We start from the raw sequence: 57,671 nt of genomic DNA on the forward strand, positions 1-57,671 counted from the left end.
ATATCTAAGGTAATTATGTTAAGATAGTAACAGGACGGGGGAAAGAGGAGGAGAATCTTGTTATTAGATAAGAGTAGTTGCGCTCTACTGAGGTACCTGATTGGTCTGCAGGAACCAGAGACAATCATGGCTATTTCCAAGGGCTTGCAACAATCACGTCGAAAAATCTATTACCATCTAGAAAAAATCAATGATGCCTTACCAACAACTGTAGAGAGTATTGAAAGCTTACCTCGCATCGGTATTCGACTTACCGAAGCGCAAAAACTAGCCTGTCGAGATCTTCTCGATTCTATTGATTCGTACACCTACGTCATGAGCATGCCTGAGCGCATTCAGCTGATGTTGGTATATATCTGTATCACACCAGAAAGAGTGACCATTGAACGGCTGATGGAGTTGACAGAAGTCTCTCGTAATACTGTCTTAAATGATTTGAATGAAATTCGAACCCAGTTGGCTCAAGAACAATACAAGATGACCCTCTATGTATCTAAGAGTCAGGGCTATAGTCTGGTTTGTCACCCTTTAAATAAAATCCAATATGTCCACTCGCTTCTCTATACCATCTTCTTGGACGCCAATAAAGGTTTTTTGCAGGTTCTAGAAGATAAGTTGTTTGAGTTGGTAGGGTGTCAGTTGCTCTTCTCAGAAGAAATGGCACAATTTTTACAGGGACAAGTATCGCAGCTAGAAAAGAAACTAGGCAAGAAGATCAATCGCTACGAAATCGAGTTTATGCTCAAAGTATTGCCTTTCTTGCTCCTTAGCTATCGCAATATGGAGCTGGATGACTTGGAAGAACGAGCCATTCTCAAAGAATTTGAACAAGTTCGAGAGCGTATAGAGTACCGAGTTGCTCAGGAATTGAAAGATGCCTTGTTGCAAACCTTTGATTTGAAATTGGATGAAATAGAAATCTCCCTGATTGCCATTCTACTCCTATCCTATCGAAAGGATAGCGATGTTCATGTATTCAGCCAAGATTTCATTGACTTGAAGCGTGTGGTAGAGCGATTTATTCATCATTTTGAGATACATTCACCATTTGAATTGGAAAATCCAGATGAATTAGCCAAACATCTCTTGGCACATTGCAAGGCTCTGTTGTTCAGAAAAACCTACGGCATCCTATCTAAAAATCCAATGGTCCAACAAATCCAAGATAAATACGGCACCCTGTTTGCTATGACACGGGTTTCTGGAAAGATTTTGGAGGAGGAGTGGCAGATTGAGTTATCCGATGGAGATATTGCCTATTTGACGATTCATCTAGGAGGTGCTATTCGACGTAGTGGGACGCGCAAGGCACAGACACAGATTGTCTATTTAATCTGTGATGAAGGGGTGTCAGTCCAACGCTTACTTTATAAACAATGCCAGCATCACTTGCCAGATAAGAAGATTGGCGCCGTCTTTACCACTGAACAATTCAAGAGTGTCGAAGACTTACTAGAGGTTGATTTCTTGATTACAACCAGCGATGGGTTGGAAACGGATTTCCCTTTGGTTCAGGTTCACCCCATTTTAGATTTTGATGATGTGCTAAACATGACTCATTTTGCAAAATATCGTAGTTTGGCAGATGAAAAACAAGTTTTTGCAGTAGAACTAGACAAGCTTTTGTCGGGATATATCGCAGACGGAAGGACCGCTCGAGAACTCAAACAACGGCTACAAAAACTGATTACCAATGAATTATTAACCAATTTATCCAGTCAAGATATTGAAACAGATCTGTATTAGGGTAAAGTCCAAGTGTGAACACAAGCCTGTGTTTTATTTGGTCTTTTTTTTGTTGCCTTTGGAGCATATACTAGAAGCATAGAAACGTACCTTATAGGAGGAATGGAAAATGGCTAAAGTTCAAGATATTACAAGAGAATCCTGGATTCTTTCAACCTTCCCAGAATGGGGAACTTGGCTCAATGAAGAAATTGAAGAAGAAGTAGTGCCAGAAGGCAACTTTGCTATGTGGTGGCTTGGAAACTGCGGTGTCTGGATTAAAACACCAGGTGGTGCGAACGTGGTCATGGACCTTTGGTCATCGCGCGGCAAGTCAACTAAAAAAGTGAAAGATATGGTTTGGGGACACCAAATGGCTAACATGGCAGGTGTTCGCAAATTGCAACCAAACTTGCGTGTGCAGCCGATGGTTATCGATCCATTCGCCATCAATGAATTGGACTACTACTTGGTATCGCATGTCCACAGTGACCACATGGACATCAGCACAGCTGCTGCCATCATCAACAATCCTAAATTGGACCACGTCAAATTTGTCGGTCCAGTTGAAAGTGGCGACATCTGGGAAAAATGGGGCGTTCCAGCAGACCGCATTATTCGTATCGCACCAGGTGACAGCTTTGAGTTCAAAGACATCAAGGTCCACGCTGTAGAATCCTTCGACCGTACTTGCTTGGTGACCTTGCCAATCGAAGGTTATGACGAAAATGGTGGTAAATTAGCAGGACTTCCTGTGACAGATGAACTCATGGCTCGCAAGGCAGTCAACTATGTCTTTGAAACACCTGGCGGAACCATCTACCACGGTGCAGACTCCCACTTCTCAAACTACTTTGCAAAACACGGTCGCGACTTCAACATCGACGTTGCTATCAACAACTACGGTGACAACCCAATCGGTATCCAAGACAAGATGACCTCAATCGACCTTCTCCGTATGGCAGAAAACTTGCGTGCTAAGGTAATCATCCCTGTTCACTATGACATCTGGTCTAACTTCATGGCGTCAACAGATGAAATCTTGCAGCTCTGGAAAATGCGTAAGGAACGCTTGCAATATGATTTCCATCCATTCATCTGGGAAGTTGGTGGCAAGTATACTTATCCGATGGACAAGGACCGTATTGAATATCACCACCCACGTGGCTTTGATGATTGCTTCTTAGAAGACTCAAATATTCAATTTAAGGCTTTGTTATAAGATTGAGAACTCTCTTGCTCCATAGAGACGAGGAGAGGTACTATAAACTCTGATAAAGTATGAAATGTGCAAATTACTACTGTTCACTCCAAGGGCGGGACGAAAGTCCTGCCTCTTTTCTACGGACAATTTATTTCTCGCTTCATTTCAAACAGACATAGAAAACGCTTTATGGTATAATAAATTCATGACTTTAAAAAAGGAGAAAAACATGTCAAATCTTTCAGTCAATGCGATTCGTTTCCTTGGTATTGATGCCATCGAAAAATCAAAATCAGGTCACCCAGGTGTCGTCATGGGTGCGGCTCCAATGGCCTACAGCCTTTTTACTAAAGAACTTCGTATCAACCCAGCTCAGCCAAACTGGGTGAACCGTGACCGCTTTATCTTATCAGCAGGTCATGGGTCAATGCTCCTCTACGGACTTCTTCATTTGTCAGGATTTGAAGATGTCACTATGGATGAAATCAAGAACTTCCGTCAATGGGGTTCAAAAACACCAGGTCACCCAGAATTTGGTCACACAGCAGGTGTAGATGCAACAACAGGTCCTCTTGGACAAGGTATCTCAACTGCAACAGGTTTTGCCCAAGCAGAGCGTTTCCTTGCAGCTAAGTACAACCGTGATGGTTTCCCAATCTTTGATCACTATACCTACGTAATCTGTGGTGATGGCGACTTGATGGAAGGTGTTTCTGCAGAAGCGGCTTCTTACGCAGGTCTTCAAAAATTAGAAAAACTCATCGTTCTTTACGATTCAAATGACATCAACTTGGATGGCGAAACAAAAGACTCCTTCACAGAAGATGTACGTGCCCGTTACAATGCTTATGGCTGGCATACAGACCTCGTAACAGACGGTACAGATGTAGATGCCATCTTTGCTGCTATTGAAAAGGCAAAAGCAGCTGGTAAGCCATCTCTTATCGAAATCAAGACTGTTATCGGTCATGGTTCACCAAACAAACAAGGTACAAATGCCGTTCACGGTGCTCCACTTGGTCCAGAAGAAACAGAAGCAACTCGTAAGGCGCTTGATTGGAACTATGGTCCATTTGAAATTCCAGCTGAAGTCTATGCGGACTTTAAAGCTAATGTAGCTGATCGCGGTGCAGCAGCCTACGATGCTTGGGTGAAATTAGTTGAAGACTACAAAGTAGCTCATCCAGAATTAGCAGCTGAAGTAACAGCTATCTTGGAAGGTCGTGACGTAGTTGAAATCAAGCCAGAAGACTTCCCAGTTTACGAAAATGGTTTCTCACAAGCAACTCGTAACTCATCACAAGATGCCCTCAACGCAGCGGCTAAAGTTTTGCCAACCTTCCTTGGAGGTTCAGCTGACTTGGCTCACTCAAACATGACCTATATCAAGGAAGATGGTTTGCAAGATTCAGTAAATCCACTCAACCGCAATATCCAGTTTGGTGTGCGTGAATTTGCTATGGGTACTATCTTGAACGGTATGGCAGCTCACGGTGGACTTCGTGTTTACGGTGGTACCTTCTTCGTCTTCTCAGACTATGTGAAAGCAGCAGTTCGTTTGTCAGCTCTTCAAGGTCTTCCTGTGACTTATGTCTTCACACACGATTCTATCGCAGTCGGTGAAGATGGTCCAACTCACGAGCCGATCGAGCACTTGGCAGGACTTCGTGCTATGCCAAACCTCAATGTCTTCCGTCCAGCAGATGCGCGTGAAACACAGGCAGCTTGGTACTTGTCATTGACCAGCAAGTCTACACCATCAGCCCTTGTTCTCACTCGTCAAAACTTGACAGTTGAAGAAGGAACAGACTTTGACAAGGTTGCAAAAGGTGCCTATGTGGTTTACGAAGCAGAAGGCTTTGATACTATCCTTCTAGCATCTGGTTCAGAGGTTAACTTGGCTGTTAAAGCTGCCAAAGAACTAGAAGCAGCAGGCACTAAGGTTCGTGTGGTTTCTGTGCCATCAACTGAACTCTTCGATGCCCAAGACGCTGCCTACAAGGAAGAAATCCTTCCAAATGCCATCCGTCGTCGCTTGGCAATTGAAATGGGTGCAACTCAAGGTTGGTACAAGTATGTCGGCCTTGACGGTAAAGTTCTCGGTATCGACACATTCGGTGCCTCAGCTCCAGCCCAAACAGTTATTGACAACTACGGCTTCACAGTAGAAAATGTTGTGAAATTAGTTGGCGAATTGTAATAGAAAATGTCAGAGACAGCCTTTCGATGCTGTTTTTGACATTTTTTTTAAAAATTTTCTTGACAATATCGACAATGTAATATATTAATATATGCAAAAATAAATATTGCTCCCCCTACCTTCTCGACTGAGGAGGTATTTTTATATTTTTAAGGTGATAGAAGGGCAGCATTTTGAAAGAAATGTGTGACAAGGAAGAAGTAGTGTTAGATTAATTTTGATAGTAGAGAATAAAGAAGTGATTTTGAACTGTTATCAGGGCTGTGCTATAATAGACTTATGAACTATACACATGAAGAAAAAGAATATTTTATGACTCAAGCATTGCAGGAAGCTAGAAAGTCGCTAGAAAAGGATGAAATTCCAATTGGTTGTGTGATTGTCAAGGATGGCCAGATTATTGGCAGAGGGCATAATGCACGTGAGGAACTCAATCAGGCAATCATGCACGCTGAGGTTATGGCAATCCAAGAGGCTAACAATGTTGAGGGGAATTGGCGCTTGCTCGATTCGACCCTTTTTGTGACGATTGAACCTTGTGTGATGTGTAGCGGAGCTATTGGCCTAGCACGCATTCCGCAGGTCATCTATGGAGCAACCAACAAAAAGTTTGGAGCTGCAGGGAGTCTCTATGACATTCTGACAGATGAGCGGCTCAACCATCGTGTCAAGGTAGAAACAGGTATTTTAGAAGCGGAATGTGCCAATATCATGCAAGATTTTTTCAGACAACGCAGAGAAAGTCAGAAGGCTGCTAAGCTTATCATGAAAGCCCAAGAGGACCATGCAGACAATCCATCTTGTTAGGTCCCCACTTGCACTCTGGCCAAATTGTGTTATAATAATAAACGGAGCAACATTCGTGCGTGAAGCGGGTCAGGGGAGGAATCCAGCAGCCCTAAGCGAGGTCGAGTGTGTGCTCTTTTTGCGTATAATCTAAAACTCCTTTGAAATCAAGCTTTCAGAGGTTTTCTTTGTCTTATTTTTAGAAATAGGGGCAAGATAGGGGCGGCTTAAGAAAACTTTTTGGATGCTCTGCTATTCTACTGAGGAATAAGGAGGAAAGCCTATGTTTTTATTTGCCTTTCCAGGTATGGGAAAAACGACACTTGCTAAGAAATATACAGATGTTGTGGACTTAGAAATGTCCGACATTAAGTACGATAATAGCAGTGTTCGTCATTTAACGAAAGAGGAGCGAAAATCCACCAAACGTCCACTGAAGGATAGACGCTATAAAACAATCTATGTCAATAAGGCCTACACTCTTCATAGACAAGGAAAGACAGTCCTAGTAGCGCTGAATTTTCTGATGAGAATGTTGCTGGCCATGTCTATACGCGGTGGTGTACCATTTCATATCTATATTCCCCACCCTTCTCTCAAAGAAGAATACCGCCAACGTTACATTTCAAGAGGCAACAACGACCGGTTCATCTTTGAAGTCATGTTCATTTGGTATCCTGCCCTCATTCCGCTTTACCTACTATCGAAGATTTTCCCGAAATGGATTACAGTAACCCAGTCGGGAGAGAATTTGGAGGATTATCGCTTGAAGAGTCTCTCTATTAGAAAAGACTGTTACCATAAAGGACTTGTTAAAGGAATGGTATTATAGTAAAATGAGGTGGAGATTAAATAGAAATTAGGAATCCTTTATGAAAGTAGCCTTCTGTGTAACTGATTCACACATTGACTATGTTATTACCACTATTGAAGCCATTTGTACTTATCATTCCACGGTAAAAGTAGCCATTCTTTCATCTGATTTATCAGATGTATCTAGGAAAAAGTTAAATCGTCTTCCAATCGAAGAACTAAGACTTTATACTGAGCTAGATAGAGGCAAGGTTGAGAAACTTCCAATGACAATGCACCATATCACATTGGAAACTTATTTTAGGTACTTTTTACCAGAATTACTATCTGACTGGGATAAGGTACTCTATTTGGATAGTGACTTACTAATTGCGGGAGATCTGACAGAATTTTGGGAAACAGATCTTTCAGATGCCTACTTAGCTGGGGTATCAGAATTGGATATTATTCGACATTATGCGGCCTACAAGAAGAGTATTGGCTTTGAATTAGATGAACTTTATGTGAATGCAGGTGTCTTATTGATGAACCTAGAAGCAATGAGACGAGATAATATCACAAATCTACTTTTCGCAGAAACAGAGCGTTTGACGGGACAGATTCAGTTTCAGGACCAAGATGTTATAAATATTGCTCTGAAGGGTAAAATCGTAGAGGTACCATTACGATATAACTATACTGCTGAGGCTATGCGACAAAATCGTTTACCGATTGAAGAAGTAGCAATATTCCATTACAATTCTGCTCATATTAAGCCTTGGATAAAATGGGATAAAAATTGGGAATCTCCTGTAGGTGAGATTATTTCTCTTTGGAGAAATAATTATAAGGAAGTAATGAAAGCGTACGGTGGTGTCAGTGTCATTGTAGCTTTTCGGAACCAAGAGGAAACATTAGGTCACACCCTATCAGCTCTTGTTAACCAGGCTTTTCATAATATAGAAATTATATTAGTTGATGCAAACTCCGATGATCAATCTTCGACAATTTGTCAAACTTTTTCTCAGCGAGACAGTCGTATTCAGTATCACTACCAGGCTGCCACATCATTAAACCAAGCTAGAGAGAGGGGATTACGGGCAGCAAGTAGACCATATATTCTTTTTGTTGAAGAGGGTGATTTTGTTTTTGATGAAGGTATTGCCGTTCTATATAAATTAGCAGAGTCAACCGAGTCGGATGTGTTAGTAGGTGCATTTGCTAGATTTAGAAGTGGTCGTTTTCAATTCCTCCCCTATCCTCCATATAGATTAGCACGTAAGTCACTCTCCACAATTGCGAATGAAATGCAGGCATCGAATGCACGCCATCTATTTTATACAAAGGTCTGGGGAAATCTCTATCGAAGAAATATACTGATGGGACTTCGTTTTACTGGGGATGACCAGCAACAAGAAACATTTGTCTGGGGAGCTCTTCAGCGAGCTCAGAATATTTATGTTTTAAACCAACAAGTCTATGTTTGTCGAGTAAAGGAATAAGCTGTCATAAAACATTTCATGAAAATAAATGAAAATTGATAAATTTCTTGAAAAAAATATGATAAAGCGTTATCATATTAGGGTACATAAATGGAGGAATAACATGACACATATTACATTCGATTATTCAAAAGTCTTGGGACAATTCGTTGCTCCACAAGAAATTGATTTTTTACAAAGCCAGGTCACAGCTCTCGATGCTGATTTACGCAAGGGAACTGGTGCAGGAGCTGAAATGCTCGGTTGGCTTGATTTGCCAGAAAACTATGACAAGGAAGAATTTGCCCGTATCAAGCAAGCTGCGGCCAAAATTCAAGCAGACAGCGATGTCTTGGTGGTCATCGGTATCGGTGGTTCCTACCTTGGTGCTAAAGCTGCTATTGACTTCTTGAACACATCATTTGTGAACTTGCAGACCAAGGAAGAACGCAAGGCTCCACAAATCTTGTACGCTGGAAACTCAATCTCATCTAGCTACTTGGCAGACTTGGTTGACTATGTGGCAGACAAGGAATTTTCTGTCAATGTGATTTCTAAATCAGGTACAACAACGGAGCCAGCCATTGCCTTCCGCGTCTTCAAGGAATTGCTTGTTAAGAAATATGGCCAAGAAGAAGCCAACAAACGTATCTATGCGACGACTGATAAGGCACGTGGTGCAGTAAAAGTGGAAGCTGATGCAAACGGTTGGGAAACCTTTGTTGTCCCAGATGATGTGGGTGGACGTTTCTCAGTCTTGACAGCCGTTGGTCTTTTGCCAATCGCCGTAGCAGGTGCAGACATCACTGCTTTGATGAACGGTGCCAATGCAGCTCGTAAGGACTACTCCTCTGACAAGATTGCTGAAAATGCTGCCTACCAGTATGCTGTTGTTCGTAACATCCTTTACAGAAAAGGCTACGTAACAGAAATTTTGGCCAACTATGAGCCATCACTTCAATACTTCAGCGAATGGTGGAAACAGTTGGCAGGTGAGTCTGAAGGCAAGGACCAAAAAGGCATTTACCCAACATCTGCTAACTTCTCAACGGACTTGCACTCACTTGGTCAATTTATCCAAGAAGGCTACCGCAACCTCTTTGAAACAGTTATCCGTGTTGACAAGCCACGCAAAAATATCTTGATTCCAGAAATGGCAGAAGATTTGGACGGACTTGGCTACCTTCAAGGTAAGGACGTTGACTTTGTCAACAAGAAGGCGACAGACGGTGTTCTCCTTGCCCACACGGACGGTGGCGTGCCAAATATGTTTGTCACTCTTCCGCAACAAGACGAGTTCACACTTGGCTATACCATCTACTTCTTTGAGTTGGCCATTGCCTTGTCAGGCTACCTCAACGGTGTCAATCCATTTGACCAACCAGGTGTAGAAGCCTACAAGAAAAATATGTTTGCCCTACTCGGCAAACCAGGATTTGAAGAACTGGGTGCAGAATTGAACGCACGTTTGTAAGCAGTAGCAGAAATAGCTATATAGAGACAGTCCTTCGGGGCTGTTTTTCGTTTGCCTCGAAATCATAATGGTAGCATTTTTCAGAAACTATTTAGTAAGGGCTAAATTTTTACTATACTAGAAGTGGAAGAACTTCTAGACACTATTTTTTATCGGTCTGGAAAATCCTGTCCTTAACTTTGAAGCGTTTTCAGTTTATACTGTAGGTGTTAGAAAACAAAGGGAGGACATGATAATGTCAGATTGGTTGAATATTCATGACAAGGTGTATGTTGTTACGGGTGGAAGTTCAGGTATCGGCCTAGCAATTGTAGAAGGATTGTTGGAACAGGGTGCCAAGGTCGCCAACTTGGATATCCGAGATTCAGACTTGACCCACGAGCGACTGCTCTTTATAGAAACAAACGTAGCCAGTCATCAGGCTGTAAAAGAGGCAGTTGCAAGAGTTGTGGAACATTTTGGAACCATTGATGGTCTGGTCAATAATGCGGGAATCAATATTCCAAGCTTGTTGGTCGATACGAAAGAAGAAGCTAGTCAGTATGAACTTGACGAAGCTAAATTTGATAAGATGGTAGGCATCAATTTCAAAGGTTTGTTCTTTGTATCCCAAGAAGTTGCTCGCGTTTTGGCCACCAAGGGTTCAGGCGTTATCATTAACATGGCTTCAGAAGCAGGTTTAGAGGGTAGCGAGGGACAAAGTGTCTATGCGGCTACCAAAGGAGCGGTTTATTCACTGACTCGGTCTTGGTCTAAGGAATTGGCCAAGCACGGTATTCGCGTGGTAGGAATTGCACCGGGAATCATGGAAGCAACTGGACTTCGCACTCTAGCTTACGAAGAAGCATTAGCCTATACACGTGGAAAAACAGTTGAAGAATTGCGTGCAGGGTATGGAAATACCAGCACTATTCCACTGGGACGTAGCGGTCGTTTGAGTGAGGTGGCGGACTTGGTCTGCTACTACCTGTCAGACAGGGCCAGCTACATTACCGGTGTGACCACCAACGTGGCAGGCGGAAAAACTAGAGGTTAGGAAAGAGAAATGAGTTTAGAGCTAAACAAAAAAGCCTTCTTGTATTACTTGTCATCTCATGCCAGTGTCAGTTACGATAGCTTGGAAGAGAGATTGAATCTATCTAGACATTCCTTGAAGTTATTGATAGAGGGGCTTTTGTATAGCTACGACCATATCTTTTCCATTCAAGAACAAGGTGGAAAATTAAGCCTACACATTTTTGACGAGGAAGCCTTCAAGATTTTGGTGACAGAGGATTTGCTACTGTCAACAGACTTGAATTCCTTTCATAAGCGGCAGGCAATTTTCTTCCAAACCTTATTAGAAACGGATGATTTTATTTCAGCCGATGTGATTGCAGAAGAGCTGGGAATCAGTAGGCGGAGCCTTAGTCGCGATATCAATCGGATGAAGGAAGTCTTGTTGACCTACCAGCTTGATTTGGAGTCCAAGTCGGGTGTGGGGATAAAACTTGTCGGGACAGAGTTGAACAAACGCTTGCTCTATCTCTATGAAGTCATGGATTATTTGGAGCACGAGTTGGAATTGCCCCACGAGTTGCTGGCGACCTATGCAGACTTTATGGACAACCACCGCTTTCCCCTAGATGTGGAGCGGACCTTCTTGTCTACTCTGAAATTGACCATTCTTCGAAAAGAGAAGGCAGTCGGAGAAGAAGGCTTGTCATGGTTTACCAGCCAAGACAAGCTGGACCTGCCGTCTATCTTCTATGATATTCTGGCCTACTTCTTAGGAAGAGAAATTAGCAGAGCAGAAAAAGCCTTTCTAACCTTTCCTATGCAGATTGGCTTATTGGCTTCAGAGATTGGACGACCAGATATTCTGGCAATGGCCGAAGAAGTCTTGGGATTAACAGTTCAAGAATTCGGAATTAGCTTGGACATTGAAGAAAGTGCTCTTATTCTGCAACGTCACTTGGTCTATATGCTCAATCGCAGTGTGATGAAGTGGCAGTTTACGGAGATTAGCCTGCGTGAACAACTGATTCAAAGTTCCTTCTCCAAGGTGGTTTCTCAATTTTTTGTAGAGCGTGTCATGGAACGGACAGGTTTGAGCATATCAGACAAGGAAGTGGTCCTATTGGCCGCCTGGATGGAATTGTTGCTGGCCCGTAAAAGCAAGCCCTTGATTGCCAAGGTGGCTGTCATCACCCAGTCGGGTCAGTCCTTCAGCTACTTGGTGGACAATCAGATTCGCCAGATTTTCAACAGTGAAGTGCAGTTGGATTTCTTGGACCTTGCCAATCATCCGCCGTATGAGGAGCTAAATCGGACCTATGACCTCATCTTTACAGATAATCTCTTGTATAGCCAGGAACTCTTCCAGCCCTTCTTATCCTTGTCTTTGGTTACGAAGGAAAACCAAGCAGAGCGGGAAGCCTTGGAACGTACAGTGCTAGGTCGTAAGATTCAGATGCACTGTCAGGTGGAACTGGCTCGATTTGATGAAGGCAAGAGTTATGAGGACAACAGGCAAGCCTTGCTGGAACAATTAGTCGCCAAACAGGTTATTGGACAGGAAGTGGCAGATAAGCTGCAGGAAAAAGAAGCAGCTCACCCCGCCATTTCTGAAAATGGCTATGCTTATCCACATTTGACAGATGCTAGTCTGGAGCAGATTATACTGGTGGTGCCTGTTCAGGATAGTTTGCACTTATCCAGTCAGACAGGCCTTGCGGTCCATGATTTTGTCCTGATTTTTGTTCCGTCAGAATTGGATGATTTTAATCAAGATTTACTATTTAATATTTTTGACAATACCTTCCGCATGGGCAAACGGTCGCATATCAAAGGGCGATTAGGAATTGACCAGCGGTCAGATATGCTGACCTTGTAAGGTAGAGGAATAGGAGGAAAAAATGGATTCTATTTATATATTGGGGGCGGTCGTGATTGTTGCCTATATCTTGCAAATCATCTTCGGCCTGAAACAATTGAAACATTTTAATACAACCTATTCTGAATTGCGAAAAAAAGGTCGTGTGGCTATCGGACGTCGATCAGGAAAAATCAAGGCTGGTACCATTGTCATGTTTGCAGTGGATAGGAAGGGCATGATACTTGATGCTAAACGAATGCAGGGAGTGACAGTTGTAGCACGATTTAAGTCTATGCCGAGCTACATTGGTCAAGATATCCATTATCTAGATACTTATAACCCAGTCGTTAGAAAGGAGAATAAGCTGTTACAAATTGCGATTGAAGATGCGAGGGAACTCTTTCTTAGAATTGAGGCAGGAAATTATAAAGATGTTCCCAAATTTGCACCAGTGTTGAATGTGGGCAACCAATTGAAACTCTTGTCCACTCGTCTTAAATTACAGTTCAAAAAATAAAAAACAAAGGAGTTTATTATGGACTATATTGTAAAATTTGCCGAAGGCTTTATGAATCTTTTCAAGCTAGGCGGAGAAACTTTTATTAGCTGGATGACTGGTATCGTCCCTGTTGTTCTCATGCTCTTGGTGGCTATGAATACCTTGATTGCCCTCTTGGGTGAAGAAAAGGTCAATAAGCTGGCACAGGCTTCTGCTAAAAACCCAGTCAGTCGTTACATGATTTTGCCGTTCGTATCTGCCTTTATCTTGGGCAACCCGATGTCTATCAGTATGGGACGTTTCTTGCCAGAATATTATAAGCCAGGATTTGTTGCAGCACAGATGCAATTCTGTCATACATCAAATGGTGTCTTCCCCCACATCAACCCAGGTGAATTGTTCGTGTGGATGGGGATTGCTTCAGGTGTTCAGGCTCTTGGTTTGAATACCATGGACTTGGCGATTCGTTATCTCTTGGTTGGTTTGGTGATGAACTTTGTAGGTGGTTGGGTCACAGACTTTACAACAGCTTACGTTTCCAAACAACAAGGTATCACACTCAGCAAGACACTTTGATAGAAAGAGGATATTCCTATGGCATACAAAAGCATAAAAGTTGTAAAAGGTAGCGGTGGTTTTGGTGGTCCTCTGGTCATCACTCCGACAGATGAAAAACATAAATTTATATATATCACTGGTGGCGGTGAAAAGCCAGCTATTGTCGATAAAATCGCAGAATTAACAGGTATGGAAGCGGTCAATGGTTTCAAGACCTCTATTCCAGATGAAGAAATTGCACTTGCAATCGTTGACTGTGGCGGTACCCTGCGTTGTGGTATTTATCCTAAAAAAGGGATTCCAACCATCAATGTGATTCCAACAGGTAAGAGTGGTCCATTGGCTCAGTACATCACAGAGGACATCTACGTTTCAAACGTTGGTGTGGAACAGATTACATTGGCAGATGGAACAGATGCAGCAGCAGTAAGTGTGGCGACTGAGAAGAAGCCGACCTATGATACCAGCAAAAAAATCACTGAGCAACGTGCAGAGTCTAGCTTGATTGCTCGGATTGGTATGGGAGCTGGTAAGGTGGTTGCAACCTTTAACCAAGCAGCACGAGATGCAATTCAAACAATGCTACATACTATTTTGCCATTCATGGCCTTTGTATCTCTCTTGATTGGGATTATTCAAGGTTCTGGCGTAGGGAACTGGTTGGCCAAGTTAATGGTTCCGCTAGCAGGAAATATTTGGGGCTTGATTTTGATTGGTTTCATTTGCTCGCTTCCATTTTTATCTCCGCTCCTGGGGCCAGGTGCTGTTATTAGCCAAATTATTGGAACCTTGATTGGTGTGGAAATTGGCAAGGGCAACATTCCGCCACAAATGGCTCTCCCAGCCCTCTTTGCCATCAATACGCAAAATGGTTGTGACTTTATACCGGTAGCTCTTGGTTTATCAGAAGCAGAATCTGAAACAGTTGAAGTGGGTGTTCCAGCGGTACTCTACTCACGTTTCTTGAACGGTGTCCCACGTGTCATCGTTGCTTGGTTGGCCAGCTTTGGACTTTATAGTTAGATAAAAAATAGTGAATAGGATAGGATAAAAGGATGACAAAAATTTTTGAAGCAAGGATTGTAAGTGTCGGGGAACAAGCCCCAGAAATGATTAGAGAAGCAAATATGTTAATTTTATTTGGCATTGAGGCTCCTGCAGATTTAGCAGAATATTGCTACAAGATTAGTAACAAGGATTTGTCTGGTCCTATCCAGGTTGGTGGGCGATTGGTCATAGACGGTGTGGATTACCCAATTACAGCTGTCGGATCTGTTGTAGAACAAAATCTTCTAGCATTGGGGCATATCACCATTGCTTTTGATGGTTCCTCAGAAGGATCTCTGCCAGGGACACTTCATGTAGCGGTGGACAAGATGCCAGATTTACACGCAAATAGTATCGTTCAGTTGTTTGCATAACTGTGGCCACCATTTCTCTTGTTTACTAGTTGGTATCTCATCGACACTAGCTAATAAACAAGGGATTTTTATTTATCCAATTTCTTATGGTACAATAGTTCCATAGAAATAGGAGACTGTATGAAAAGAGAGTTTTTTGTAGTAGGAGATGTTCATGGTAAATTTGAACTCCTACTCGATATGTTAAAGAAATGGAATGAAGAGCGGCAACAGCTGATTTTTCTTGGGGATTTGATTGACCGTGGAGAAAATTCAAAGGCTTGCCTAGAGTTGGTTTGGCAATTAGTCCGAGAAAAAGGTGCGATCTGTCTGACTGGGAATCATGAACGAATGTTTTTGGCTTGGCTGCGTGACCCCTTGGATCGCTACGACCACTATCGGAGAAACGGTGGAGATACGACCATCAATTCCTTACTGGGGCGTCCCTTGGATGCACCGGTAGATGGCCTGGTGGATGCCAATACAGTGATGGAACAATATGAGGACCTGATTGATTTTGTCAAATCTTGCCCCTATCATATGGAGACTGAGCGCTATATCTTTGTCCATGCAGGAGTTGATTTGACCTTACCAGATTGGCGTGAAACCAATAATCATGATAAGGTTTGGTTACGCACCCCTTTCCATGAGGCTGAAAATACCACAGGAAAAATAATTGTTTTTGGACATACACCTGTGTATAACCTCTTTCAAACTCAACTTCGCATTAGTCAAATCTGGACCAGTCCAGATGGGAAAATGGGAATTGACGGAGGAGCTGTTTACGGCGGAGTTCTCCATGGGATTGTACTGGATGATGCGGGTCTGGTACAGGATTACATCGTCGGATCTGTCAATCCGAGAAAAGAAATTGAAGATTAGATGATGATTGAAAATTAGGAGGTCAAACTTCTAATTTTTTTTTATTTTTATACTTGACAACGCATATATATAATGGTAGTGTAAACAATTTCTTGGAGGTTTATATGAAAAAACTTACTTTCCTAACTTTGACTGCACTGTCAGTGTTTGCACTTGCTGCGTGTTCTACTACTGAACCAAGTAAAAAAGAAGCTACGGATACTTCTGTCAGTGTTGCGCAGTCTAGTTCTGAACAAGCAACTAGTACAAGCTACAAGGTAGGAGATACAATTGTATTTAAAGATGTAGCAGAAATTACAATTACGAATATTGCATGGACTGACGAACGAAATGAAGTGAGCGATATTGTTGCGAATAAAGTGCTTTTGGTAACCTATAATGTCACTAACTTGACTGATAAAGATTATGTTGTCGGTGAAGATATGGATTTGTATGTAAACAATAAAGTGACTGAAGGCTACCCAGTTGGAACAATACTCGAAACAATCGCACCAGGTAGAAGTATAGAAGGCGCAACAACCGCCTTTGCAGTAAACGAAGAGGGAACTTCTGAGTTAGAGGTTAAACCAGGGTTCCAGTTTAGTACAGATATAAAACCAGCAATTGTAAAATTTGATTTACCACAATAACTTTTAGGAGGCTAACTTAGCCTCTTTTTCATTTTTTTGCATTTCTTCCCAAATTTTCAGAAAATTTTGATATAATAGAAAAAATATTATTTTTAGATTGGAATCATTATGACTGCACAAAAAATGACTGCACAAGAAATCATTGCCTTTATTGGTAATGCTGTGAAGAAGACAACTGTTAAAGTGACTTTTGAAGGTGAATTGGCTGGGCCTGTTCCTGCTGAGGTAACAAAGCTTGGTAATGTCCTCTTCGGTGACTGGAAAGACGTCGAGCCACTTTTGGCAAACTTGACTGAAAATGTAGACTACGTGGTTGAGCAAGACGGTCGCAATTCGGCTGTGCCTTTGCTGGACAAACGTAATATCAATGCCCGTATCGAGCCAGGTGCCATTATCCGAGATCAAGTGACCATTGGCGATAATGCCGTTATCATGATGGGTGCTGTGATCAATATCGGTGCGGAAATCGGCCCAGGTACTATGATTGACATGGGTGCTATCCTAGGTGGTCGTGCGACGGTTGGTAAAAACAGCCACATCGGTGCAGGTGCGGTTCTTGCAGGTGTTATCGAGCCAGCTTCGGCTGAGCCAGTGCGTGTTGGCGATAATGTTTTGGTCGGTGCCAATGCCGTTGTCATCGAGGGCGTGCAAATTGGCAGTGGCTCTGTTGTCGCAGCGGGTGCTATTGTGACCCAAGATGTCCCTGAAAATGTAGTGGTGGCAGGAGTGCCAGCTCGCATCATCAAGGAAATCGACGCTCAAACCCAACAAAAAACAGCCTTGGAAGAGGCTTTGCGGACACTCTAAGAGGTAGCTATGCTAGATTTAATCGCGACACGCCGGTCCCTCCACCAGATTCCAGAGCTGGGCATGGAGGAGTTCAAGACCCACGCCTTTCTTATGGAAACTATTGAGAACTTGCTGGAAGATTGCTCTTTTGCCCAAGTCCGTACATGGAAGACAGGTATCCTGGTCTATCTGACAGGTTCTGCACCTGAAAAGACCATTGGCTGGCGGGCAGATATTGACGGCCTGCCTATCGTGGAGGAGACGGGCCTGGACTTCAAGTCCCTCCACCCAGACCGGATGCACGCTTGCGGACATGATTTCCACATGACCATTGCCCTGGGGCTTTTGGAGAAAATGGCAGAGCAGCAACCGAGAAATAATCTTCTCTTCTTGTTTCAGCCTGCGGAGGAAAATCTAGCAGGTGGTATGCTTATGTATGAAGCGGGGGCTTTCGGGGATTGGTTGCCAGATGAATTTTATGGGCTCCATGTCCGACCTGACCTCAAAGTCGGTCAAATGGCCACCAACCGTGCGACCCTCTTTGCTGGGACCTGTGAAGTCAAGATACGGTTTACAGGAAAGGGTGGTCACGCAGCATTTCCCCATACCGCCAATGACGCTTTGGTTGCGGCCAGCTACTTTGTGACCCAGGTTCAGTCAGTGGTGAGTCGAAATGTCGACCCAATCGAGGGAGCTGTGGTGACCTTCGGCTCCATGCACGCGGGCACGACCAATAATGTCATTGCTGAAACAGCCTTTCTGCACGGGACCATTCGGGCCTTGACTCAGAATATGAGCCTCTTGGTGCAAAAACGGGTGCGAGAAGTGGCAGAAGGAATCGCCCTGTCCTTTGGAGTGGACTTGGAGATCGAGCTCAATCCAAGCGGTTATCTGCCTGTGGAGAACAATCCCCAGCTGGCTGACGAGCTCATGACTTACTTTGATGGTGTTGACGGAGTGGAGATGATTGATTGTCCACCTGCCATGACGGGAGAGGACTTCGGCTACCTGCTTAACAAGGTTCCGGGTGTTATGTTCTGGTTGGGTGTGGATACGCCTTATCCCCTTCACAATCCACGTCTCAGTCCCAAAGAGGAAGTGCTTCCCTTTGCTGTGGATAAGTTGAGCAATTTTTTGAAAACGAAAGTAAATTAGACTGGAATTTCCAGTCTTTTTCTGAAAGAAAAGGAGTTCCTGTGGATAAAAAAGAAATTCGGCAAGAGGTCTTGCAGAGTTTGAAAGACCTGACTAGTAGCCAGCGAGCAAGATGGAGTCAGCAGCTAACGGAGCGCCTCCTTGCTTCTGAGGCCTATCAAGGCACAAAGTCGCTTGGGACCTACCTTTCCATGCCCCATGAGTTTGACACTTCTTACCTGATTGAGCAGGCTCAAAAGGATGGCAAGCAGATTTTCATCCCTAAGGCCTATTCACAAGGTCGTATGGATTTTGTAGAATATAATCCTGATGATTTGGTGAAATCTAGGTTTGGAGTTTGGGAACCTGGTACTTATTCACAACCTGTGGATAAGTCTGTGGTTAAGTTGATCCATGTTCCTGGTTTAGCTTGGAATCAAGCGGGTTTCCGAGTGGGTTATGGAGGCGGTTTTTATGATCGCTACCTAGCAGATTATCAGGGGGGGACGGTATCGACCTTGGCAGACTTTCAAGTCTATGATTTTGAACTAGATGTATTTGATATTCCAGTAAAGGAGTTGTTGATTTTTGAAGAACTTTTTTGATAAGCGCTATCCTGTGACCAATGCCTTGTTGGCAGTCACGGCTCTTGTTTTTCTTTTGATACAAATATTTCGATTTGGGCAGACCACTACAGCCTATACGATTTTTGAATTCGGTGGTATGTACGGTCAAGTGGTGCGTTATGATCCAACTCAGTTGTGGCGCTTGATTTCCCCTATCTTTGTCCACATTGGTTGGGAACATTTTATCTTTAACAGCATTACCTTGCTTGGTTTGGGTTATCAATTAGAAGGACTTTTTGGGTCCCGGAGGTTCTTTCTTCTCTATCTATTATCTGGTATTATGGGCAATCTTTTTGTTCTCTTCTTTACACCAGATGTAGTTGGTGCAGGTGCATCGACCTCTCTGTTTGGTCTTTTTGCAGCTATGGCGCTGTTGAGGAAATTTAGTCGTAGCCCTTATCTACAGGTTCTCGGTCAACGTTATATGGTCCTTTTGGGATTGAACTTGGTCTTGGGACTTTTTAATCCAACCATTAGCATGGCAGGACATATTGGAGGAGCTATTGGAGGATGCTTGGTCGTGATTTTCCTCCCACCTCTTGTGGAAAAGGATCTCTTTACAGGAAAACAGATTTTTTACAGTTTCATTGGATATTTGGGCTTGATTGTTTTTCTACTAGGGATATTCTATTTGATATAAGAAAAAAACTAGCGTCATTTGCTAGTTTTTCTTTGTATCTAATTTTTTACCAAGATCGATTAAGTATTGTTTCAAATCATCTTTTACTTGAGGGTGTTGGAGGGCGTAGTCGATAGAAGTTTTCATGAAACCGAACTTATCCCCAACATCGTAACGGTTGCCTTTGAATTCACGAGCGAAAACACGTTGCGTTTTGTTCAGAGTATCAATGGCATCTGTCAATTGAATCTCGTTCCCGGCACCTGGTTTTTGGTTTTCTAAAATCTCAAAGATTTCAGGAGTGAGTAAGTAGCGTCCGATAATAGCAAGGTCAGAAGGAGCGTCTTCTGGTTTTGGTTTTTCCACAAAGGTTTCCACACTATAGAGACCGTTGACACCTTCACCTTGTGGAGCGATAACACCGTATGCAGAAACTTCTTCATGAGGAACAGGCATAACAGCAATGGTTGAAGCATGTGTTTTTTCATAGTCGTTCATGAGTTGCTTGGTCAATGGGACAGCTTTTGTATCTGTGATGTCCATCAAGTCATCGCCGAGCATGACAACAAAAGGCTCGTTCCCGACAAATGCTTTAGCTTGAAGAACGGCATCACCAAGTCCACGTGGATGGCTTTGACGAATGAAGTGTAGTCGAATGCCTGTTGTCTCATCAACCAGTTTCAACAAGTCATTTTTGCCTTTTTCTTTGAGGTTGTATTCCAATTCAAAGTTTGAATCAAAGTGATCTTCGATAGAACGTTTTGACTTACCAGTGACCACCAAAATATCTTCAATACCCGAACGGAGGGCTTCTTCAACGATAAATTGGATGGTTGGTTTGTCAACGATTGGCAACATTTCTTTGGCAAGTGCCTTAGTAGCAGGCAAGAAACGTGTTCCCAAACCTGCAGCTGGGATAACAGCTTTTCTAACTTTTTTCATAAGTATGTAATCCTTTATAATTTATTTTTTTGTGTTTAATAAGAATCAATGCCATTCATTTTCATGGCGGAATTCACCCGTCATGATTTCTTTGATGGCATCTTCAATACCCGCACCTTGGTAGATGACCTTGTAGATGGCTTGGGTAATAGGCATGTAAACATCTAATTCTTGAGCCAACTCATAGGCTGCCTTAGTTGTTGAAATACCTTCAATCACCATTCCCATGTTGCGTTCTACATCTTCGAGTTTTTCACCGCGACCGAGCTGATCTCCAGCTCTCCAGTTGCGGGAGTGGACAGATGTACCGGTAACAATCAAATCACCAACACCAGAAAGACCGCTGTAAGTCAGAGGATTTGCGCCCATAGCAACGCCTAGACGTGTAATTTCTGTCAAACCGCGAGCGATAATAGCTGCCTTGGCATTATCACCATAACCAAGTCCGTGTAAAGCGCCAGCGCCGACAGCAATAATATTTTTAAGGGCACCTGCTGTTTCTACACCGATGACATCATTATTTGTATAAAGTCGGAAGTAGTGGTTGCTGAAAAGATTTTGGACGTAGCTGGCTGTTTCCAAGTCTTTTGAAGCTGCAGAAATCAAGGTCAAATCACGGACGATAGTCTCTTCTGCATGACTTGGCCCTGAAACCACGACGATTTCAGAACGGAGTTCAGCAGGAATTTCTTCCTCAAGTACCTCAGACAAGCGCTTGTGACTATCAGGCTCTAAGCCTTTTGAAGCGTGCATGACAACTACCTTGTGTTTGAGAGCTTGTGCGACTTGCTTGGCAACGAGACGTGTTACCTTGGTTGGTACAACGAAAAGAACAGCGTCAACACCGTCCAAGGCTTCAGTCAAATCCTTATAGCCCTTGATGTTTTCATCTAGGATAACATCCTTGAAATAGCGCTTATTTGTATGTTCTTTATTGATTTCGTCGATTTGTTCGGGGACATTGCCCCAAATACGGACAGTATGACCGTTGTCGTTGAGAACTTGTCCTAGGGCGGTGCCCCATGAACCGGGTCCCAAGATGGCAATGGTTTGTTTGGTCATAAAAAATCCTTTCTAGTTGGTGTAATTTAGATATATTATACCATAATTGATACATAAAATCTTATATAAGTTATACAGTATATATATTATAGTTTTTGAGTAAGTAATGGTGCTGAAATAACAAAATATTTTCAGAAAAGAGCAAACGGAATAATTGACAATAGTTCCTAAGAGAACTATAATAGTTCTCATGGTAATTATTTTCGTAGAAAGGAGCTATTATGGGACATACTATTGCAGATTTTCGGAATCTATTAAATCAGATTGAACAAATCAGTGAAACCATTGCAAAGGAATATGATGTGGAGCACCTAGCTGGACCACAGGGATGGGCCCTGCGTTTCATAGCAGAACGGTCTGAAGTTGAAACCTTTGTTAAAGACATTGAAGCGGAGTTGAAGATTTCCAAATCCGTTGCCAGCAATCTAGTTAAGCGAATGGAGAAAAATGACTTTATTCGGGTTTTACCTTCTCAGTTTGACAGACGCTATAAGCAGTTGGTCTTGACAGAGAAAGGTCGGAGCAAGATTTGTCACCTAAAATCCTTCCATGAGGAGATGCACCATTCTCTCTTTCGAGGTATTCAAAAGGAAGAATTTGATTTGATCAGACAGGTGGTCGATCAATTAAAAGAAAATATTAGAAATTATAAGGAGAAAAAACATGTTTAAAGAAGCCATTTTACGTTACAAATGGTATGCCTTGGCATCGGTCTTGTTGACGTCTATTGTCGTAGCAACGACCTTGATGCAACCTAGTTATTTACAGGATGTATTGACTGCTGTCTTGGCCAATGATAAGGAAGAAATTGTTCGTGTCGGTAAGTTCCTCTTGCTGATTGCGGGAATCGGTCTCTTGGCTGGTCTGACCAATACAATCATGGCAGCTAAGATTTCTCAGGGAGTGTCTGCGGATATTCGTGAGAAGACCTTTCGGAAAATTCAGAGCTTTTCTTATGCCAATGTAGAGGAATTTAATGCAGGGAATTTGGTGGTTCGTATGACCAACGACGTCAACCAAATTCAGAACCTTGTCATGATGCTCTTTACGATCTTGATGCGGGTACCTCTGCTCTTTGTTGGTGCCTTTATCATGGCAGTGCGCACTTTGCCAGAACTTTGGTGGATTATCGTACTCATGGTCATCATCATCATGGGAATCATGGCAGTCGTGATGGGCTTGATGGGACCGCGCTTTGGTAAATTCCAGTCCCTGATGGACAGGATGAATAGCATTGCAAAGGAAAATCTCCGTGGGATTCGTGTGGTTAAGTCCTTTGTACAGGAGAAGAATCAATACGCTAAATTTAAAGAAGTATCCAATGAGCTTTTGGATCTCAACCTCTTTATTGGTTATGGTTTTTCTATCTTGCAACCTTTGATGATGTTTATCTCCTATATGGCGATTTTTGTGTCGCTTTATCTCGTTTCTGGGATGTTAGACACTAATCTCGAAGCAGTTGGGGGCTTTACTTCCTTTATGAGTTACCTCATGCAAATCATGTTTGCCATTATCATGACTAGCTTTATGGGGATGCAGGCTTCACGTGCTGCTATTTCCATTAAACGTTTGAGTGAGGTTTTAGATACAGAGCCAGCGATGACCTTTAAAGATGGTGCAAAAGAGGACTTGGATGGTCGGATTGTCTTTGACAATGTTAGCTTCACCTATCCGCATGACACCGAGCCGACCTTGAAAAATATCTCCTTTGAGATTGAGTCTGGTCAGATGGTCGGTGTGGTCGGTGCGACGGGTGCGGGTAAATCAACACTAGCTCAGCTCATTCCGCGTTTGTTTGATCCACAGGAAGGGACTGTGTCAATTGGCGGTCGTGATTTGAAAGACATCAGTCAGGAAACCTTGAGAGATACAGTGTCTATCGTTTTGCAAAAAGCTATTCTCTTCTCAGGGACCATTGCAGACAACCTGCGTCAAGGTGCACCTGGTGCAGATTTGGAACGTTTGGAGCGGGCCGCAGGTATTGCCCAAGCCAAAGAATTTATCGACCGCTTGGATGATACCTATGAGAGCCAAGTAGAAGAACGTGGAAATAACTTCTCAGGTGGTCAGAAACAGCGGATGTCCATTGCGCGTGGGGTGATTAGTGATCCTAAAGTCTTGGTGCTAGATGATTCGACCTCAGCCCTGGATGCCAAGTCTGAGAAGCTGGTCCAAGAGGCCCTCAACCATGATTTGAAGGGGACAACGACGGTCATCGTTGCTCAGAAGATTTCTTCTGTTGTCAAAGCTGATAAGATCTTGGTTCTTGATGAAGGTCGCTTGATTGGTCAGGGAACACACGCAGAATTGGTAGCGACAAATGACGTCTACCGAGAAATTTACGAAACACAGAAAGGGAAGGAGGAAAACTAAGCAAGTGCAGTCTATATAGTACGATTGTATTTGAACTCGGTCGGAAAGCTTCGAAAAAAGATAAACCTCCTAGCGTTTCGGAACGCGGCGTTGGTTTCCTATTTTTCGGTCGCTTTCTGGGCGACCTTAGTATCATGTTATGAAAACACTTAGATTTTTCTGGTTTTATTTTAAACGCTATAAGCTGTCCTTTGCTGTGATTTTTCTAGCTATTGTGACGGCGACCTATTTGCAGGTTAAGACACCTGTTTTCCTGGGTAATGCTATTGCAGAGATGGGGAAAATTGGTCAGGCTTATTTTGCTGCAGAGCAGATGGGGCAGTCAGGTTTCAAGCCTGATATGACGGACTTTAATGGGGTCATGCTCAATCTCTTGTTGGCCTATGTGGCAACTGTGGTATCAACCTTGATTTATACTCTGCTCTTTACACGCATCGTTGCTCATTCAACCAACCGCATGCGAAAAGGTTTGTTTGGCAAGTTGGAACGCTTGACGGTTGCCTTCTTTGACAGCCACAAGGATGGGGATATTCTTTCTCGTTTTACCAGTGATTTGGATAATATCCAAAATGCTTTTAACCAGTCCTTGACTCAGGTAGTGACCAATATCGCTCTTTACATCGGTATGGTTATCATGATGTTCCGTCAGGATACTCGCTTGGCTCTGGTAACTGTGGCATCTACGCCAGTCGCCTTGATTGCCCTAGTGATTATCATTCGCCTGTCACGGAAATATACTGACAAGCAACAGGCTGCGGTGTCTAAACTCAATGCCTACATGGATGAGAAGATTTCAGGACAAAAAGCGATTATTGTACAGGGTGTGCAGGAAGAGACTATTGATGGTTTCTTGGAGCTCAATGAAGAAGTTCGTCGCACAACTTTCAAGGGACGTTTGTTTGGTGGGATTCTCTTTCCATTTATGAACGGTATGAGCTTGGTTAATACTGCCATTGTTATCTTTGCAGGCTCTAGCATTGTTCTCAATGATAGCTCGCTGGAAACAGCTGCCGCACTTGGTCTGGTCGTGACCTTTGTTCAGTATTCGCAACAGTATTACCAGCCTATCATGCAGATTGCATCTAGCTGGGCAGAATTGCAGTTGGCCTTCACAGGTGCTCATCGTATTCAGGAAATGTTTGATGAGCCTGAGGAAGTCCGCCCGCAAAACGCTCCGCTATTTACCGAATTAAAAGAAGGTGTTGAAATCAAGGAAATCGACTTTGGCTACCTGCCAGGTCAAAAGGTCTTGGACAAGGTGTCTATTTCGGCTCCTAAGGGTAAAATGGTGGCGGTCGTTGGTCCGACGGGATCTGGTAAGACAACCATTATGAACTTGATCAACCGCTTCTACGATGTCAATGGTGGTAGCGTGGCCTTTGACGGTCGCGATATTCGGGAATATGATTTGGATAGTTTGCGGGATAAGGTCGGTATTGTCTTGCAGGAGTCGGTCCTATTCTCTGGCACTATTGCGGACAATATCCGCTTTGGTGATGAGAGCATTTCGCAAGAAATGGTGGAAACCGCAGCTCGTGCGACGCATATCCACGACTTTATCATGAGCTTGCCAGAGGGTTATGAAACCTTTGTGACCGATGATGAGAATGTCTTCTCGACAGGTCAGAAACAGCTGATTTCCATTGCCCGTACGCTCTTGACAGATCCACAGGTCTTGATTTTGGACGAGGCAACGTCTAACGTTGATACGGTAACGGAAGCCAAAATTCAAAAAGCCATGGAGGCCATTATCGCAGGACGGACCAGCTTCGTCATTGCCCACCGCCTTAAAACCATTCTCAATGCGGATGAAATTATCGTCCTCAAAGACGGAAAGGTCATCGAGCAGGGCAACCACAGCCAGCTCCTTAAACTCAACGGCTTCTACGCCGAACTCTACCACAATCAGTTTGTGTTTGAATAGTAAAAAATAACAGCCAAGATAAGCAGGCCACAATCCTTAAACTTTTAGGATGTGGTTTATCTTGGCTGTTTTTGTAGTATCATTACTGTTCAAGATGGTTGGTTTTGGTCTGATTGAGCCAAGCATAAGCAATTCCAATAAAGAGTCCGGCTCCAAGCCAATTTCCAAAGAAAACAACAATCCACTGACGAAGAATATTTACCATAGTAAAGGTATCTACATTAGTACGAGCAGCATTAAAGGCTAAGAGCATGAATGATGCGAAATTAGCAACTAAGTGTTCGTTGATAAGGAAAACAAACATAAAAATAGCAGATACAATAACAAAGAATTTGGCGGATTGTTCCTTGAGTAGCATATACCCAAGGATAGCCATATTCACAAACATATTGGCAGTAATTCCCTCAAAGAAGTTACTCCAGTCGGATTTTCCTAGTTTGATGGTGACAGCGTTGACAACAAAACTTTCGTTAGATAAGTTAAGGTAGGAGAAGGACTGATTGAAAAGCCAAGCCAGAATGGTAGCACCTACAAAGTTGAAGAAGGTGCAGTAAAGTAACATCAGCGTTACTTTTTTCCAAGTAATTTGCTTATAATAGGCACCAGTCGTTAGATACATCATATTAGATGTAGCCAATTCGCCACCAAAAATAAGAACAAAAATCAGTCCGATAGCAAAGATAAAGGTAAAAACAAAACGCGATAGACTTGGGAATTGACTGGAGATGACATCAGCTCCAATAATACCAACAGCTGTTGACATGGTCAAATAAGCTCCTGCATACATGGAGCGTAAGGCGTAACGGCTTAGACTTTCATCAAAAAGGGATTCTTTTTTTGAAACTGCAACCGAAATTTTTTCTTGAAATGGGGACATGGGGCCTCCTTGTGACATAATCATCAAAAATTTATTGAAAAATATAGTGGAAAGGGAGCCCCTTCCCACTAGTTTTTATTTGTTAGTGAGCAGATGCACCAGAATTGGCATCTGTCGGTGTGGAAGCTGTATGGGTACTACCTGTATCTGAAGCGCCAGAGGTTGCATCAACATGGGCAGGAGATGCGGTGTTTCCTGCACCCCCCACCAAGCGTTGTCCAGTGGTTTCAAGATACCAATCTAACCATGGCTTAAAATTAAAGATAATTTCATTGATACCAGCGTAGGACCCGTCAGGATAGTACATAGCTTGGTAGTTATGAGTATTAATAATTTCAGGTGGTGTGCCCGGGACGATTGTTCGAACGTACTCTTGGTTACCATTACGTAAGGTTCCAACAACCCATTCGACATTCTTCATACGAGCAGGTGGTAAAGTGCCGTGAACGGTTGACAAACGGTTTCCTACTTGCTCTGGGACCCGCTTACCTAACATAGTATCAGGCTCTTGGTGGCTATTGTTGTAATAGAGGAACTGATTGTTATCATCTGCATAGGTCAACTCAAATGGCATGGCGTTGAGGAACATATTGAGTTGGTTAACTGTTAAAAGACCGTTATCTAATTTAACATACGTATCTCCCTCGACAGCGTTGACCAATTTAGAAGCCTTATCCAGCCAATCTGGGTCATCTGGGTCCACACCTGTGATGGTCGTTGCGATTGGATGGGTACAGTCTAAATCTTCGGGTGCAATTGGCTTGGGTTGTTTCAATTTAGATACAACGCCGACATACTTGATAAAGTTGTCTAGACAGCTTTCCAAGAATTTCACAGTCCCTTCATTGATAATGTTCCCTTTATCATCAAAAGCTTCTTTCGCTTTACCAAGGAGGAATTCATTACCTGGTAACGTGTAGGCATTGACACCTGGAGCGTCCAAAATTTTTCTCAAGTGGACTTGAGCGCGAGACGTTCCTTGGTCGTAGTAAGAAGCCCCGATAATCATAACTGGTTTATTTTCAAATGGATGTAAATTGAAACTTAGCCACTCTAGAGTACTCTTAAGAGCAGGTGTGATGGTGTGGTTGTGCTCAGGTGTAGCAATGATGACACCATCAGCACGTGTGATTTTGTTGTAAAGGTATTGGATCGCAAAACTATTAGACTGGTCTTCGTCCTGATTGAACATTGGGACATCTTTGATTTCCAAAAGCTCTAATTCAAATTTTACTTTAAAGTGGCGTTGAATAAATTGCAATAGCATGCGGTTATAAGATTGGTCTGCATTAGACCCGACAATTCCGACAAATTTCATGATTGTTCTCCTCTCTTACAAGTTTTCCCAGTCAAAGTTTTCAGCTTCTTTTTGAAGTAACTCTTTGGCGCTAGACAGTTTACTTGTCATCTTGACAAAGAGACGGAAGTCATCAAAGATGGCATCCAGTTTTTGACTGATTTCTAAATCAATAAGCTCACCGTTTGTATCAAAGGCTTTCATGGAATGAGATAGTAAGAACTCATCTGGTAAAACAGTAGCTTTGAGTTCAGGAGCATTGAGAATTTGGCGTAGTTGCAATTGAGCACGGGACGAACCGAGTGTTCCGTATGAGGCACCTGTAATCATAACCGGTTTGTTAAGCATAGGGTAGACTCCATATGATACCCAAGCTAGTGCATTCATAAGAACAGCGGGGATTGAGTGGTCATACTCAGGTGTTCCGATGATGACACCATCAGCACTTTCAATCTTTGCAACTAATTCTTTAACACTTTCTGGCAGTTCACGATTAGCCGGTTTATTGAAGACAGGAAGGTCCTTGATTTCAACCAATTCAATATCAGCCTTGTCTGCGAAATGCTGTTTGATGTACTGCAAGAGTTTGCGGTTGGTTGAGCGAGCGGAGTTGGTTCCGACAAGTCCTAGAAGTTTCATAGCATCTTCTCTTTTTTCTAAATGTAATATCCTTATCATACCAGTTTACAAGGTGGAAAGCAAGCGCTTTCCTAAAACATACAGAAAATGTTCAAAAAATCACGAACTCTTTTGGTATAATGTCCACCCCTCAACGAGCAGTCCATTAGTTATTATTCTACGAGCGAGTTTTAGTTCGCTCGTTTTATAGTTCTCCGATAAATCGGTAATGCAGTTCAATAGTGACTTGACGGTTTTTGCCACGTCCAGTCGGTTGGTGAATGACGATTTTATCAATCAGTTCATTCACTAGCTGTGTTGTTAGGTTCTCGAGTTTTGTGTGTTGGCGAATAGTTCGCATAAACTTGTCAATGTTTTGCGTAGATTCGGTCTGGCTAACCAGAACCTCTTGAAATTTCTGAATTTGTTGGCTGAGTTCAGCTTGCTCACTCTCGTAACTGTCCACCAATTTTCTAAATCTCTCATCGCTAATCTCGCTTAACAGTTGCTTTTCATAGAGCCTTTGGATAATTGTGTCTAACTCCAGCGACCGTTTTTTGGCTTTATTTAAATGTTTGCGTAAGCTATCCTGCTTTTTACTCTCTCGAATGTCGAAGCGAGACTTCAGTTTTGCAAGCAATTCTTCCTCATTAAATCGAATAGAAGAAATTAGTTGCTGAAGGTCGCCTAACACTAATTCTTCCAGAGTTTCCTTGCGAAGATAGTGCGAACCCGAACAAGTATCGCCAGCTCGACGATAATGGTAACACTTGTAGTGGTCTAGGTTTGTGTTGTCTTTTTGTTGCGGACAAAAACTGAGTTTATGACCATTTTCGCAAAAGACCAACCCTGCGAAGAGATTTTCGTGACCAGTGGTATCTTTCCAGTGGTTCTTACGTTTTACTCGCTTATGACCAAGCATTTTGCGTGCTATTTTGAAATCCTCCTGTGAAATAATCGCTTCGTGTGTATTTGGAAAAATCAACCAATCTTCTCGAGGTCGCAATTTGAATCCTCGTTGTTTGTAGGAAATTTTTGCAGTCTTGAGATTGATTGTTGCTCCAGTATACTCCTCTTTCTCGAGCATCTGGCAAATCATCTGGCTTTTCCAGTGGAATGGGTCGCTTTCAAGCACGCGATAATTCGAAATTCCCAACTTTTTCTTGTAGTTGGCGGGTGTTAGGACCTTGTCCTTTCGAAGGTCATTTGCAATAGAAGAGATTGGTTTTCCAGAGAGATACTCCTTGAAAATTCGTTTCACAATTTGACTGGCATAATCGTCAATCAGCCATTCCTTGGGATTTTCTGGATTTTTGAGATAACCGTACGGTGCAATCCAGCCAATTTTCTCACCAGCCTTTGCCTTGGTATGCTTAGATAACTTAATTTTCTCGCTACATTGGAGGGAATACCAGTTATTAAATAAAGATACCAAGGGTGCGAGGTAGGCATCTTGGCTGTTGCGTTTGTTACTGTCCAGATTTTCATTCAAGGAGATGAAGCGGATATTTTTTGACGGAAAAGTAATTTCGGTCAGTTGCCCAGTCAAGAGGTAATCTCGGCTGAGACGACTTAAATCTTTTACAACAACCGCTTGAATTTTTCCAGCCTCCACTAAACTCATCATCCTCTGAAAATCTGGTCGCTGGACGTTCGAACCCGAGAAGCCATCGTCCACGAAGAAGAATGGATTTGGCAAGTTTTCACGCGTAGCCACTTGAGCGAGGATCTGTTTCTGATTAGAAATCGAGTTACTCTCGCCTTCGTTAGCGTCTTCGGCGGATAAGCGACAATACAGAGCGGTTATCCTATCTGGTAGATTTTCCAAATTCTGCGTTTTAATTTCTTCAAATGTCAATGTGCTTTTGTTCATAGTGTGCTCCTTTCGATTCACCTATAACCCACTGACATGATAGCTCGAAGTGGGCAGGAAGTCCAGTCAATTAACCGATTTTAGCAGATAAAGTTTATATTTTATGATAGAATAAGATAATAAGAGGGGTTATTTTATGAAGGCAAGATACTTTTATTTATCTATAATTATTTTATTTTACATACTGCTACCGACGTCAATACTAGTAGGATTACTGGATTTTAATCATAAATTTGTTTATCTAACCGTGGGCTCCATTTTGATATATTTACTAATGAGAGTAGCAGGAAACCAGAACAGCGAGATGGGACTTTCTTTCAATTCATCGGCTAAGTCTATGAAGGATGTTACTGTTCTTACCGTAATTTTAGGAATACTGGGAGTACTTTTATATCTAACTGGTATTGGTGGTCGATTTTCACCTAATGAAACAGTCTCCTTCTATCTTTTTTATATTTTCATTTCTTCTCCAGCTCAAGAGTTTTTATATCGTGGTGCGTTGGTAAGAATTCTTACCAGACTTAATGTGAGTGAAAGAAGTAAGATGATTGTATCTTCAGCTTTATATAGCTTCGTACATATTATATATAAAGACTTCTGGACTCTTGTTCTTACATTCTGTATAGGTATTATCTGGTATAGGAGTTACAGAAAAACTAATAACTTACTAGGAGTTTGCGTCAGCCATGCTGTTTTGGGAATTGTGACAATTTTAGCTGGAGTAATAGATTGAGGTGGAGTAATTGGCTAGCAAAGACAAAGATAGACTTCATTTTAATGATTTCAAAGAAGTCTATCTATTTATTTTATCTATTGTTCATGGAGGGTTATTTTTTATTTTCCTAGAACATTTAAACAAAATTCTTTATGGGGGTGTTAACCATAAAAATATCGCATTAGCATTGTTTTTATTCATATTATTTTTAAGGATATTCCAAAGTCAATTATTAGCAGCTCTAAAATATCAGTATTGGAAATTGTACTTCATAGATCTATTTGTCGTATTTACTACTGCCGCTTTAGAGCATCAGATAATACTATTTTCTAGTAATAATGAAGTTAGTGATTTTATATTTCTAGTTAGAGCTATGGCTATTTTAGGTATTCTAGGGTATCTCTATACATACATTAAGGTAAAAAAACATAGTTCAGGAAGAGAAGGGACTCTCCACTCTATAAATATTTTAGTTCTTTTAGCTATTTTATTATTAAGCTTCATCAAAGCTGGTGATATGTACATTTTTTATTACATATCTACCATATTACTAATAGTAAATATGCATACATCTTTTTTATTCAGTGGATACTTGAAGTAAAATTCATTACTTCTCCAATATCAACCGTTTCAGTTTATTTTCAAGAGATTCTTTTCCTGTAAACTTCCTCACAATCACGAATGTCGCTTTGCCAATTTTACGTTTCTGTTCTTGCACCATCTCGTCCTCCTTGTATAAACCCTGAAAATTCGTCCAGTGTTACCACTTCAAAAAGCTCCCAATAAGCGTCTAAATCTTCCTTGATTCGATTCAAAATGGCTAACTTCCGTTTTTCATCTGGTACAATCCAAACTACCAATGGAAAGACCTCGTTCTCACGTTGCTCGATACCCGTATTGAAGTAGGCAATGTATTGCTTGCATTTGGCAATCACTCTACCAATATGTTCTGTGGCGTTGTCGGCTTCGAAAAAATAATTTTCTTCGAATTCGCCAATGGTTAGTCGAACGAAAGCGTCAGGCTTGAGCGTAAAATGTGAGAACAGGGTCGCAAAGCTCCGCCAACATCTTGGTTCGAAGGAAAAATCTTCCAGAAATAGCTTTCTTTCACTCTGAAGTCTATGAAGCTCCACAAACAACTGTGTCACGAACAGCTGATGTTTGAGGTGGTTGCGTGTTGGCTCATAACGATTTTTCAGTTTGAGTTTCACACTTGGCTCAATCTCGCGGAGAACCTTAATTCCTTTGTGTGTGATATACCAAATGTAGGAACCACTCCCAGCTCGCACGCCACCGATTCGGCGTTCAAGATGATGGATGAGCCCAAGATTGGATAGTTTTTTGGTGAGGAGGTTGGCTCTCCTTGTGGCTGTTTTAGGTTTATTCTCTCTGAAATACAGTTCCACTAACTGCTTGGTCGTGGCGTAGCGACAACGGTTGAGTAAGCTCAAAACTTCATAATCTCGTTTAGTTAACCTCATCTGAAACCTCCTTTTTCTTTCGTCCAATGCCAGAAAGTGGTTTTGTGATGTTTTTGGTCGGTGCTTCTTCGTTGAAAGTTGAACCGTATCGCTTGAAACTCTCGCCATAAATCTCATCTTTCTTGCGAAAGGCAGGCGACGCTGGCAAAGTCCGAACGGATAGCCACTTAAAGATATTGGAGGTAATAGGGACTTTGGCGTAAGCCTGAAACGGAGGCAATTTGTAAAAATCCTCAGTAGAAAGTTCAGGCGCAAGCCCAGCCAATTCCTTGGCTTCATTCATTGAAAGCCCAAAGATAATCTGGTTGTGGCAGTTGGCGTAAATAGACTCTCGAAGCTGTTTCGGTAGTTGCTTCGAAAATTGATTTGCCAAAACATAGCCAACACCTAAACTTCGAGACATAGAGAGTGTGTCGCCCAGCGGAACAGGCAATTTCAAATAATCTGCGACTTCGTCAATGTAGATGAAGACAGGTTTTCGAACAGATTCTTTGGCTCGAAGGAGCGTTAGCTGGTACAAGCAGCCTAGCAGAATTGCTCCGATGAATTTGGCGTTTTCTGCGCCAATTAAGCCTTTATTCAGTGGAACAAGTAAGAGTCTTGGTTTCTCGAAAATATCTTTCAACGAAAAATCACCAGATGATGTTCCTAAAATCGCTCGGAGGGCTGGACGAAGCAAAACACCTCGAAATTTGTTAAGGACAGGTGAAATCATGGTTTGGCGTGCGGAGTCGCTCAAAGTATCATAACCTTGCCAAAAATCCAGCAGGAATGGGTCTGAAACACTTTTCAAAAGGTCGTGCCGAAAGGCTTTGTTGGTTAAGAGTTTTGGTAGGTCAAGGAGCGTCGAGCCGTCCACTTTTGCCAAGGTGTGAAAACTATGGCTGAGAATATCCTGCGTGTAAATACCCCAAGATTCTTCAAATATTTCTTGAAAAACACCCAGAAGCATATCTGCAACCAATTCTGCTGGAACGCCGAATTTTACCAAATCGAAAGGATTTATCGAAATGGTCTGTCCAGCTTGACTAGGGTCTAAAATGACCACGTCCTCATCCCGTTCTTTAGGCAGTCGTTCCAAAATATCTGAAACCAATGTTGCCTTGGGGTCGATGACCACAGCGGAGCGGTTTTCTCGTGCGTCCGCCAAGAATAAATTGAGCATGGCAGTAGATTTTCCGCTCCCAGTTCCTCCCAGAAGCCAAGTATGCGACAATCCATTTCGTGCTGGAATACCGATAAATCTTGGAGATTTCTCTAAACTGTATCCAAAGAGACGTTTGGTGTTTTGCGAAAAGCCAATTGGTGGTAAAATAGTTTTGGGCGACAGTGATGATACGCCTCTATATTGAGCTTCGCCAGCTGGTAGTAAGAAAAGGCTGGCGAGTTCAATGCTTGAAACAATTGTCTGGAAATGCCACGGAATTTTTCCGTGGTTTAGTTTTTCGCTTGAAGTTGGTTTGGCGGAAAACTTAGCTCCAGCTCGCTCCAAAATCCGAAGTGAAGCCAGAACGCTTTTCAGAAGTTGAACTTCTCGTGCTTTATTGTCTGTTCGAATACCTAATCGCAAACAAACCTGAAATTGACTGTGGTGAAGTTTTTCTCGCATTAGCGCCTTACTGTCTGATGACAGCGGTGGAATATTGCCTGTTAGTTTTTGCCAGAGTGTCGCGTCTGGATTGCCAAGTTCCTTGAGAATTGGTTTTGGTGAAGCAGATTTTCCAATAATTAGCTGAAAGACAATTTCTTCAGATTTTTTCAAATTACTAGCTTGCGACAGGAAGCTTCGAACCAAGTTTTCGACCTCCTTTGTTTTGAGGGCATAGTGATTTTTCGAGATAGTGATGTCGTAGGCGGATGTCACTTTTGTTCGCTTGGTTTTCTCGAAATGAACGGTGTTGTGCGAAGTCATCATTTCTTTCAAAAATCGAAAGTCAATTGGGTAAGCTCCGATAAGATGGCTGGCTTTTTCTGATGTCAAGCGAATCTCCCAAACAAAGGGCTGGCGACGAGAATATCCGTTGAGCTGCGTTGTAAAATTACAGATAGTTTCGAACTCGAATGGTCTCTCCCAGTCCACACTTTGCCACAACAGATGAGTTGGTCTTTTCATACTACCTCCAATCTTGACGGTGTTTGATGAATATGATGGCGATATAAAATCCCAAAGCAAGGATTGAGCCAATCACTAATTCCAGCCAAATATCGACTAGAAGCTGGACAGAATAATTGACCAGTATCGCCAAAAGACAGAAGCCAACAATATATCCTATTAGCTTTTTCATTCATCTTGTCCTGCCTCTCGAAAATCTCGAACATCTATCGAATATTTAGGAACTGGATAGTTTGGAATGATGACATCACTTGTAATTTCATTTCCCCAAACATTCCAATTTTTATCTGATGGGACTGGACGGCGAGCGAAGAGTTCCAAGTAATCGCCCTCTGAACAGCGTTCGATAATAGAATAAAGTTCCTCAGGTTTGTGGCTATGGTCTTGGACAGGGAACATTCCCCAGTTCATTTGTCCTTTGAATTTAATTGGAGCCTTTCCACGAGTAGCGAAAATGACTTGTTCGGTGCAGTTTCGAAGATAATTGCCCAAACCAAGTCTAGGTTTAACCCAAGTGAAGATGGATTTTGGCTCGAAGCCCCACGCTCGCACGACTTCGAAAGATTGTTCAAGGACGGCTGGATATGTCCAGAGCCAGAGATGGGCATTGCTTTCTGTGAGGTCGGCGATGGGCATTTTCTTAATTTCTTCAATTGTCATTAAATTATAATGTCGGATTGCGCCGAGTTTGCCTTTTTGTGCTACATCCCAAGGTGGGTCGGCGAGGATAGTCTTGAACTTTTTAGGTGGATGTTGGTTAATTGTGTCTTGATATTTTGTCATTTTGAAAATCCTTTCTGTCTGTATCAGACGCTCCGACTTTACCTTAAAATATAATTTTTTCAAACCATAAGCAAGATAAGGTTATGGAGCGATGCGAAAGCTAAAAACAGAGGTCAGACGGAACAAATCCGTCCGACTTGTTCGCTGTTGTGAGAAATACAACAGAGTGGTTAAGAATTCCTCCTTTCACGTTTCAAAGTGTCCAGAAGTTCTTTTTGGGCTACCAGAAAATCTTCGTTGATGGCTTGACGGGTTTCAAGAAATTCTGTTAAAGCGAGTTCTTCTTCTGAAAAAGTGACTTGTGGTTTTGAACTTTCCACCTTATCATCTTCTTCGCCTAGCCAAATAGCAATTAAGGTGAGTGAAAATAGTGCGCCGAGACAAAATATTGCTAAAATTTGCCAAATATCCATAGTGCGCTCCCTTATTTGAATTTTTGAACAGAGACATAAGTGAATGCCTTAATGACGAAATCTGTCCGTTGTTGGGCTTGCGGATTGTGAGCCAAAATCTGACGCTCCAATTCTGAGAGGCTGGCGACTTTATTTAGAATATCTTGTGCCAAGAGTTCATTGGCTTGAACGACTGCCATATCTTGTGACAGGTTGCGAGCTACTTTCATCTTATAAGGACTGAATGTAGCTGATGCGGATATCTGAGATTGGTTGAAAGCTTGTGGTAGATGTGACATAGGTTTTCTCCTTTTGATATAATGTAGTTAGCTAACTTGGTTACAGTATATCAAGCTTGAAAGCCTAAATTTTGCCAAAGTTTTGCGATTTCATTGCGAAAAAGGAGAATAAGATGTTTACACTTCAAAATCTGCTTCAATTGCTGGAAAAAGAAAATCAGGGCTGGAAAAATCCAACCACGATGACAAAGGTTGTTTTGATGACACTTACGGATTACAATTACCCTAGCGATATAGCTTCGAAAGTTTTTTCAGGTGTTAATCGAGGGCGAAATGTTTATTTTGAGATTGAACAGCTGATTTCCGATGAAGGTTTCGAAACTTATCTCGCAAATGTTGAACTCAGATTGCGAAACCAAAACTTCCGTAATGGTAATTTTGATAGTTTGAAGATAGTTGAAGAAAATTATCAACTCCTTAAAGATTCAACCAACCTAAACCAAGATATCTTCCAAGGTTTGCTTCAATCTTACGCTAAAAATAAAGACCGCCGACCATATTTGTTCTTGGCGGAATGTTTTTACTATGCCTTAGCTTGTCAGCATAACAAGAGTGTGAGTTATAAAGCAACGAAAGTTTCCGACATCAAAAGCCATCCGACTCTTCTGGCTTGGGGAGATGATTTTGATGAGTTAATGATTAGTGAGATACTTCCGCCTAAATTTTGGACAACGGTTGAGCAGATGACCAGCAAAGAGATTTCTGTTTTCAAGACCTTGGCAAAATTAGTGATTATTGACGAAGATGAGGAATATTATCTCTACGCCCCAGTGGCTACTGAGGAGATTCAACTTTATCAAAAATTCGGGATTGGCAATGCGGAGTTTCTTTTGATGGAGGAATTTGGGCTTATCAATATTGGGGCAAGAGTTGATAACTCTGTATCTGTCGAAGTAGAGCCAGCAGGTTTTCAAAATGACAATTTAGTTTTGATATTTACAACAAATTCTGAGCCTTTTGATGTTGCTTACAAAAGTTATACCTTTACAACGGTTGGTTTGAAGTTGCTTGATATTTTAGGTATTGAAACCGATGATAATTTCTTTGAAGAATTATCCAAGCTTTTTGTCGAGCAACACACTGACCTACCGATTGATTTTTACCTTGCGCCAGTTGAGAAGGTGGAGAAGGCAGGAAGTGTGGAAGAATTAGGGGGGTATCGATTATCGTAAAAATACCCCAGCTTATTCAGCTGAGGCATTTCTAATCATCCCATTCTTTGGTAAAATAAACTTCCGTATGCAAAATTTCAAGCAGGTTTCTACAAAACTCTTTTTCTGTTTTGCTGTCTATAACCGCTTGAAGTTTTACCATAAATTCCCAAAGTGTGGCGTTAATTTCGTATAGTTCAGTATGTTTGGTAAATTGCTCGAAACTTGTTACAGCGTAGCTCATAACACCATTTTTTACAGTTAGGCTAGAAATAAACGCTGGCAAACTTATGACTGGCAAATAGGCTCCAAGTTCGGTACAATCCCACTTTGTTATTTCTGGTATTAAGCCCCAAAGTGTATGTTGGCGGATTTCTTCGCTAAGTATTATTAATTCTTGTTTAGCTTTGTAGTCGTTCATAATTTCCTTATCTGTTATCTATTATTACTGAACAATGATAACTCTCTTTATTAAGGAAGTCCAGTCTATTTCGATGTAATATTTACAGTCTGGAAGTGAGCTTCAGAATCAGAGTCTAAAGAATATTTTAACGCTAAAACAGACGTTATATGGGCAGGAAATGGCGATACGGAGAATTAATTATCAAAGGTAGTTATTCAGACATTAATAGACATTTTTTTGATACAGTATGGAAATTTAATATTGAACTTGCTTGATTTCGGGGATGGTAATGGTTAGTTTTCCTTCGTATTTTAGATTCATCTCGCCCGTCCATTATTGAAGTTTATAGGGAACTTATATATGGTAGCAAAGTAGCTTGTCCGCCCTAAAATAACCCTGAATAGATAATAAGTCGCCTGACGAAACGCCCCTGAAACGGCGACGCTCTGCCTGCTAAATCTCACTTGAAGCGAATAGCGATAGGAATAAGAAAACTAGAAAAATTTCTAGGCAAGTAGGTATAGTACTAGGTTTATAAACTTCGTATAGAAGTTAAAGCAACTATCTCGGAGAAGCAAAATGTCCCATATATACGGGACATTAGTTATTTATTCCTTTTGTTGGAAAATGTTATAAAAGAAATAGCAGATAGTACAATTAAAATTCCAACAACCACTACCATTCCATTGACAGAATTTGATTTGGTTTCGGTTGACTCTTCGTCAATATATTGGGTATCTTCAGATTCCTCAGCAGAAGTTGACTCCTCTGTCTCGGAAGCAATTTTATCAGCTTCTATTTCGTCTAATTTTTCTTGGACACCTGGAACTTTGTTAAAATCTAAAGCTTCCCAAGATTGTCCGTTAGATGATAAATCAAAGTTTGATGAACCTTCAGAATAAAACATAAATAGTATGGCGTCATCATATTGATTGTGAATATCGCCATATACAATATTATTTGTGTATACGTCCGTAACTGCATATGCATATTTACTACGCACAAAAGCGATACCAGTAAGCGTTTGTCCATATAAACTCTCTGGTAGCGGTAAGACCTCGCCCTCTAGAACATACATATTGAATGGAACGCTTTGAGCACCACCAGCATACCCCCAGCTGAAACTGTCAAACACTCTTAATGCGAAATCTGTATTAAATTTTGAGCCATCATAGTCTAATACATAGTAACCATCTAAATGAATAAATGGGTCTTCGAAACGAGGGTCGTTTTCTCCTCTGAGAATGTATCGGTCACTGAAGGACACTATTTGTTCATCATTATTGAAAGGACCTCTCTCAACCAGATCATCATAAGAGATAGTAAGTGGGAGGGGGATTTTATCATCTACTGTGACAAACTGGTTTCCGCGAACTGAATCGTGCATAACGGAATTTATAGTTCTTCCAGGTATGGTGGGAGAGTCGATTGTGAAAGACTCCCCAGGTTTCAGATAAATTACGAGGTCTTTAACAGTAGAACCCACAACCCCTTTAAGCAAGAATGCGCGAACGTCATCATCGTACTTGCGGTCTCTGTTTCCGATTATGCCATAGCGATTTTCTGGATTCTCTGCACCTGTAGCTAGTGGCGCAAATCGTATATTGTTATCTTCGTAAAGTGATAGTGGCGTAGGTTCTGCGAATACAGTATTGCAACTTAGGGTGAGAAGTAATACATAGAAAGCAATGATACTTGCGAGTATTTTTTGAATCTTTTTCATAATGACCTTTCTAACTAACATTGTGTTATTTAAATTGAAGAACTTCAATATATAATTTTCCAAAGAAATTATAATTTCTCACGTTTATCACTGTTTGTTGAATTTTGTTTAGCTTGGTTGCGTTTATTTTTATATGAGTCTTCTAAATGATATACACCCTTCATCAAAATATGTTTCAAAATATAGGCACCAATAATCAATCCGATAACGAGGATTACATAAAGTGTTTCTGCATTCATTTTTAATCTCCTAAATAATTTTATTTTGTTGTATGGTATTGGATGACGCGACGTTCAACTGTTGCATTGCTATCAAGTTTTTTGATAGCTCGCTCGACTTGAGTCAATAAGACATTGTAAGGATTTTCTATAATACTCTTATCACAATTATATGTGTTGGTGATAACGAGCACATACGCTTTTTCTTCATTTCTAATTTCAGACGCTAAAAGAGCGAGAACATAGCTTTCCTTGACAATGATATTATTCGTTATTTTGAAAACAGCATCACCGTCATCTGTTGTTTTTATCAATTGGATATGGTTATCTTTGAGACTACTCGTATCCAATACGGATAGTATTTCTTGAACAGAACTAATTTTGCTTGAAAAGAAGCAATGCTCTTGAGATAGAAATAATTTATCTCGCGATTCGATAGCTCCTTGATTGAGTAGCTCATCTCGGCGTTGCCCTATGAAGAAATTGCGGATACAATAGATAAAAATACCTATTATACAAGCAATTATTATCTTTTCCATAAAATCCCTCCATTTTTTTCATCAAAATCCCTGCTACAATAGGGTTTGAGTGTGTTTTAGTGAACGGTCGTCAACTAAAACAATGAAAAATCAAAAAATGCCGACTTGGCAAGGCTTCAAAAACCCCGTCAAATCAGCATTTCTAATATTTTTTATTGATAACTTTGATTGTTTTAACAAACGACCGTCTGCTAAAACATTTTTACGAGTTTACTTTACTATTTTTTCTAGTTTTTGTCAACAATTTTTAGGTTAATATTTGCGGTTCGTTCGGATATTGTTGCGCCTCAGGACACTATAAATGGTAGCAGTGGAAATCTGGAACTGGCTGGCAATGTCTCGAACGGTCATTCCTTCTTCCAGATAACTTATAATAACTTGCTTTTCTTTGGATTTTGATATGCCTTTATTACCCAACTTCACACCACGCTCCCTGGCTTTACGCAGACCGTCTTTGGTGCGGTCTGAAATAGCTTGAAGCTCCCATTCTGCTACATAGCCTAGCATAAGACAGAAAAATTTACCTGTCAGAGAATCTGTTTCAATTTGTTCATGAATGGATTGAAGACGAATGTTGTATTTTGTTAGGTCTTCAATGATAGCAGAAAGATGAAGCATTTTCCGAGTTAGTCGGTCTAGTTTATAGACCACAAAATTGGTCTCTATGCCACTTTTGGCACATTCTTTAGCGAGCTTGAGAGCTTTTTGAAGTTGTGGGCGGTCTTGATTGCCGCCTGATTCTTTTTCGACATAGAACTTGTCGCAAAAGTTTAGAGCTTCTTTTTGAACTTCCAGTCCCAACTCTTGGCGGTTGTCTGTTGAACTAACACGGGCGTAGCCGATAACGACAGAGCCTTTTTCTTGATATTGCTTGATGATTTTCTTCACATTTTCCTCCTTGCTTTACTATTGTAGCAGAGGATATCATTTTAGCATCTAGCCCTTGACAAATCTTATTCTTTTTATTAAAATAGTATCGAAAAAGTTGGGGAGACCCAAAAACTAATTTAGACTGGACGGAAAAAACACCTTCAAAATAATTCAACGATAAAACAAAAAACAAATCGTTCAGATAAGGTGACAGAACCATAGATATTCCAGTTTTCTGGAAACCATCTATCTTTTCTATTAACGCTATCATAAAGAACGGTTTAGTGTTTGTGGTTGGGTTGTTTTGTGGGTGTTTTATAATTTAAGAAGGTCTTACTGAGTCGCTTATTTCTTTTAGTTTTTTATCCTAAAAGAAAGGAGGTGACTGCCCATGCCAAGATTAGAGAAAACAGGAATGATTCAAGTTTCTGAAGGTGTTATTCAGCCAGTGCTTGATTCAACACTTGAGAATCTGATGTATAGCTCAGCCACAGTGTTCATCAACCCAAATCTTTTTACGGTTATTGTGTTTATGGTCAATGTGGCGTTGGTCGCTATCCTTGTTTACTTGAAATGTCGAATGGTGTTTCTAGTAGAACAAAGCAACAATGAAGCCCTAGGGGCTTCGTCCACTTCTCGCAAGAGCAAGAAAAAACCGCGACGATTCCATCGCCGCGGTAATTAGTAAAACATTCAAATACCCACGGTTTTACAGAATGAGTAATTCCCGTATGAGTTTTGAAATAAGCAATCAGTCTGACTACTCCCAATAGTCAGTTGCCTTCTTAAATGTAAAGAACTATTCCTCTTTTGGAATGGTTTTTTATTGTTGATAAAATGAATGTTTTCAGAAAATTTTCAAGATTCTGAAGGATTCGATTTTTAAGTAACAACTGTAATAGTATATCAGATTTTAATCGTTCATGCAACCCTCAAGTTCTCAAAAATTCAAAAACAGTTAAAAAAGTTAAAACTAAAAGTTAACCATCTACTACCTATTCTACCATAATATCTCATAGAATGTGCTGATTTTACTGTATTTTTACAATATTTTTTCGTTACTATGTTGTTAACTTGTGAAATCCGAACATTTCCTCATAAATCTATTTATTGCTAGGATTATTACTTATCTTTAATTTCTAAAACATTCACAATGCTTTGTAATATTTTTTGCCCCCAAACTTCACCTCGATTTATTTTCTTATTTCTTCAGAATACCGACGAACAAAATCTTATATAGACCATTTGGTGTTAACTACTAAAAATTTAAAGGTTTAAATCTCCCTTTCCAACAGGACTTTAATATTCGATTCAGTTTTACAGAATATAACATAGAATATTAAGGTGTGTTACAATAGTGTTATAGAAAAAAATATGAAAGATGTACTGCAATGAAAATCAAAGAAATTAGAATTAAAGGTTTTAAAAAATTTAAAGAATTGAATGTGGAATTTAATGATGATGTTTCAGTGATAGTAGGAGAAAATGAAAGCGGGAAATCCAGTCTTTTGGTAGCTTTAGATATAGTCTTGAATCAATCTATTTTTAATCGTTCAGATTCATCATTTGATAGATATCTAAACAAAGAAGAAGTTCAGGACTTTTTCGATAACCCTAGCAAAGATACACTTCCAAGAATTGATATTGAAGTATTTTTAGATTTTGGAAACTCTTTGAAGGCATCAGAATTTTCTGGATTGCACTACGATAACCCTAAAAACAATGAATGTCGTTGTGGTATTAAGTTCGAATATAGTCTCGATATGGACTTTTTGAACGATGTTAATTTTTCTGAGTTTGCTCAGAATAATGTAGTTCCGATCGAATATTATCGCTCTTCATGGACCACATTCCAAGGGAAAAGTTATAAGCGTCAACTACTTTCAGGTAATATCATTTTTTTAGATAATTCTACTCAAAAATATGACTTATTTGGTGGGTATGCACGGAGTCTTTATAATGCTAAAGTAGATTCGGTAACACATCGACAGATAGCCTCTAAATTTAAGCAAAGTCTTCAAAGTTTTATTACTAACCAGAAAACAGAATTGGAAATTGATAGCGAGAAACACATTGGATTTGATTCCAGCAAGACGGATATTCTTAAATTAATTGATATTTATGAAAATAATGTTTCGATTCAAGATATGGGAAAAGGTAAGGAAAACCTAATAAAAACAGAAGTATCTCTATCGAATGGAATATTTGATGTTATTTTTATCGATGAACCTGAGAACCACCTAAGCTTTACCAATACGAGAAAATTAATTAATTTACTAAAACAGAGAACTGCCGAGCAAGTGATTATTGTATCTCACAGCTCTCTGGTGGTAAGTAGACTTGATTTAAAAAATGTAATATGGTTGTCAGATAAAGAAATAAAAAAGCTAGAAAAATTAGATAGTGATACATCAATGTATTTTTCAAAAATTGACAACTTGGATGTTTTAAGGTTTATATTGGCTGAAAAAGTAATTTTAGTTGAGGGGGCTGCAGAATATATCGTCCTCCCAGCTATCTACGAGAAAGTTGTAGGTAGTAGACTTGAAGCGGATGGTATTGAAATAATTTCGATGGGTAGCATTTCCTATGAAAGATATCGCAAAATTGCAGAGTCATTAAATAAGAAAGTTGCAGTAATTACCGATAATGACGGTAAAGATGAACAGTATAACAATACGGATTTATTTAGTATTTTTTCTGACAGTAATTGTGATAATTGGACACTCGAAGTCGCTTTTTATAATAAAAACACGGAGTTTTTTGATGGAAAATATAAGAATAAACAGACGAAGGCAGAATATGATGGTAAAACAATGGCCAAAGCGTGTGCGCATATGTTGAAAAATAAAACAGAAAATGCTCTACTTATTGAAAGTGAGATTAGCTCACTCTCTCTTCCGGAATATTTAATTGAGGTGGTTCAATGGATAAAAGAGTAGTATTGGCGTCCGCAGGTGCTGGAAAAACGTATTTTATTGCAAACGATTTTTCTGATAAAGAACGAGTATACCTTATTACATTCACTCATCGAAATGTTGAGAATATTCGTAAGGAATTATTGAAGCGTTTTGATGGGATGATTCCAGAAAATATTCGAATTTCGACATTTGATTCATTTGTTTATAATCAATTAGTTCGACCTTTTGAACCTGTGGCTAATTTTCCAGGTATAAAAAGTAGAGGGGTTGAGGTAAATATTAAACCTTCAACAAACTCTCGTGATTATGGTAACTATTTTAAGCTAGATAATCCTAATCACTTTTTATTAAATGATAAATTCTATGTAACAAGGTTAAGTAAGTTTTTTATGAAACAGAATCGTGATTTTAAAAAGAATGCACTTAATAGATTGAAATATTTTTGTGATACGATTTACATAGATGAGTTTCAAGATTATAACGGCTGGGATTTTAAGCTTATAGAATATCTTATGAAGTCACCTGAAACCAATGTTGTTGCTGTAGGTGATATATTTCAAAGCTTGGTTGCTAATATACGAAGAGACGGTAACGGCTCAGACCTTCCATTTTCTATAATGTCTTCTGTTGATGATTTGTCCCAAAAATTACCTAAAAAAGTCATAATTGACACAACTACTCTAGTAAAAAGTCGTAGGGTAGCTCCGAAAGTTTGTAGCTTTATCAATAATCATTTAGGTATTCCAATCGAATCTTCATCTGATAGTAACGGAGAAATTAAGTGGCTAGATAATATTTCTGATGCTACACCTATATTAATGAACTCTAATATTCCCAAATTGGTTTGGGACAATAGGTTTAAGTGCCCAGGTGTTAGTAATTTTATTAATTGGTCTTACTCAAAAGGTGATACCTATCCTAAAACTTGCATAATACTAACCAAACCAACCAGCACTCTATCAAATTGGGATACTCTATCCAATGAAGTACGAAATAAGCTATATGTTGCGTTAACTCGTTCATTGGGGGATGTTTATTTGATTTCCAGTACTATTTTTGCGGAATATAAGAACAGCATATAAATTGTGGGTATAGGTTAATCTTAATCTTGGACTGCTGTCTGGGCTGTGGTATAATAGTATTATGAAAAAAATTGTTTATCTAGTAGCTGGTTTTGTTAGTCTTGCTATTGGCATGATTGGGATTGTTCTACCTATAATTCCAACAACGCCTCTTTTACTTTTGGCTGGATTTTGTTTTGCTAGAAGCTCTAAAAATTTTGAAAAATGGCTACGCAATACAAAAATTTATCAATTTTACGTAGCGGATTATGCTGAAACCAAAGCCATTTCCCGTAAACGGAAAAAACAAATTATCTGGCAAATCTACATCCTCATGGGGATTTCCATTTGGTTGGCTCCTGTATTATTTGTCAAAATTGGACTTGGCTTGCTGACAGTCTTTATTACTTACTATCTGTTTTGGGTTATACCAGAGAAATAGATCCAGACTTGCGGATGAAATCATCGTCCTCAAAGACGGAAAAGTTATCGAGCAAGGCAACCACAGCCAGCTCCTTAAACTCAATGGCTTCTACGCCGAACTCTACCACAACCAGTTTGTGTTTGAATAGGGAAGATAGAAAAGGTCTGAAAACCAGATGAGCTGGTTTTCAGACCTTTTCTTGTTGTATCTAAATTGTTCTTGAATATGATAACCTCGGCAGAGTCAATGCCGTATTCGGGTCAGGCCATAGACGACCTGCTTCTGGGTGTGGAAGTACCTCACTTGTGAATGTAGGTTCTTAGCGGAAAGCTTATTCGCAAAGGGTGTAGAAACTATCTAAATCATAAACGAACAATCCGCTGACACTTATCGGCAATATATGGATCGTGTGTGACGATAATTACTGTTTTTCCACTATTATTCATTTCTATGAGAAATTGCAGGATTAAGTCCCTATTTTCCTGATCTAATGATCCCGTTGGCTCATCTGCCAAGATAAGATTGCTTGGTTTGAGTAGAGCACGAGCGATAGCAATTCGCTGTTGTTCTCCTCCAGACAGCTCGGAAATTTTTTGTTTTAGCGTGTTTGCTAGTCCGATTTTTTCTAGTATATTTTTTATGGACTCTTCCTTTTCCTTTTTTGATAATCTGGTATATTTTAATGCCATCAGGAGATTATACTCGACGCTTTCGTTCTCAATTAGAGCAAAATTTTGGAATAGATAGGAAATTTGTTCCCGAATTATTTTTTGAGATGTCCTAGTGTTTACAGGTACGTTTGAATGACCAAATAGGAGGTAATTTCCTTCGTATTCACCGTCAAGCAAGCCAATGATGTTTAGTAATGTTGTTTTTCCGCTACCACTTTTTCCAACAATTGCGACTAGTTCACCTTGTTCAATGTTGAGGGAAAAATCATGTAGGATATGTTTTTGACCAATCTTTTTAAAGATATGTTCTAAATGAATCATAGGTTCTCTCCTTTCAAGTATTGTACAAGATTTTTTTGCTCCATGCGCAGTGATGTAAATAGGAAAATACCCCCATCAGCAATGGCAAATAGTAAAAAAAGTGCAAGAGGAAATAGTGACTTACCAGCTATCAAAATAACTGGAAGAGGTAGCAAATATAGTAGAGTTAGTCCGATTAGAATAGGTTTGTAGCGGTCAAAAAGTGACCATCCTAAAAATTTCATAGTGATGATATGAGATTTTCTCCAAAGAAACATACTTTTTACAATAAAATAGGAAACAACAATGCTCAGTAAGCAGATAATCGCAAACAGGGTGACGAAGTTACGACTAGCGTCTCGGAAACTATCTACACGTCCTTGTTGAATAGATTTTATTGACGAGAACTTGAAATAGCTATCATCAGGTAATTTCTGAAGAATTTGTTCGATTTTTTGTTGATGTTGAGGGGAATTTGCAATTTTGATTGGGCTACTTAGTCCAGTATTTGATAGATGTGCTTTATCTTCCCACGACATATCATTGTCATTGACCAGGCTAATCATTGGATTAGTGAAATTGTTGGATAAGGTTTCATTGTATGGGAAGAATGTCCAGTCGCCGTCATAATAAATGTATTCAACATCTACCTCGCTGACTGTTTTTGCCACTTGTTCTTCATATTTCAGTGACAGAAAACCAATCAATTTTGCTAGATTTTTGTTAGACTCTTCATTCTCTTTCATTGATGCTGGAAAGAGTACAGTCAATTGTTTACTTGTATGTGGAATCGGAAATCCTATACTTTCTAGATAGGTTTTGTTGGCGTATAGAACAGGGATGTCATTAGCCAATGTTGAATGTTCAAATTCTTTAAGATGTGAGAAATTGCCAGGGTTTATGATACTAGAACGAATATAGTAAGTTGGAAGATTTTCTGTCAAATTCTTATATAAGGAGTAATAATATTGATGAGCTTTGTCGGAACCAGACAGGCTATCTTGCCAGAGTTGATTTCCTGATTTTACGGTTTCGAGTGTTAGGAAATCTCCCTGTTTTTCCCATTGTTCTTGATAGTTCAATTCTTGGTGTTCCTCATAAATGCTATTTCCGACACCAATCATCAATATAGTGATAAGAAGTGTGAGACAGCATTTGAAGAAATTATTGATATAGAATCCTGTTTTGAAGGAAACAAATCCTTTTATGATAGATGCGGCGTTAATGCGTTGGATAATTGTGATGACTAAAATGTTGATGAGTAGATAGACTTGAAGGAGGATAAAATGCGCTAACAGCATCATAGCTGTAAAACCTTGAGGCATGTAGTCAAAAAACAGAAACGGTAAACTATTTAGAATGATACTACCGATTCCCATGATTAGTATATTTTGTTTTACATAGCGATAGAAAATCTCTAAGTTACTGTATCCAAGTATTTTTTCAACGCCGATATGTTTGATATCTAAAATTGGTTGGTAAACAGAAGTTAATGAAAGGAGTAAAAATGCGATACAGCAGATGAGTGCTACTAGTAGCAAGTCTCTGTTTATTAATTCTACTGCTGTTTCAAAGGTTGGAGTCAATAGTGTAGAAGAATCAATATTGAAAAAATGACTTAATTCCTGTACGATTTCAGTGTCGTTTATGGATTTTGTTGATGTGACGGTATACTGACCATTTAGTGTATGGGATGTATCTTGAAAATAGTTTTTTAAAGTGATGAGCCGTATCGTCTTGGCCTGCAAAAATGTTGGGATATGCCCTAGTTTGTCGGAGGATTGTATATTTGTATAAGATCCACTTCCGTCTTCGTTAAAAGTAAGTTGCTGGATTCCAAAATCTTTATAAGGAAATGTCTCATGAGAAAAAACACCTGCTTTTATTACCTCGGTGTTGCTATCTGTTTTGACAATTGAAACGTCGTATTTATCAGCAATTTTTTCAAAAAAATGCAGTAAATCCTGTGAAGGAACGGCACTATCGCGTAAATAAAATTGAAATGAATAGTCAGTCGTTCCTAATTCACGTATACGATTGATTTCCTTTGTATAGTGTAGATTTACAACGATAAAACTGACACAACACAGAAGTAGAATCATACAGAAATGGTTTAGCCTTTTCATCTAAACACCTCCTTGTAAACATTTTCCGACCAGCACACCAATAGAGCTGGTCGGAAACTAACTATCTTTTTGAATTTGACTATCAGTCATTTAGCAATTGATGAGTAACAGTTGTTCCCGATTACCCTACTATCAAACATTTCTGAGCATGGTAATCGTTTTTCTCTTAATTTCATGGTCTGTGGAAAACTAATTTCAGTGCATATCAAAAACCATAGAAATATTCCATGCCAGTTGGTGGGATTTTGGTAATAGATGCTTTTGCCCAAATACCTGCGCCTTGGCGTTGACGGTTTTCATGTTGCCCATTTTTTACAGTAGCGGTATGAGAACGTGTTGGATGATGGTAGTTGGAATACCCGTAGGTTCCTGTCCATCCAACTCCATAATGCCATTCACCACCATCGACAAAATCTGCAAAGGCGACTGTGGATACCATTAAACTACAAGCAATTCCCAAGGCAAAACCTAATTTAGCAAACTTTTTCATGATAATTTTCCTTAGTTTCCAGTCATTTTCCTCCTTTCCAGAGTGGTGAGATGGTGGTATCTTATTTATTTGTTGATAATTGGTAACGGCCAGTCCCACCAGCCACCGCCTAGGAGGTGTGGCACTATGAGGATTGCTAGGTAAGTTAAAAGCAAGAGATAGTTTTTCCAATTTTTCATAAGAGTGCCTCCTATTATTTTGTTTGTTTTTCTTTACTATTATGGTATCATAGAATACATGCAAAAGATGAAAACGTAAACATTTCTCACATTTTTTGGAGGTCTTGTATGAAATGGGATTTTGGGACAGTCTTAAAAGAAATTCGTAAGTCCAAAGGGCTTAGCCAGCAGGAAGTTTGTGGAGATGCCTTGTCACGGACGACCCTATCAAAAATTGAAAACAACAAAGAGTACCCGACCATTGCTCACTTTTCCCATATTCTTCGTCAGCTGGATATGACCTTTGCAGAGTTTGACTATATCTGCCATGCCTATCAGCCTTCGGAGCGTTCTTCTATCATCCATCGCTTTGAAAATCTGAGAGGACTATTTTTTTCTGAATCAAACTGTCGGGATTTTTTGTACCAAGTAGAGCAGTATTTGAAGAAGCATGAAGATATACGGGTTCAGCGGATAGAAAAACAATTACGTTTGTTGCTATCTATCCTTCAGGTAGGAGATGGGCAACAAACAAAGCAGCTAGCTCAGGAACTCTGGCAAGAGCTAGAAAAGTCAGATACTTGGTATCTGGCTGATTTTCGTAAGCTAAGTCTTATTCTTCCGATTATTCCTGTAGTCCATTTGGAAAATTTTGTAGATAAAATTTTGCTTTCCTTGGACAAATATAAGAATTTCAGAGACATTCATGTTAGTCATTTGACTTTTCTCTATAACCTATCAACTGTCTTGTTGAGAAAAGAAAAGTATGGCTTGTGTCATCCTGTTATGGAGAGAGTTTATGCCATGGCTCAGGAAAGTATGCGGATTGATTATGTAGGCATGGCCAATGTCCGTATGGGCATCTTTCAACAGGATAGAGAGATGGTGGACAAGGGGCTTACCATTCTCCGAGCCGCAGACTTGCTAGAGATGGTTGAACAGTTGGAGCAAGAAGTCGAGAAGTATTGGGAGATTTTTGGCTCGGAAGAGGTTTGAACTGCTTGAGCTAGTTTATATTTGTAGCACCTGTAGGTCAGGTGTTTTTTTGCTGAAAATCGCAGCCTTTGATGAATTAGTGTATAATAGACCTATGAAAAGACTGAGCGTTCGAGTTGAATTATTTCCCCTAAAAAAAGAAGAAATCCTTGCCTACTTAGATGACAAGGGGATTTTGGTAAATGCCTATTTCAAGACCTACCTAGCTCATCCAACTTATCAAGAAGTGGTGGAGAAACAGAAGTGTTTAGTTGAGATTGTCAGTCTAGCTGATATGGGATTTGATCGGGAAGCAACTGCTCCTCAGATAGAGGAGAGAGCCGTGGAGATTGGTTATCAATTACCACCAGCTCATCTGGGAGTTTATCTTCGGCTGGCCTTGTTGAAACAGGAAGTTAGTCAAGATAATATTCTGTCCCAAGGAAAATCACCAGACGGAGCCATTTGCCTGCTATCGCCTCAGTTGGAAGAAGAATTCGCCTTCCCTCGCAGTGTCTATCTCCGTAAGGTTGACCAAGACTTGTGGCTACGTGCAGCCCGCTTTGATGACGAGTACGCCTTTCCCTTAACAACACTTTTTGCATTTGTGACGAAAAATGCGAATGAATTTGTAGTGGGGAGTGAGCCCTAAATAATTAAAGAGGCAAATATGAAGGAATTACAATTTTTAATTTACCGAGCAGAAAATGACCAAGAAAAGGCTAGTGTTATTGTCAGTGACGAGACGATTTGGGCCAGTCAAAAGGAAATGGCAAGATTATTTGATGTTGGTGTACCAGCTATCAGCAAACATTTGAAAAATATTTTTGAAGAAGGTGAGTTGGATGAGGGAGCAACTATTTCCAAAATGGAAACAGTTCAAATCGAGGGGACTCGCGAGGTCATCAGGCAGGTTGATTATTACAATCTCGATGCCATCATTTCCGTCGGTTATCGTGTCAATTCTCAAAAGGCTACTAAGTTTAGGCAGTGGGCAACAACTGTGCTTCGAGAATACATGATTAAAGGTTTTGCCATGGATGATGAGCGTTTGAAGCAAGGCGAAAACCTGTTGGAAAAAGATTATTTCCGTGAGCTCTTAGAACGAGTTCGTTCTATCCGTGCTAGTGAACGACGAATTTGGTTACAAATCACAGATATTTTTGCAGAGATTGCGATTGATTATGACGCTAATAGCTTGATGACTAAGCAATTTTATGCTCATGTGCAAAATAAATTTCATTATGCGATTACAGGTAAAACAGCTGCAGAAATTATTTATGAAAAGGCAGACCACACCAAAGCGAACATGGGGTTGGTAACCTGGAAGCACTCTCCTGACGGACGTATTTTGCAATCGGATGCTCTTGTTGCTAAAAATTATCTGAACGAAAAGGAAATTCGTTCGCTGGAACGTAGTATTTCGGGCTACTTTGACTATCTGGAGCGACAAATTGAGCAAGGAAAAACTCAGACCATGCAAGATTTGGCAGATAGTATTGACCGATTTTTAGCCTTTCAAGATTATGAACTTTTAGAGGGGTATGGTCAAATTACAAGGCAGTCAGCCAAGGAGAAAGCTCGGTCAGAATATGCAATTTTTAATAAGACCCAAAAGATAAATTCTGATTTTGAAAAATTACTAGAAGATTTATCCTCAAAATAAGCATTCGAAAGGAAAAATATGAAAATCCGTGGATTCGAACTGGTCAGCCAGTTTACTGATGAAAATTTATTGCCAAAACGTGAGACAGCCCACGCAGCAGGTTACGACCTGAAGGCTGCAGAAACCGTCAGCTTAGAGCCAGGTGAGATTAAGCTGGTGCCAACGGGTGTCAAGGCCTATATGCAGGCCAACGAGGTCCTCTATCTCTACGACCGTTCGTCTAACCCTCGCAAGAAGGGCTTGGTCCTAATTAACTCGGTCGGGGTTATCGACGGCGACTACTACGGCAATCCAGCCAATGAAGGTCATATCTTTGCTCAGATGCGAAACATCACAGAGGAAACCGTCGTGGTGGAAGCAGGCGAGCGGATTGTGCAGGCTGTTTTTGCCCCCTTCCTCTTGGCTGACGGCGACCAGGCCGATGGCGTTCGGACGGGCGGATTTGGCTCGACAGGGAAATAGACTACTATGCAGATTCTCTTTGTGCGGCATTCCGAGCCTGACTATAGTATGTTTGACCAGCATGAAAATCCTCGGCTGTACGCAGGTTTTGGACGGGATCTGGCTCCCCTGACTGAAAAGGGAAGGGCTTTGGCCCAGAAAGTTGCCAGCAGTTCTGTTTTTGCTCAGGCTCAGGCGGTTATCGCTTCAAGCGTCACGCGGGCCTTGGAGACTGCAACGTACATTGCTCATGCCCAGCAACTACCTCTTCTGGTCGAGCCCTTTTTTCATGAGTGGCGACCAGACCTACTGGGACAAAATGCCAGTCAAGATGAGGCTATCTTAGCTCATCGATTATTTTTGGAAAATAGCGGAGCGGTGCCTGAGTCTTCTCCTGTTCGTTATGAGACTGCTGCGGAGATGAAAGAGCGATTTTTACAGGCCCTTGAAAAATACAAAGCCTATGACCGAATCGTTATCGTCTGTCACGGTATGCTGATACGCCAGTTTGTTCCCAAAGAAACCATAGCCTACTGCGAAATCCTAGAATACACTCTATAGGAGGAAATCATCATCGCTAAGAAAAAAACAACCTTTGTCTGTCAATCCTGCGAGTACCACTCACCCAAGTATCTGGGCCGTTGTCCAAACTGTGGCTCCTGGTCTAGCTTTGTCGAGGAAGTGGAAGTCGCCGAAGTCAAGAACGAGCGGGTCAGTCTGACAGGTGAGAAGTCCCGTCCCATGAAGCTCAACGAAGTTTCCTCTATTCAAGTGGCTCGCACCAAGACTAATATGGAAGAGTTCAACCGTGTCCTCGGTGGCGGTGTGGTCCCAGGCAGTCTAGTCCTGATTGGAGGCGATCCAGGGATTGGCAAATCCACCCTACTCTTGCAGGTTTCTACCCAGCTTTCGACCATTGGCACCGTCCTCTATGTGTCGGGGGAAGAGTCTGCTCAGCAGATTAAGTTGAGGGCGGAACGTTTGGGCGACATCGATAGCGAGTTCTATCTCTATGCGGAGACCAATATGCAGAGCATTCGGACCGAGATTGAGAAGATCAAACCAGCTTTCCTGATTATCGACTCTATCCAGACCATTATGAGCCCTGACATTTCTAGCGTGCAAGGTTCTGTCAGTCAGGTCCGTGAAGTAACCAATGAACTTATGCAGATTGCCAAGACCAACAACATCGCAACCTTTATCGTCGGCCACATGACCAAGGAAGGCACCCTGGCTGGACCGCGGACCCTGGAGCACATGGTGGACACCGTTCTCTATTTTGAGGGCGAGCGACAGCACACCTTCCGTATCTTGCGGGCGGTCAAAAACCGCTTTGGCTCCACCAACGAAATCGGTATTTTTGAAATGCAGTCGCAGGGTTTGGTCGAAGTCCTCAACCCTAGTGAAGTCTTTCTGGAAGAACGGCTGGACGGGGCGACAGGCTCTGCTATTGTCGTGACCATGGAGGGTACCCGTCCTATCCTTGCCGAAGTGCAGGCCCTGGTGACGCCGACCATGTTTGGCAATGCCAAGCGGACCACGACAGGCTTGGACTTCAACCGTGCCAGCTTGATTATGGCGGTTTTGGAAAAACGGGCAGGCCTGCTCCTCCAAAACCAAGATGCCTACCTCAAGTCAGCAGGCGGTGTCAAACTGGATGAGCCAGCTATTGACCTAGCGGTCGCAGTTGCCCTTGCCTCCAGTTACAAGGATAAGCCTACCAACCCACAAGAGTGCTTTATAGGCGAAATTGGTTTGACAGGTGAAATCCGCCGTGTCAATCGGATTGAGCAACGGATTAACGAAGCCGCTAAATTGGGCTTTACCAAGGTCTATGCCCCCAAAAATTCTCTGACCGGTATCAAGGTGCCCAAGGAAATCACCGTTATCGGCGTGACCACCATTGGCGAAGTCTTGCAGAAAGTGTTCAACTGATGAAACCATTCGGGAGTGACAGTTAGTCGCTCCTCTTTTTGCGACAAATAGTCGGGAATGTGATAAGCTAGGTCTAACCTATTTCTGAAAATTTCAGAAATTCTCATCAGACAAGGAGGTCCTATGTCTTATTTTCAAAACTTTATGAAGGCCAACAAGGCCTATGTTGACCTGCATGGTGATTACCATTTGCCTCTTCGTCCAAAGACCAAGGTGGCTATCGTGACCTGTATGGACTCACGGCTTCACGTGGCGCAGGCCTTGGGCTTGGCTCTGGGTGATGCCCACATTTTGCGGAATGCGGGTGGGCGCGTGACGGAGGATATGATTCGCTCGCTAGTCATTTCCCAGCAGCAGCTCGGCACAAGGGAAATCGTGGTGCTCCACCATACAGACTGCGGTGCCCAGACCTTTACCAATGAGGACTTTGCGGTCCAACTCAAGCGGGATCTGGGAGTGGATGTGGCTGGTCAGGACTTTCTTCCTTTTACAGACATTGAAGAAAGCGTGCGGGAGGATATTGCTCTCTTGAAACAATCTCCGCTCATACCTAACGACGTTGAAATTTCTGGTGCGGTTTATGATGTGGATACGGGTCGTATGACAGAAGTTATATAGGAATACTCAGGAAGTTCGGTTTTTCCTGTAAATTTTATCTGAATGGCCGAGAAATCCTTGACAAGTTTTTTTGAATGAGATAAAATTGTATTATCACAACAGAACAAAAGAGAGATAAATGATACTTGGTTTATTTTAGCTTGTTCTAAGTTTATTATGGCTATCCTGTGGTTAACAGGACCTTTCGTAAAAAATAGGAGTCAACTATGTCAGACAATCGGATGAAATATACTATCGATAGTAATATGCAGTTTCCTTTGGTGGAAATCGCCTTGGAAGCTGGTGAATCAGCTTATATTCAACAAGGGAGCATGGTCTACCATACGCCGAGTGTGACCTTGAATACCAAGCTCAATGCGCGTGGTGGTTCAGGTTTTGGTAAATTGATGGGGGCCATCGGTCGGTCAATGGTATCAGGCGAATCTATGTTTATCACGCAAGCCATTTCCAATAGTGACGATGGAAAGATTGCACTTGCGCCTTCAACGCCAGGTCAGGTTATTGCCTTGGAACTTGGTGCAGAGCAATATCGACTAAATGATGGTGCCTTCCTTGCCCTAGATGGTTCTGCTCAATATAAAATGGAACGCCAGAGTGTTGGGAAAGCTTTCTTTGGTGGTCAGGGTGGACTCTTTGTGATGACTACAGAGGGGCATGGCACACTTTTGGCGAATGCGTTTGGTTCTATTAAGAAGCTAACTTTAGATGGTGGAAGTATCACCATTGACAATGCTCATGTGGTTGCTTGGAGTTGTGATTTGGACTACAATATCCATATGGAAAATGGTTTCCTCCAATCTATCGGTACAGGTGAAGGAATCGTTAATACCTTTACAGGTTATGGAGAAATCTATGTACAGAGCTTGAACATTGAAACCTTTGCTCAGGTCATTGGCAATCATATTGTCGGTGCAGGTGGTGACGGTGGCGGTGGAAGCACATCATTGCTGGATGCGATTTTTTAATAGTGGAGAAATAGAAGCTGAGGCCTACAACCTTAGCTTCTATTTAGTTATATTTTAAATCGTACAAATAGAATCTTTAAAAATTCTCTAATATTTTTCTTTCATTTATGATAAAATAAAGGTAAGAAACAAATTTTATCAATGTATAAACATCATCCATATAGTATTTGTAAGATGATGATATTCTAAAAAGTTTAAGGAAATAATTTTCTGTTGAGGTCCTCTTGCTTCCTCTAACACTATTCTTCTTGTGAGAATAATAAAGTTTCTTCATAAACTATAAGTTTATATATCATTCAGCTTAGGTGTTGATAAAATGTGCTTTTTTGAAGGAGAGTAAATATTAATGTTGAAACGAAGTGTCTTCCCAAAAACGAGTAAGGCTGTTGTCATTGCAGGAGATTATGGACAAATTAGACCCATCGAAGCTGTACTTAAATCTCTTTGTTATAACAATACAGGTTTGAAAATATATCTCTTCAATCAGGATATTCCACGTGAGTGGTTCAAACAGCATCGCGAGTGGATTTTACGGACAGGAAGTCAGTTGCAAGACGTAAAATTATACGATATTCCTCTAAATTCTAATTGGACAACGACAGCGCATATAAACTTTATGACCTATGCTCGTTATTTTATTCCACATTACGTAGCTGAAGATGTAGTATTATATCTGGATACTGACACAGTCGTAACGGCAGATGTATCGGAATTATTTGAACTAGATTTATCCAATGCCTACATGGGAGTTGTAGCTGCAGCATTTGGCTATCATGAAGGTTTTAATGCGGGTGTGTTGCTGATCAATAATAAGCGTTGGAAAGAAGAAAATATCTGTGGTCGTCTGGTAGAGGTAACTAATCGTGACCATCAAAAGGTGCCATTGGGAGACCAAACGATTTTGAATCGAGAGTTGGGCGATCAGTGCCTTTACATAGAGGATACCTATAACTTTCAAATTGGATTTGATCTTTTAGCTGTTCGGGAGGGACATCATGAAGTCTTTAAAATTCCGTTAGAACCGCTACCTAAAATTTTGCATTATCTCACAGCAGACAAACCATGGAATACTCATTCTCCTGGGCGTCTGCGACATGTTTGGTGGCAATATCATTTGATGGAGTGGCATACGATTATCCAGAAATGGGTACTTGAATCTCAAGTTAAAAGGCAAGAGATAACAGCAGTTGTTGTAACCAACACTCACTTATTAGAGCAGATTGATTACTTGACAAAATCATTACCTGAGGTAACCTTCCATATTATCGCTTTTACAAACATGGCGCCTCGTTTACTAAAGTTAGAAGAAAAAGAGAATGTAGTTCTTTATCCGAAAGCGATTGGTTTTGTTGTAGAAGATATTCTAAAAGACTGTGATATTTATTTAGATATTAACCATGGAAGTAAACTGAATGATATGTTGAAGGTGGTCAAAGATCAAGATAAGCCGGTTTTCAGTTTTGAACATATTCAAGCTTCAATTTTTGATGATTACTCTTATCACCAAAATTTTGCTTGGAACCAGTCTGCAGAAATGGTCAAAGCAATTCGAGAAGCCTTACTATGATAGTGGAATTTTCTAATCCCTGGATAGAAATTGCATTAAGCTTTG

At 40.9% G+C, this 57,671-nt stretch carries 59 protein-coding genes and 1 other RNA gene; 39 read left to right on the forward strand and 21 right to left on the reverse strand.

Annotation, left to right across the window (positions count from 1 at the left end; all coding sequences use genetic code 11):
* The first annotated feature begins 57 nt into the window (after positions 1-57).
* The 20 genes from ODU46_RS05830 (at position 58) to ODU46_RS05925 (ending at position 19,676) form a co-directional block, all read left to right on the forward strand.
* A complete protein-coding gene (locus ODU46_RS05830; RefSeq protein WP_029170952.1) occupies positions 58-1,746 on the forward strand; it encodes a transcription antiterminator in 1,689 nt (562 codons plus the stop codon).
* A gap of 109 nt (positions 1,747-1,855) precedes the next feature.
* The gene (gene ulaG / locus ODU46_RS05835; RefSeq protein ID WP_002938500.1) at positions 1,856-2,947 is read left to right on the forward strand and encodes an L-ascorbate 6-phosphate lactonase; all 1,092 of its coding nucleotides are present in this window, start codon (positions 1,856-1,858) and stop codon (positions 2,945-2,947) included.
* Between the two features lie 211 nt (positions 2,948-3,158).
* Positions 3,159-5,129, forward strand: a complete 1,971-nt coding sequence (tkt, locus tag ODU46_RS05840; RefSeq protein WP_205026814.1) for a transketolase — start codon at positions 3,159-3,161, stop codon at positions 5,127-5,129.
* 279 nt (positions 5,130-5,408) lie between these two features.
* Complete coding sequence (gene tadA, locus ODU46_RS05845) at positions 5,409-5,936, forward strand: tRNA adenosine(34) deaminase TadA (protein ID WP_029170954.1); 528 nt, start codon at positions 5,409-5,411, stop codon at positions 5,934-5,936.
* 36 nt (positions 5,937-5,972) lie between these two features.
* An RNA gene (ffs, locus tag ODU46_RS05850) (signal recognition particle sRNA small type) lies at positions 5,973-6,062 on the forward strand.
* Positions 6,063-6,198: 136 nt separating this feature from the next.
* Positions 6,199-6,747, forward strand: a complete 549-nt coding sequence (locus ODU46_RS05855) for a hypothetical protein (protein WP_238143062.1) — start codon at positions 6,199-6,201, stop codon at positions 6,745-6,747.
* A 40-nt stretch (positions 6,748-6,787) separates the two neighbouring features.
* Positions 6,788-8,209, forward strand: a complete 1,422-nt coding sequence (locus tag ODU46_RS05860) for a glycosyltransferase (protein ID WP_105119793.1) — start codon at positions 6,788-6,790, stop codon at positions 8,207-8,209.
* A 103-nt stretch (positions 8,210-8,312) separates the two neighbouring features.
* Positions 8,313-9,662: a glucose-6-phosphate isomerase gene (locus ODU46_RS05865; protein ID WP_105143643.1), complete on the forward strand. Its 1,350-nt coding sequence runs from the start codon at positions 8,313-8,315 to the stop codon at positions 9,660-9,662.
* 235 nt (positions 9,663-9,897) lie between these two features.
* On the forward strand, positions 9,898-10,698 hold the full coding sequence (locus ODU46_RS05870) for an SDR family oxidoreductase (protein WP_105143644.1): 801 nt from the start codon (positions 9,898-9,900) through the stop codon (positions 10,696-10,698).
* A 9-nt stretch (positions 10,699-10,707) separates the two neighbouring features.
* Positions 10,708-12,537, forward strand: a complete 1,830-nt coding sequence (locus tag ODU46_RS05875) for an HTH domain-containing protein (protein ID WP_105143645.1) — start codon at positions 10,708-10,710, stop codon at positions 12,535-12,537.
* A 22-nt stretch (positions 12,538-12,559) separates the two neighbouring features.
* Complete coding sequence (locus ODU46_RS05880; protein WP_099871531.1) at positions 12,560-13,036, forward strand: transcriptional regulator GutM; 477 nt, start codon at positions 12,560-12,562, stop codon at positions 13,034-13,036.
* A gap of 18 nt (positions 13,037-13,054) precedes the next feature.
* A complete protein-coding gene (locus ODU46_RS05885; RefSeq protein WP_099871533.1) occupies positions 13,055-13,594 on the forward strand; it encodes a PTS glucitol/sorbitol transporter subunit IIC in 540 nt (179 codons plus the stop codon).
* A gap of 18 nt (positions 13,595-13,612) precedes the next feature.
* Positions 13,613-14,599 carry a PTS glucitol/sorbitol transporter subunit IIB gene (locus ODU46_RS05890; RefSeq protein ID WP_105143646.1) on the forward strand — a complete coding sequence of 329 codons (987 nt, stop codon included), beginning with the start codon at positions 13,613-13,615 and terminating at the stop codon, positions 14,597-14,599.
* 32 nt (positions 14,600-14,631) lie between these two features.
* Positions 14,632-14,997, forward strand: a complete 366-nt coding sequence (locus ODU46_RS05895; RefSeq protein WP_044775969.1) for a PTS glucitol/sorbitol transporter subunit IIA — start codon at positions 14,632-14,634, stop codon at positions 14,995-14,997.
* A 120-nt stretch (positions 14,998-15,117) separates the two neighbouring features.
* Positions 15,118-15,858, forward strand: coding sequence for a metallophosphoesterase (locus ODU46_RS05900; RefSeq protein WP_114866935.1), 741 nt, complete (start codon positions 15,118-15,120; stop codon positions 15,856-15,858).
* A gap of 104 nt (positions 15,859-15,962) precedes the next feature.
* Positions 15,963-16,487 carry a hypothetical protein gene (locus ODU46_RS05905; RefSeq protein ID WP_024384189.1) on the forward strand — a complete coding sequence of 175 codons (525 nt, stop codon included), beginning with the start codon at positions 15,963-15,965 and terminating at the stop codon, positions 16,485-16,487.
* 108 nt (positions 16,488-16,595) lie between these two features.
* Positions 16,596-17,294 (forward strand): 2,3,4,5-tetrahydropyridine-2,6-dicarboxylate N-acetyltransferase, encoded by a 699-nt coding sequence (gene dapD, locus ODU46_RS05910; protein WP_024376132.1) that lies wholly within the window; start codon positions 16,596-16,598, stop codon positions 17,292-17,294.
* Positions 17,295-17,303: 9 nt separating this feature from the next.
* A complete protein-coding gene (locus ODU46_RS05915) occupies positions 17,304-18,431 on the forward strand; it encodes an N-acetyldiaminopimelate deacetylase (RefSeq protein ID WP_114866934.1) in 1,128 nt (375 codons plus the stop codon).
* Positions 18,432-18,472: 41 nt separating this feature from the next.
* Complete coding sequence (locus tag ODU46_RS05920) at positions 18,473-19,015, forward strand: 5-formyltetrahydrofolate cyclo-ligase (RefSeq protein WP_114866933.1); 543 nt, start codon at positions 18,473-18,475, stop codon at positions 19,013-19,015.
* On the forward strand, positions 18,999-19,676 hold the full coding sequence (locus ODU46_RS05925) for a rhomboid family intramembrane serine protease (RefSeq protein WP_114866932.1): 678 nt from the start codon (positions 18,999-19,001) through the stop codon (positions 19,674-19,676). Before ODU46_RS05920 ends, ODU46_RS05925 begins: the two co-directional genes overlap by 17 nt.
* Positions 19,677-19,697: 21 nt before the next feature.
* On the opposite strand, the gene galU is transcribed toward ODU46_RS05925, so the two are convergent.
* Together galU and ODU46_RS05935 are read right to left on the reverse strand one after the other, a co-directional pair.
* Positions 19,698-20,597 carry a UTP--glucose-1-phosphate uridylyltransferase GalU gene (gene galU / locus ODU46_RS05930; RefSeq protein WP_004298345.1) on the reverse strand — a complete coding sequence of 300 codons (900 nt, stop codon included), beginning with the start codon at positions 20,595-20,597 and terminating at the stop codon, positions 19,698-19,700.
* Between the two features lie 45 nt (positions 20,598-20,642).
* Positions 20,643-21,659, reverse strand: a complete 1,017-nt coding sequence (locus ODU46_RS05935) for an NAD(P)H-dependent glycerol-3-phosphate dehydrogenase (protein WP_014638751.1) — start codon at positions 21,657-21,659, stop codon at positions 20,643-20,645.
* A 221-nt stretch (positions 21,660-21,880) separates the two neighbouring features.
* Between ODU46_RS05935 and ODU46_RS05940 the strand changes: the two genes are divergently transcribed.
* The 3 genes from ODU46_RS05940 (at position 21,881) to ODU46_RS05950 (ending at position 25,956) form a co-directional block, all read left to right on the forward strand.
* Positions 21,881-22,330, forward strand: a complete 450-nt coding sequence (locus ODU46_RS05940) for a MarR family winged helix-turn-helix transcriptional regulator (RefSeq protein WP_024399878.1) — start codon at positions 21,881-21,883, stop codon at positions 22,328-22,330.
* Complete coding sequence (locus ODU46_RS05945) at positions 22,323-24,032, forward strand: ABC transporter ATP-binding protein (protein WP_336375423.1); 1,710 nt, start codon at positions 22,323-22,325, stop codon at positions 24,030-24,032. The genes ODU46_RS05940 and ODU46_RS05945 overlap by 8 nt, the downstream gene beginning before the upstream one ends.
* 139 nt (positions 24,033-24,171) lie before the next feature.
* Positions 24,172-25,956, forward strand: a complete 1,785-nt coding sequence (locus ODU46_RS05950) for an ABC transporter ATP-binding protein (RefSeq protein WP_395326725.1) — start codon at positions 24,172-24,174, stop codon at positions 25,954-25,956.
* 82 nt (positions 25,957-26,038) lie between these two features.
* Here ODU46_RS05950 and ODU46_RS05955 read toward each other — a convergent pair whose 3' ends face one another.
* The 4 genes from ODU46_RS05955 to ODU46_RS05970 all read right to left on the reverse strand — a co-directional run bounded on the left by ODU46_RS05955 (position 26,039) and on the right by ODU46_RS05970 (position 30,621).
* Positions 26,039-26,833: a formate/nitrite transporter family protein gene (locus ODU46_RS05955; protein WP_024407655.1), complete on the reverse strand. Its 795-nt coding sequence runs from the start codon at positions 26,831-26,833 to the stop codon at positions 26,039-26,041.
* An 82-nt stretch (positions 26,834-26,915) separates the two neighbouring features.
* Positions 26,916-28,151: an NAD(P)H-dependent oxidoreductase gene (locus ODU46_RS05960; protein ID WP_024384179.1), complete on the reverse strand. Its 1,236-nt coding sequence runs from the start codon at positions 28,149-28,151 to the stop codon at positions 26,916-26,918.
* A 15-nt stretch (positions 28,152-28,166) separates the two neighbouring features.
* On the reverse strand, positions 28,167-28,769 hold the full coding sequence (locus ODU46_RS05965; protein WP_024384178.1) for an NADPH-dependent FMN reductase: 603 nt from the start codon (positions 28,767-28,769) through the stop codon (positions 28,167-28,169).
* 184 nt (positions 28,770-28,953) lie between these two features.
* Complete coding sequence (locus tag ODU46_RS05970; RefSeq protein ID WP_398579380.1) at positions 28,954-30,621, reverse strand: recombinase family protein; 1,668 nt, start codon at positions 30,619-30,621, stop codon at positions 28,954-28,956.
* Positions 30,622-30,895: 274 nt separating this feature from the next.
* Here ODU46_RS05970 and ODU46_RS05975 point away from each other — a divergent pair, with 274 nt between their 5' ends.
* Positions 30,896-31,354 (forward strand): CPBP family intramembrane glutamic endopeptidase, encoded by a 459-nt coding sequence (locus tag ODU46_RS05975; RefSeq protein WP_167786545.1) that lies wholly within the window; start codon positions 30,896-30,898, stop codon positions 31,352-31,354.
* Positions 31,355-31,364: 10 nt separating this feature from the next.
* A complete protein-coding gene (locus ODU46_RS05980; RefSeq protein WP_398579381.1) occupies positions 31,365-31,937 on the forward strand; it encodes a hypothetical protein in 573 nt (190 codons plus the stop codon).
* A gap of 97 nt (positions 31,938-32,034) precedes the next feature.
* Here ODU46_RS05980 and ODU46_RS05985 read toward each other — a convergent pair whose 3' ends face one another.
* From ODU46_RS05985 to ODU46_RS06010, 6 genes are all read right to left on the reverse strand, one after another.
* Positions 32,035-32,817 carry a replication-relaxation family protein gene (locus tag ODU46_RS05985; RefSeq protein WP_044761925.1) on the reverse strand — a complete coding sequence of 261 codons (783 nt, stop codon included), beginning with the start codon at positions 32,815-32,817 and terminating at the stop codon, positions 32,035-32,037.
* A complete protein-coding gene (locus tag ODU46_RS05990) occupies positions 32,804-34,930 on the reverse strand; it encodes a type IV secretory system conjugative DNA transfer family protein (RefSeq protein WP_167786546.1) in 2,127 nt (708 codons plus the stop codon). The genes ODU46_RS05985 and ODU46_RS05990 overlap by 14 nt, the downstream gene beginning before the upstream one ends.
* A gap of 1 nt (position 34,931) precedes the next feature.
* The gene (locus ODU46_RS05995) at positions 34,932-35,102 is read right to left on the reverse strand and encodes a hypothetical protein (protein WP_167786547.1); all 171 of its coding nucleotides are present in this window, start codon (positions 35,100-35,102) and stop codon (positions 34,932-34,934) included.
* The gene (locus ODU46_RS06000) at positions 35,099-35,713 is read right to left on the reverse strand and encodes an MT-A70 family methyltransferase (RefSeq protein ID WP_044761922.1); all 615 of its coding nucleotides are present in this window, start codon (positions 35,711-35,713) and stop codon (positions 35,099-35,101) included. Before ODU46_RS06000 ends, ODU46_RS05995 begins: the two co-directional genes overlap by 4 nt.
* Positions 35,714-35,883: 170 nt before the next feature.
* Positions 35,884-36,126, reverse strand: coding sequence for a hypothetical protein (locus ODU46_RS06005; RefSeq protein ID WP_024408514.1), 243 nt, complete (start codon positions 36,124-36,126; stop codon positions 35,884-35,886).
* Between the two features lie 11 nt (positions 36,127-36,137).
* Entirely contained in the window at positions 36,138-36,404 is a 267-nt protein-coding gene (locus ODU46_RS06010; RefSeq protein ID WP_044761920.1) for a hypothetical protein, read from the reverse strand.
* A 113-nt stretch (positions 36,405-36,517) separates the two neighbouring features.
* On the opposite strand from ODU46_RS06010, the gene ODU46_RS06015 reads away from it, so the two are divergent.
* Positions 36,518-37,576 (forward strand): hypothetical protein, encoded by a 1,059-nt coding sequence (locus tag ODU46_RS06015; RefSeq protein ID WP_044761919.1) that lies wholly within the window; start codon positions 36,518-36,520, stop codon positions 37,574-37,576.
* A 31-nt stretch (positions 37,577-37,607) separates the two neighbouring features.
* Here the strand turns inward: ODU46_RS06015 and ODU46_RS06020 are convergent, their stop codons facing one another.
* The 5 genes from ODU46_RS06020 to ODU46_RS06040 all read right to left on the reverse strand — a co-directional run bounded on the left by ODU46_RS06020 (position 37,608) and on the right by ODU46_RS06040 (position 41,326).
* Complete coding sequence (locus ODU46_RS06020) at positions 37,608-37,976, reverse strand: hypothetical protein (RefSeq protein ID WP_044761917.1); 369 nt, start codon at positions 37,974-37,976, stop codon at positions 37,608-37,610.
* Between the two features lie 586 nt (positions 37,977-38,562).
* Positions 38,563-39,681, reverse strand: a complete 1,119-nt coding sequence (locus ODU46_RS06025) for a hypothetical protein (RefSeq protein ID WP_398579382.1) — start codon at positions 39,679-39,681, stop codon at positions 38,563-38,565.
* Between the two features lie 68 nt (positions 39,682-39,749).
* Positions 39,750-39,920 (reverse strand): hypothetical protein, encoded by a 171-nt coding sequence (locus ODU46_RS06030; RefSeq protein ID WP_153309616.1) that lies wholly within the window; start codon positions 39,918-39,920, stop codon positions 39,750-39,752.
* Positions 39,921-39,940: 20 nt separating this feature from the next.
* Positions 39,941-40,438 (reverse strand): hypothetical protein, encoded by a 498-nt coding sequence (locus ODU46_RS06035; protein ID WP_044761913.1) that lies wholly within the window; start codon positions 40,436-40,438, stop codon positions 39,941-39,943.
* Positions 40,439-40,690: 252 nt separating this feature from the next.
* Positions 40,691-41,326, reverse strand: coding sequence for a recombinase family protein (locus tag ODU46_RS06040; RefSeq protein WP_044761911.1), 636 nt, complete (start codon positions 41,324-41,326; stop codon positions 40,691-40,693).
* A gap of 373 nt (positions 41,327-41,699) precedes the next feature.
* Between ODU46_RS06040 and ODU46_RS06045 the strand changes: the two genes are divergently transcribed.
* From ODU46_RS06045 to ODU46_RS06060, 4 genes are all read left to right on the forward strand, one after another.
* On the forward strand, positions 41,700-41,993 hold the full coding sequence (locus ODU46_RS06045) for a hypothetical protein (RefSeq protein WP_044761910.1): 294 nt from the start codon (positions 41,700-41,702) through the stop codon (positions 41,991-41,993).
* Positions 41,994-42,699: 706 nt separating this feature from the next.
* Positions 42,700-44,250, forward strand: coding sequence for an ATP-dependent endonuclease (locus ODU46_RS06050; RefSeq protein ID WP_044761909.1), 1,551 nt, complete (start codon positions 42,700-42,702; stop codon positions 44,248-44,250).
* The gene (locus tag ODU46_RS06055) at positions 44,235-45,311 is read left to right on the forward strand and encodes a UvrD-helicase domain-containing protein (RefSeq protein WP_044761908.1); all 1,077 of its coding nucleotides are present in this window, start codon (positions 44,235-44,237) and stop codon (positions 45,309-45,311) included. Before ODU46_RS06050 ends, ODU46_RS06055 begins: the two co-directional genes overlap by 16 nt.
* A 61-nt stretch (positions 45,312-45,372) precedes the next feature.
* Positions 45,373-45,732, forward strand: coding sequence for a YbaN family protein (locus tag ODU46_RS06060; protein ID WP_024384177.1), 360 nt, complete (start codon positions 45,373-45,375; stop codon positions 45,730-45,732).
* On the opposite strand, the gene ODU46_RS06065 is transcribed toward ODU46_RS06060, so the two are convergent.
* The 4 genes from ODU46_RS06065 to ODU46_RS06080 form a co-directional block, all read right to left on the reverse strand.
* Positions 45,716-45,841 (reverse strand): hypothetical protein, encoded by a 126-nt coding sequence (locus ODU46_RS06065; protein WP_260619270.1) that lies wholly within the window; start codon positions 45,839-45,841, stop codon positions 45,716-45,718. The genes ODU46_RS06060 and ODU46_RS06065 overlap by 17 nt on opposite strands.
* A 235-nt stretch (positions 45,842-46,076) precedes the next feature.
* Positions 46,077-46,706, reverse strand: a complete 630-nt coding sequence (locus ODU46_RS06070; protein ID WP_014638747.1) for an ABC transporter ATP-binding protein — start codon at positions 46,704-46,706, stop codon at positions 46,077-46,079.
* Entirely contained in the window at positions 46,703-48,811 is a 2,109-nt protein-coding gene (locus tag ODU46_RS06075) for an amino acid ABC transporter permease (RefSeq protein WP_105119786.1), read from the reverse strand. The genes ODU46_RS06070 and ODU46_RS06075 overlap by 4 nt, the downstream gene beginning before the upstream one ends.
* 205 nt (positions 48,812-49,016) lie before the next feature.
* The gene (locus ODU46_RS06080) at positions 49,017-49,301 is read right to left on the reverse strand and encodes a lactococcin 972 family bacteriocin (RefSeq protein WP_024384175.1); all 285 of its coding nucleotides are present in this window, start codon (positions 49,299-49,301) and stop codon (positions 49,017-49,019) included.
* 287 nt (positions 49,302-49,588) lie between these two features.
* On the opposite strand from ODU46_RS06080, the gene ODU46_RS06085 reads away from it, so the two are divergent.
* The 9 genes from ODU46_RS06085 (at position 49,589) to ODU46_RS06125 (ending at position 57,626) form a co-directional block, all read left to right on the forward strand.
* Positions 49,589-50,455, forward strand: a complete 867-nt coding sequence (locus ODU46_RS06085) for a helix-turn-helix domain-containing protein (RefSeq protein WP_024384174.1) — start codon at positions 49,589-49,591, stop codon at positions 50,453-50,455.
* A gap of 94 nt (positions 50,456-50,549) precedes the next feature.
* The gene (locus ODU46_RS06090) at positions 50,550-51,086 is read left to right on the forward strand and encodes a hypothetical protein (protein ID WP_114866928.1); all 537 of its coding nucleotides are present in this window, start codon (positions 50,550-50,552) and stop codon (positions 51,084-51,086) included.
* Positions 51,087-51,104: 18 nt separating this feature from the next.
* Positions 51,105-52,100 carry a virulence RhuM family protein gene (locus tag ODU46_RS06095; RefSeq protein WP_105121277.1) on the forward strand — a complete coding sequence of 332 codons (996 nt, stop codon included), beginning with the start codon at positions 51,105-51,107 and terminating at the stop codon, positions 52,098-52,100.
* Between the two features lie 18 nt (positions 52,101-52,118).
* Positions 52,119-52,562 carry a dUTP diphosphatase gene (locus ODU46_RS06100; protein WP_002939955.1) on the forward strand — a complete coding sequence of 148 codons (444 nt, stop codon included), beginning with the start codon at positions 52,119-52,121 and terminating at the stop codon, positions 52,560-52,562.
* Between the two features lie 6 nt (positions 52,563-52,568).
* Positions 52,569-53,102 carry a histidine phosphatase family protein gene (locus ODU46_RS06105; protein WP_114866927.1) on the forward strand — a complete coding sequence of 178 codons (534 nt, stop codon included), beginning with the start codon at positions 52,569-52,571 and terminating at the stop codon, positions 53,100-53,102.
* 6 nt (positions 53,103-53,108) lie between these two features.
* The gene (gene radA, locus ODU46_RS06110; RefSeq protein ID WP_395327475.1) at positions 53,109-54,476 is read left to right on the forward strand and encodes a DNA repair protein RadA; all 1,368 of its coding nucleotides are present in this window, start codon (positions 53,109-53,111) and stop codon (positions 54,474-54,476) included.
* Between the two features lie 123 nt (positions 54,477-54,599).
* Positions 54,600-55,094, forward strand: a complete 495-nt coding sequence (locus ODU46_RS06115; protein ID WP_105120287.1) for a carbonic anhydrase — start codon at positions 54,600-54,602, stop codon at positions 55,092-55,094.
* Between the two features lie 206 nt (positions 55,095-55,300).
* Entirely contained in the window at positions 55,301-56,059 is a 759-nt protein-coding gene (locus ODU46_RS06120; protein ID WP_398579383.1) for a TIGR00266 family protein, read from the forward strand.
* Between the two features lie 346 nt (positions 56,060-56,405).
* Positions 56,406-57,626: a glycosyltransferase gene (locus ODU46_RS06125; RefSeq protein ID WP_105120286.1), complete on the forward strand. Its 1,221-nt coding sequence runs from the start codon at positions 56,406-56,408 to the stop codon at positions 57,624-57,626.
* Positions 57,627-57,671: the final 45 nt, after the last annotated feature.

The sequence above is a fragment of the Streptococcus sp. 2020WUSS089 genome (genome assembly GCF_044427405.1).
GTDB lineage: Bacteria > Bacillota > Bacilli > Lactobacillales > Streptococcaceae > Streptococcus > Streptococcus hashimotonensis.

Bases quoted from the DNA above. Each gene is read 5' to 3' on its own strand.
- ulaG (WP_002938500.1), top strand. From the start codon at position 1,856: ATGGCTAAAGTTCAAGATATTACAAGAGAATCCTGGATTCTTTCAACC.
- tkt (WP_205026814.1), top strand. From the start codon at position 3,159: ATGTCAAATCTTTCAGTCAATGCGATTCGTTTCCTTGGTATTGATGCC.
- tadA (WP_029170954.1), top strand. From the start codon at position 5,409: ATGAACTATACACATGAAGAAAAAGAATATTTTATGACTCAAGCATTG.
- ODU46_RS05855 (WP_238143062.1), top strand. From the start codon at position 6,199: ATGTTTTTATTTGCCTTTCCAGGTATGGGAAAAACGACACTTGCTAAG.
- ODU46_RS05860 (WP_105119793.1), top strand. From the start codon at position 6,788: ATGAAAGTAGCCTTCTGTGTAACTGATTCACACATTGACTATGTTATT.
- ODU46_RS05865 (WP_105143643.1), top strand. From the start codon at position 8,313: ATGACACATATTACATTCGATTATTCAAAAGTCTTGGGACAATTCGTT.
- ODU46_RS05870 (WP_105143644.1), top strand. From the start codon at position 9,898: ATGTCAGATTGGTTGAATATTCATGACAAGGTGTATGTTGTTACGGGT.
- ODU46_RS05875 (WP_105143645.1), top strand. From the start codon at position 10,708: ATGAGTTTAGAGCTAAACAAAAAAGCCTTCTTGTATTACTTGTCATCT.
- ODU46_RS05880 (WP_099871531.1), top strand. From the start codon at position 12,560: ATGGATTCTATTTATATATTGGGGGCGGTCGTGATTGTTGCCTATATC.
- ODU46_RS05885 (WP_099871533.1), top strand. From the start codon at position 13,055: ATGGACTATATTGTAAAATTTGCCGAAGGCTTTATGAATCTTTTCAAG.
- ODU46_RS05890 (WP_105143646.1), top strand. From the start codon at position 13,613: ATGGCATACAAAAGCATAAAAGTTGTAAAAGGTAGCGGTGGTTTTGGT.
- ODU46_RS05895 (WP_044775969.1), top strand. From the start codon at position 14,632: ATGACAAAAATTTTTGAAGCAAGGATTGTAAGTGTCGGGGAACAAGCC.
- ODU46_RS05900 (WP_114866935.1), top strand. From the start codon at position 15,118: ATGAAAAGAGAGTTTTTTGTAGTAGGAGATGTTCATGGTAAATTTGAA.
- ODU46_RS05905 (WP_024384189.1), top strand. From the start codon at position 15,963: ATGAAAAAACTTACTTTCCTAACTTTGACTGCACTGTCAGTGTTTGCA.
- dapD (WP_024376132.1), top strand. From the start codon at position 16,596: ATGACTGCACAAAAAATGACTGCACAAGAAATCATTGCCTTTATTGGT.
- ODU46_RS05915 (WP_114866934.1), top strand. From the start codon at position 17,304: ATGCTAGATTTAATCGCGACACGCCGGTCCCTCCACCAGATTCCAGAG.
- galU (WP_004298345.1), bottom strand. From the start codon at position 20,597: ATGAAAAAAGTTAGAAAAGCTGTTATCCCAGCTGCAGGTTTGGGAACA.
- ODU46_RS05935 (WP_014638751.1), bottom strand. From the start codon at position 21,659: ATGACCAAACAAACCATTGCCATCTTGGGACCCGGTTCATGGGGCACC.
- ODU46_RS05940 (WP_024399878.1), top strand. From the start codon at position 21,881: ATGGGACATACTATTGCAGATTTTCGGAATCTATTAAATCAGATTGAA.
- ODU46_RS05945 (WP_336375423.1), top strand. From the start codon at position 22,323: ATGTTTAAAGAAGCCATTTTACGTTACAAATGGTATGCCTTGGCATCG.
- ODU46_RS05950 (WP_395326725.1), top strand. From the start codon at position 24,172: ATGAAAACACTTAGATTTTTCTGGTTTTATTTTAAACGCTATAAGCTG.
- ODU46_RS05955 (WP_024407655.1), bottom strand. From the start codon at position 26,833: ATGTCCCCATTTCAAGAAAAAATTTCGGTTGCAGTTTCAAAAAAAGAA.
- ODU46_RS05960 (WP_024384179.1), bottom strand. From the start codon at position 28,151: ATGAAATTTGTCGGAATTGTCGGGTCTAATGCAGACCAATCTTATAAC.
- ODU46_RS05965 (WP_024384178.1), bottom strand. From the start codon at position 28,769: ATGAAACTTCTAGGACTTGTCGGAACCAACTCCGCTCGCTCAACCAAC.
- ODU46_RS05970 (WP_398579380.1), bottom strand. From the start codon at position 30,621: ATGAACAAAAGCACATTGACATTTGAAGAAATTAAAACGCAGAATTTG.
- ODU46_RS05975 (WP_167786545.1), top strand. From the start codon at position 30,896: ATGAGAGTAGCAGGAAACCAGAACAGCGAGATGGGACTTTCTTTCAAT.
- ODU46_RS05985 (WP_044761925.1), bottom strand. From the start codon at position 32,817: ATGAGGTTAACTAAACGAGATTATGAAGTTTTGAGCTTACTCAACCGT.
- ODU46_RS05990 (WP_167786546.1), bottom strand. From the start codon at position 34,930: ATGAAAAGACCAACTCATCTGTTGTGGCAAAGTGTGGACTGGGAGAGA.
- ODU46_RS05995 (WP_167786547.1), bottom strand. From the start codon at position 35,102: ATGAAAAAGCTAATAGGATATATTGTTGGCTTCTGTCTTTTGGCGATA.
- ODU46_RS06000 (WP_044761922.1), bottom strand. From the start codon at position 35,713: ATGACAAAATATCAAGACACAATTAACCAACATCCACCTAAAAAGTTC.
- ODU46_RS06005 (WP_024408514.1), bottom strand. From the start codon at position 36,126: ATGGATATTTGGCAAATTTTAGCAATATTTTGTCTCGGCGCACTATTT.
- ODU46_RS06010 (WP_044761920.1), bottom strand. From the start codon at position 36,404: ATGTCACATCTACCACAAGCTTTCAACCAATCTCAGATATCCGCATCA.
- ODU46_RS06015 (WP_044761919.1), top strand. From the start codon at position 36,518: ATGTTTACACTTCAAAATCTGCTTCAATTGCTGGAAAAAGAAAATCAG.
- ODU46_RS06020 (WP_044761917.1), bottom strand. From the start codon at position 37,976: ATGAACGACTACAAAGCTAAACAAGAATTAATAATACTTAGCGAAGAA.
- ODU46_RS06025 (WP_398579382.1), bottom strand. From the start codon at position 39,681: ATGAAAAAGATTCAAAAAATACTCGCAAGTATCATTGCTTTCTATGTA.
- ODU46_RS06030 (WP_153309616.1), bottom strand. From the start codon at position 39,920: ATGAATGCAGAAACACTTTATGTAATCCTCGTTATCGGATTGATTATT.
- ODU46_RS06035 (WP_044761913.1), bottom strand. From the start codon at position 40,438: ATGGAAAAGATAATAATTGCTTGTATAATAGGTATTTTTATCTATTGT.
- ODU46_RS06045 (WP_044761910.1), top strand. From the start codon at position 41,700: ATGCCAAGATTAGAGAAAACAGGAATGATTCAAGTTTCTGAAGGTGTT.
- ODU46_RS06050 (WP_044761909.1), top strand. From the start codon at position 42,700: ATGAAAATCAAAGAAATTAGAATTAAAGGTTTTAAAAAATTTAAAGAA.
- ODU46_RS06055 (WP_044761908.1), top strand. From the start codon at position 44,235: ATGGATAAAAGAGTAGTATTGGCGTCCGCAGGTGCTGGAAAAACGTAT.
- ODU46_RS06060 (WP_024384177.1), top strand. From the start codon at position 45,373: ATGAAAAAAATTGTTTATCTAGTAGCTGGTTTTGTTAGTCTTGCTATT.
- ODU46_RS06070 (WP_014638747.1), bottom strand. From the start codon at position 46,706: ATGATTCATTTAGAACATATCTTTAAAAAGATTGGTCAAAAACATATC.
- ODU46_RS06075 (WP_105119786.1), bottom strand. From the start codon at position 48,811: ATGAAAAGGCTAAACCATTTCTGTATGATTCTACTTCTGTGTTGTGTC.
- ODU46_RS06080 (WP_024384175.1), bottom strand. From the start codon at position 49,301: ATGAAAAAGTTTGCTAAATTAGGTTTTGCCTTGGGAATTGCTTGTAGT.
- ODU46_RS06085 (WP_024384174.1), top strand. From the start codon at position 49,589: ATGAAATGGGATTTTGGGACAGTCTTAAAAGAAATTCGTAAGTCCAAA.
- ODU46_RS06090 (WP_114866928.1), top strand. From the start codon at position 50,550: ATGAAAAGACTGAGCGTTCGAGTTGAATTATTTCCCCTAAAAAAAGAA.
- ODU46_RS06095 (WP_105121277.1), top strand. From the start codon at position 51,105: ATGAAGGAATTACAATTTTTAATTTACCGAGCAGAAAATGACCAAGAA.
- ODU46_RS06100 (WP_002939955.1), top strand. From the start codon at position 52,119: ATGAAAATCCGTGGATTCGAACTGGTCAGCCAGTTTACTGATGAAAAT.
- ODU46_RS06105 (WP_114866927.1), top strand. From the start codon at position 52,569: ATGCAGATTCTCTTTGTGCGGCATTCCGAGCCTGACTATAGTATGTTT.
- ODU46_RS06115 (WP_105120287.1), top strand. From the start codon at position 54,600: ATGTCTTATTTTCAAAACTTTATGAAGGCCAACAAGGCCTATGTTGAC.
- ODU46_RS06120 (WP_398579383.1), top strand. From the start codon at position 55,301: ATGTCAGACAATCGGATGAAATATACTATCGATAGTAATATGCAGTTT.
- ODU46_RS06125 (WP_105120286.1), top strand. From the start codon at position 56,406: ATGTTGAAACGAAGTGTCTTCCCAAAAACGAGTAAGGCTGTTGTCATT.